The organism is Streptomyces sp. NPDC096013, assembly GCF_044763565.1.
Lineage (GTDB): Bacteria > Actinomycetota > Actinomycetes > Streptomycetales > Streptomycetaceae > Streptomyces.
Map to the genome: position 1 here is coordinate 284383 of NZ_JBIWGK010000006.1, position 56698 is coordinate 341080.

The following is a 56698-nucleotide window of genomic DNA, read 5'->3' on the forward strand; positions in this document are numbered from 1 at the left end:
CTGTTCTCGCCGGTCTGGTGACGAAGGACGCCGAGGATGCCGCGCAGCTCGTCCATGGCCGTACCGGCGGTGGTGCGCAGAAGTTCGGCCTGGGAGGCCAGCGGGAGTGCCTGTCGTTCGGCGGCGAGCTGAAGGGCTCCGGCGTGCACCGAGATGAGGCTGATGCGGTGACCGATCAGATCGTGCATCTCGGCGGCGATACGCGCTCGTTCCTCCATACGGGCCGCCTCGTCGATGAGGAAGCGGGTCTGTTCGAGGTAGGCGTTGCGTTCGCGCAGCAACCCCGTCAGCGGGCGGCGACGCCCCATCATCAGGCCGGACAGCGCGGGCAGCAGGATGAACAGCGCGGCCCCGCCGGCGCCGGCGACCAGGTATGGCAGCGTCGGGAGTCCGCTGAGGGATTGGTCGGCGATCGACAGGAGCGCGGCGCCGGCACTGCCCGCCCCGATCACTCCCCAGGCGCGCCGTACGGGGGCGATGCGCCGCACGGCGGACCACACGACGCACGGCACCACCACCATCGCCCACACGTTGTCCCCGGCGATCACCGGCACGCAGCCCAGCACCGTGAGGGCCGGGTACATCCGCCGCGCGGGCACGAGCAGCGCCGCCCACACCCCCAGGAGGGCCACCGCCACCGGATGGGCCGGCGGAATCAGCGGGACCGGCGCCAGCGAGCACAGCAGGACCAGGCCGGCGAGTACGGACTCGGTCACGACCGTCCGCCGGGGCGCGGCGCGCACCGCCTCCCGGATCGCGGCGGCCTCGCGGCGCGCCCGTCCACACGGTCGCACTGCCGGACTCATGTCTTCTCCCTGTGGACGCCGTTCTACGGCTGCTCTCGTCGTGCGCGTCGGCGGACCACCGCGACTGCGGAGGCGTCAGGACGCCTGTGCCGCTCCGCCCGGGACCCGGAGCTCCGGCTCCGCCCGCAGCTCGGAGACATCCGCCCCGCTCGCGGTGAGCACCCGCTCGATCTCCGCAGCGGACTCCGCGTCGCTCCCCTTGTCCAGCAGCGCGGCCAGCAGGTGGGTCGTACCGACCGTGGGCGAGCCATGAGCGGAGGCGGTGAACTGGGCGACGTGCAGGAGCCGCTGTTCGAAGTCGGCGTGGCCACGAACCACCCGGGGCTCCTCCTCGGCGACCCCGGTGGAGGGAAGCAGGACCCGGGCGACAGCATCCTGCCGTACGCCGTGCCGGCGCAGGAGTGCCGCCCCCTGGTTCGCTCCCGCCAGCTCCCGCGGCAGCCGACGCCCCGCGACGGTCAAGGACCGGTCCAGCGCGAGGATGCCCAGCAGCACGTCGACGGGTTCCAGTTCCGAGGCCCCGCGCCGCACCGCCCCGCGCGGTGCCTCCGCGCGCACCGCACCCACGACGGCGGAACCGAAACCGGCGCCACCCCCGAATATCCAGGCGGTGAGCTTCCGGGTCAGCGGATTCCCGCTCTTCCCGAACGTCCCCGCCGTCCGCAGGACCAGCACCGAGCCGGGCTCCGGTGCCTCGTCGCTTCCCCGCAGCGCGTCGAGCGCCGTCGAGGCGGCCGAGACGTCCACCTTCGCCAGCGCCATGGCCTCGCGGGCCCGCGTACCGGGCAACGCGACCAGCGCGTGCGCCAGATGCCGGACGCGCACGGACACCGTGCCCTCCTTCCGCGCGGCCTCCAGCGCCGTGCGCAGACAGGTCCGCAACGCGCCGGTCATCGCCGGGAGTTCAAGACTCCCCTGCCCCTGCCCCTGCCCCTGACTCTGCCCTCGGCCGTCCTTGTGCTTGCGATGCGTCCGCCGAAGCCTCTTGGCCTCCCCCAGCCGGACTTCCCGCCAGAAGGCGTCGATCTCCCGCTCGTCATCCGGGCTTCCCGCCGTGCCGCCCCCCGCGTCCTGATTGACCCACACGGATGTCCCCCGACACCCGATCGAACCGGCGAGCGCCCCGGAGGCCCTCATCCCGGGTGCGATCGCGGAACCAGCGGCCGAGTCACCCGACACAAGCGCGTACAGCACGCTCTCCGTACCGACGTCCCCGCGCTCCTGCTTGTCCACCGCGCGCATCGCCTCCAGCACGAGCGCGACGACATCCCGCTCGAACTCGACGGTCACGCCGGCACCGCGGTCGGACGTTCGCTGATCCATCGGGCTGTCTTCCTCTCCGTGGTCTCACCTGCGGAGAAGGACGCTAGCCCGCGCTTTCGGGCCCCGCGTCGGCCAACCGTCCAGGCTTCCCGTCCGATCGGCCAGGATTCGCACGCCGTCCGGACAGCGCACTCTGATCGCGGGGTTACCGGCATGCAGGGCCCCGAAGTTCACGTCCTTCCGGAAGACGGGGTCACAGCTCGTTCCGACCGTCAGCGCCTCGTCTCGTACCGGGTCAGGGTCGTGCCGCCGGGAAACGTCCGCGTCTCTACGAGGTTCAGGTTCACCCAGTTGTCCAGCGCGGCGAAGAACGGTGTGCCGCCGCCCACCAGGACCGGCGCGGTCGCCAGCACGTACTCGTCGATCAGCCCGGCCCGCATGGCCGCTCCGGCGAGGGTCGCGCCGCCGATGTCCATCGGGCCGCCGTCCTCGGCCTTGAGCCGGGTGATCTCGGCGACCGCTTCGCCGCTTACCAGGCGGGTATTCCAGTCGACCTTGTCGACCGTCGAGGAGAACACCACCTTCGACATGTCCCGCCAGCGGTGCGCGAACTCGATCTCCGCCGGGGTGGCGCCCGGCAGCTGGTCGGCGGTCGGCCAGTGGGAGCTCATCGTCTGCCACAGCTTGCGCCCGTACAGCGTCAGCTCGGTCGCCGCCAACTGGTCGGACCAGAACTGGAACAGCTCGTCGCTCGGCACACTCCAGCCGATGTCGTCGCCGGGCGCGGCGATGTAGCCGTCCAGGCTCAGGTTCATGCCGTAGATCAGTTTCCGCATGCCGCCAGCCTTCCGTGAATCGGTCTCACGCGTACAGACCGGCGCGACCCGCGAAACTCATCGATGCGGGACCCGAGCTCGCAGCGGGCGCCGCGCAGGTCTCGCCGGTCGGAACCGGCCCCGCGACCCGAGCGGACCGATCCCTGCTCTACGGCCGCGCCGAGGCGGCCCGGCTCGCGGAGGCCAACGGCCGGCTGTGACCTGCGCTCTTTCACTGGCGGGTGCCGGGCGACGACGAGCGCGTCATCGACCGGGTTCGAGGCCCGGGTGAAACGCACCCGCGGGCGGGACCCGGAGAAATGTGCTCGACGTACGGCCGTGCCGCCGGATGGACTGGGGGCATGACGACATCTCAGGACGACTTGCTTCCCGGTACCCGCCGGGCGCTGCTGCATCGGATCGCCGTGGCCCAGGCCGAGGGGCGGGCGCCGTCGTTGGTCGCGGCGGTGGTGCGTGGCGGGCGGGCGGTGTGGCACGGCGCACGGACCTCGGTGGACGGGCACGGGCCGGACGAGAACGTGCAGTACCGGATCGGCTCGATCACCAAGACCTTCACCGCCGTCCTGGTACTGCGGCTGCGGGACGAGGGAGTCCTCGACCTCGGTGACCCCCTGGAGAAGTATCTGCCCGGCACCGGCGCGGGGGAGGCGACCATCGCGGAACTCCTCGCGCACACGGGCGGGTTGGCTGCCGAATCACCCGCGCCCTGGTGGGAGCGGACACCGGGTTCCCTGCGGCCGGAGCTCCGCGACGTGCTGGGCGAACAGCCCCTGCTGCATCCGGTCGGCCGCCGGTTCCACTACTCGAACCCCGGCTATTCGGTGTTGGGCGCGCTCGTCGAGGAGTTGCGAGGCGCCTCCTGGGCGGACGTGCTCCGGCGGGAAGTGCTCGAACCGCTGGGTCTCGACCGCACGAGTGCCCAGCCCCAGTCGCCGCACGCGGGTGGCTGGGCGGTTCACCCCTGGGCCGACGCGCTGCTGCCGGAGCCCGCCGAGGACCTGGGCCGTATGGCCTCGGCCGGGCAACTCTGGTCCACCACCGGTGATTTGACGCGGTTCGCGGTCTTCCTGGCCAACGGGGACGACCGGGTCCTGAGCGCGGAGTCGGTACGGGAGATGCGGACCCCGGCGGCCCCAGCGGAGGCCGCCGATGTCGTGGACGGTTCGGCGTACGGGCTTGGCCTGCAAGTCCAGCGCCGTCATGGTCGGCTGCTCGTCGGTCATTCCGGATCGCTCCCCGGCTTCCTGGCGAACCTCACCATCAGCCTGGAGGACGACGTCGCGGCGGTGGTCCTGGCCAACTGCACCTCCGGACCGTTGCTGTCAGCGGTGGGCGCCGATCTCGTCCGGATCGTCGCGGAGGCCGAGCCGAGGATTCCCGAGCCGTGGCGCCCGATGCCTGAAGTCGACGCCGAGGCCCTGGAGTTGGCGGGCCAGTGGTACTGGGGCACACACGGCTTCGCCCTACGGCTGACCGCCGACGGCGGTGCCTCGCTGGAGCCGCTGGCCGGCAGCGGCCGTCGTTCGCGTTTCCGGGCCAATGGCGATGGCACCTGGACCGGGCTGGAGGGGTACTACGCCGGAGAGCTCCTACGACCCGTACGGCGCCCGGACGGGTCGCTGACCCACCTGGACCTCGGATCGTTCGTCTTCACGCGTCAGCCGTACGACGAGGGCGGTTCTGTGCCGGGCGGGGTGGACCCGGAGGGGTGGCGGGGGCTCCGCTAGCCGGTGCTGTCGGGGAGGCGCCATGTTTCACGTGAAACGTCGGGAAGGCTCCACGTTTCACGTGAAACATGGCGCCCGCTGTCGTAGGGCCGCCGCGTTCTCCTCCGGGGCAGCGAAGGGGCTTCAGAGAGGCAGTTTGAAGCCCACGTGTGAGGCGGTGAAACCGAGCCGCTCGTAGAAGCGATGGGCGTCGGTGCGGGTGACGTCGGAGGTCAGCTGGACCAACTGGCAGTCCTGGCGGCGTGATTCATCGATCGCCCACTCGATGAGCTGTGTGCCCAGGCCGCTGCCCCGCTCGTCCGCGTGGATGCGTACGGCCTCGATGATCGAGCGCGTGGCGCCCCTGCGGGACAGTCCGGGAACGATAGTGAGTTGGAGGGTGCCGACGACCCGCCCCTCGCGCACGGCGACGACGAGGTGCTGGTTCGGGTCGGCGGCGAGGCGTTCCAGTGCGGCCAGGTAGGGCGTCAGGTCGTCCGGTGACTCGCGCTGGGAACCCAGGGGGTCGTCGGCGAGCATGCCGACGATGGCGGGGATGTCCTCGGTGACCGCGGCTCGTATCTCAAGATCTCCCATGGCCCCACCTTAGGCAGAGGTGGGCGGGCGGTACGGGACGGACCTACGCGGGCACGTTCATCGACTCCACGACCCGGACCAGGGGCGCCAGTTCGGGGTTCTCGGCCGCCGCGTCGAGCGCCTCGCGCAGGGCGGTGTCGTTGGTCGGGCGAGCCTCTTCGAGCAGGGTGAGACCGGCGTCGGTGACGTTCGTGTAGATGCCCCGGCGATCGGTCGGGCACAGGTACCGCTCGAGCAGGCCGCGGTCCTCGAGCCGGGTGACCAGCCGGGTGGTGGCGCTCTGGCTGAGGACGACCGCGTCGGCGACCTGCCTCATCTGCAGATGGCCTCCGTCGCCGTCGTGCTGCCGACTGAGCACGTCGAGCAACGAGTACTCGCGCATGCTCAGGTCGTGCCGGGCCTGTAGGGCGCGCTCGATGTGCGCCTCGATCCTCCCGTGCAGCAAGGAGAGGGCGCACCAGCCCTGGGCGAGGGCAGTGAGTGCGGGGTCCGTCGCTGTCATTGGCGTTTCCTCCGTCCCGGAGCGTCTGAGCCCAGGATAGAGCACAGATGAAATAGTCCGCGCTTGCATATAGCCCGCGTCTGCAACTATTGTGATCGCACGCAAAGCGCTCCTGCAATCTTTTGGGAAGGGTACGTCCCCATGCCTCTCGCGCTTCTGGCCCTCGCGATCGGGGCCTTCGGAATCGGTACGACAGAGTTCGTGATCATGGGGTTGCTGCCCCAGGTCGCGGGTGACTTCGGAGTCTCCATCCCCACCGCCGGACTCCTGGTCACCGGCTACGCGCTGGGCGTGGTGATCGGCGCCCCGCTGATGACCGTGCTCGGCACCAAGGTCCCCCGCAAGCGGATGCTGATGCTGCTGATGGGCCTGTTCATCCTCGGCAACCTGCTCTCCGCCGTCGCCCCCAGCTTCGCCGTGATGCTCATCGGCCGCGTGATCGCCTCACTCGCCCACGGCGCCTTCTTCGGCATCGGCTCCGTCGTCGCGGCCGAACTGGTCGCCCCGGACAAGAAGGCCGGAGCCATCGCGATGATGTTCACCGGGCTGACCGTCGCCAACGTCGTCGGCGTCCCGCTGGGCACCCTCGTCGGGCAGTCCGTCGGCTGGCGGGTCACCTTCGCCATCGTCGCGGGCCTCGGCGTGATCGGCCTGGCCGGGATCGCCAAGCTCGTGCCCGACCTGCCCAAGCCCGAGGGCGTACACCTGCGGCACGAACTGGCCGCGTTCAAGAACGCCCAGGTCCTGCTCGCCATGGCGATGACCGTCCTCGGCTTCGGCGGCGTCTTCGCGGCCATCACCTACATAGCGCCGATGATGACCCACGTCGCGGGCTTCGCCGACGGCTCCGTCACCTGGCTGCTCGTCCTCTTCGGCCTCGGCATGGTCGGCGGCAACCTCGTCGGCGGCAAGTTCGCCGACCGCGCCCTGATGCCCATGCTGTACGTCTCGCTGGGCGCCCTGGCCGTCGTGCTCGCACTCTTCACCGTCACCGCCCACAACAAGATCGCGGCAGCCGTCACCATCGCCCTCATCGGCGCCCTGGGCTTCGCCACCGTGCCGCCGCTTCAGAAGCGCGTCCTCGACCAGGCACACGGCGCTCCCACGCTCGCCTCGGCCGTGAACATCGGCGCGTTCAACCTCGGCAACGCGCTGTCCGCCTGGCTCGGCGGCATCGTCATCGCGGCCGGCCTCGGCTACACCGCCCCGAACTGGGTCGGCGCCGCCCTCGCCGCGGCCGCCCTGGTCCTCGCGATCCTCTCCGCCGCCTTGGAGCGCCGGACGAGCACCCGGGCCGCCGTCGTGGCCGGCGGCACGCCCAGCGAGCAGCTGACCGCCGTCCACCACTGACCCCGCCGGGCCGGAGCGGGGAGCCACGGGGCCAGGGCCGTCCCCGTCCATCCCCGCCGACTCGCTCGGCCGTCCGACACCGCACACAGCAACACCCGCAAGGAGAAACCCTGATGAGCACCACCACCGCCGTAGCACCGCTGACCATCGAGGACGCCGAAACGCTCGTCGCCGAGGCCCGTCGGGCCGCGGAGGCCGCCGGGGTCACCGTGAGTGTCACTGTGCTGGACGCAGGCGGTCATCTGCTCGCCTTCCGGCGCGACGACCGGGCCGTGCTGATCTCCGGCGAGACCAGCACTCGCAAGGCGTACACCGCGCTCCAGCTGAACGCGCCCACTGCCGACCTCGTCGACGCCGTCCAGCCCGGAGGCCTCTTCCACACCCTGCCCACCGCACTCGACCGGCCGCTGCTGTTCATCGCGGGCGGTATCCCGGTGCAGCGCGACGGCAGGCTGATCGGCGCGATCGGCGTCGGCGGCGGAGCCCCGGCGCAGGACCACGGCTTCGCCCAAGCCGCCGTAGAGGCTCTTGTCCGAGGTCTGTAGGGACGGAAACGCCGGTTCCCGACGAGGTAGGTCGGGAACCGGCGTTCTGCGTAGTCGGGGAGTGTCAGCCGGCCGCGACCGTCAGGGGAGCGAAGCGCCGGGTCCAGTCGCCGGGCAGTTCCGGGGTCCCGTATGTCATCACGGTGTTGAAGGCCGAGGAGACGAGCCCGTGTTCCTTCACCCAGGACAGCAGGGCTTCGTGGCGTACGTCGATGTCGGTGCGCAGCGGGCGGTCGGTGCGGGCGGCGAGTGAGGCGAGGAGCGCCTTCGCGGTCTCCGTGTCCTGGGCGATCAGCGGGCCCACGACCTGCGTGTCCATGTTGGGCCAGGCCGCCGCGTAACCGATGATCCGGCCGTTCTCCTCCGCAACCCTCAACTGGTCCGCAAAGGCGGGCAGCCGCGTGATGAGGGGCGTGCGATCGGTCCCGAACACCGTCTCGTCGAGGCGGAGGATGCCGGTGAGGTCGTCGGCCGTGGCCGCGCGGGTGGCGATCGGGGACTCAGGTCCGGCCGGCGTGAAGTGGCCCCGCACCATCTCGGCCCGGCCGGTCGCCTTGAACCCCAGTTCTTCGTAGAGCGGGCGGCCGGACGAGGTCGCGTGCAGGGTCAGCGGGGTGGTGCCCATCGCCGAGATCAGGTGGCGCATCAGCCTGCGTCCCACGCCCTGGCGGGCGTACCGCTCGGCGACCAGGACCATGCCGATGGCCACGAGATCCGGGCTCTCCTGCGGGCCGTACTCCGTGGTGACGCAGGCCGCGAGGAGGCCGCCCTCGGGCGCGTCGATGCCGTAGCCCTTCCCGGCGCTGAGGAGGAAGCCCCACTTGTGTTCTTCGCGTGGCCACCCCCGGTCCTCGGACAGGTCGGCGCAGGCGAGGCGATCGCGGAGCGTCAGCCGGCGGATGGGCAGAGCGGCGAGGGAAGGAGTCGGCACGCAGGTCAGGCTGTCTGACGCGCCTTGTCGGCGTCCACCTGTTTCCGGTGAGACGTACGTGCTTTTGGCCATGTCATGGGCGGCGGCACAAGGCACTGACAGAAGCCGGGTGTTTCACGTGAAACACCGGCGAACGGCAAGCATCCGACAGGCCCGCCGAATGTGCCACAGCTCCGCCGACTAACCTCGTCGGTCATGGCGAGACTTCATCTCTTCGACCTCGACGGCACGCTGATGCACGGAACCAGCGCGCCCTTGGAGATCTCCCGTCAACTCGGTCTGGAAGCTGAGACCGTGGCGCTTGAGCAGGAGATCTCGACCGGGCTGATCGGGCCACCGGAGTATGCGACCCGCGTGTACACGCTCTGGGCGGATCTCACCGAGGCGCACGTCACGGCGGCTTTCGAAGGTGCCCCGTGGCTGGCGCGGATTCGGGACGTCTGGGCCGAGATCAGGAGCGCCGGCGAATACTGCGCCGTCGTATCGCTCTCGCCTTCTTTCTTTGTGGAACGGCTCACGGGCTGGGGCGCGCACGCGGCACATGGATCGCTTTTCCCCGCTGTGCCTTTCACCGCGCCGTCCATGGATCTGGGCGGAGTTCTCAACGCGGCGGCCAAAGTAGTGATCGCGGATCGGCTCTGTGAGGAGTTCGGGGTGACGCGAGCAGACTGTGTCGCCTACGGCGACTCGATGTCGGACAAGGACCTGTTCGGTGTCGTGCCCGTCTCCGTCGCGGTCAATGCGGATCAGCACCTGACAGGCATCGCGACCCACTCCTATGAGGGGCGGGATCTGTGGGATGCCTACGAATTGGTGCGCGGCGCCCGGTAATTGAGGGAATCGATGGTTCGCTCCTCCCTCCTGTCCGTGGGGGAGCGAGGCGGCACTTGTCTGCGTAGCGCGGGCCGGTATGGTCGACTCCGGTTCTTGTCCGGGGTCGGATGCCGCGTGAGAGTACTGCGGGCAATGTCACACTCTCGCCTTACTTGTCCGTACGCAGTGGGAATGTGGGTTGGATATGGCTGTATCAGCCGCTTGATCGAACGGGGAGAAGCAAGCCGTCCGCGCGGAAAGCAGGCAGCTTCCGGCTGAGGAAGCGCGCCGAACGACCGAAAGATGTTCGAGGCGAGGCACACCATGGACGCTCCGACCACCACGTCGGCCGACAACGGCACGTCCGGGGGCAGCGGCGGAAGCGGCTGGTTCACTCCGCGCAAGCAGCCGGAGACGCCTCCGGCCGCGGAACGTGAGACGACGGAGGGACGACGCCCCGCCGTAATGCGCCCGGTCCGCAGGTCCGCCGGAGGAAACAAAGAGCGTCCGCCTACGGAGAGTTCGACCTCGCAGGCTCCATCGGCACCTCCGGCCTCGCCGGGACCACAGGCGCCTCCGGCTTCACCGACTTCAACGGCTCCACCTGCCTCATCGGCTCCCAGCAGCGACCGTGCGGCTTTCGATCCAGCCGGGCACGCTGACCGGCAGGGCGTAGCGCCCGGCCAGGAGCGAATACCGTCAGCCGGGACCGCCCCGCAGCCGCCAACTCCCGCTCAGCCCTCAACTCCCGCCCAGCCCACGACTCCGGGCGCTCAGCCCATGGCTACCGGCAACCCTGCCACGGCTCCGGCCGCCCAGCCCATGCCTCCGGCCCAGCCCCCGGCATCCGCACCCGCGTCGGCGGCCCATCCGCCCCACGCCCGACAGGCCGCCGCCGCCCCGGCCGCCCCCGCGCAGACCGCCTCTGTGCAGACCGTCGCCCCGCCCGCTCGCGCCCGCGTGCCCGGTCAGCGTGTCTCTGGCCCGTCCTCCGCGCCCGCCCCCACTGCCGCCCCCACCGAGAAGGCCTCCCCGGACGCCGTACTCATCCGCCGGACCATGTCCGAAGTCGGTCCCGTGGCCGACAAGGTGACCTCGTACTTCTACGCGCTGCTCTTCGTCCGCCACCCCGAACTGCGGTCGTTGTTCCCGGCGGCGATGGACACCCAGCGGGACCGGCTGCTGAAGGCGCTGCTCACCGCCGCCGAGCACATCGACAACACCGACGTGCTCGTCGCGTACTTGCAGAACCTGGGTCGCGGGCACCGCAAGTACGGCACCCGGCCGGAGCACTACCCGGCCGTCGGTGAGTGCCTCATCGGCGCGCTGAACAAGTACGCTTCCGCCGTCTGGGACGCAGAGACGGAGACGGCCTGGGTGCGGGCGTACACGACGATCTCGCAGGTCATGATCGACGCGGCCGCGGCGGACGAACTGCGTGCCCCGGCCTGGTGGCACGCGGAGGTCGTCACCCATGACCTCAGGACCCGGGACGTCGCCGTGGTCACCGTCCGCCCGGACCAGCCGTATCCCTTCCTCGCCGGGCAGTACGCGAGCATCGAGACGCCTTGGTGGCCACGGATCTGGCGGCACTACTCCTTCGCCTCGGCGCCCCGCTCGGACGGGCTGCTGACCTTCCATGTGAAGGCGGTCCCCGCGGGCTGGGTCTCGAGCGCGCTGGTGCACCGCGCCCGCCCCGGCGACGTCATCCGGATGGGACCGCCGGCCGGTTCGATGACCGTGGATCACACCACCGACAGCGGACTGCTCTGCCTCGGCGGCGGCACCGGCATCGCGCCGATCAAGGCACTGGTCGAGGACGTCGCCGAGCGCGGCGAACGGCGCCCGGTGGAGGTGTTCTACGGCGCCCGCACGGACCACGACCTGTACGACATCGACACGATGCTCCGGCTCCAGCAGTCGCTTCCGTGGCTCTCCGTCCGGCCGATCATCGACCAGCAGGCGCATCTCCAACTCCCGGACGCCATCCGCACGTACGGGCCCTGGAACGAGTTCGACGCCTATGTCTCGGGCCCGCCCGGAATGATCCGCAGCGGTGTCCATGCCCTGCGGGACGCCGGTGTCCCCTCGGACCGCATACGGCACGACTCGGTCGAGGAGCTGGTGGTCACCGGGGACTGACCCGGTGCCGGAGGCGTCAGCCCAGGTCGGGGGCGTGCATCGCGAGGACCCCTTCGATGTTGCCGTCCAGATAGTGCCGTAGAGACAGGGGCACGAGATGGACGGACGCGATGCCGACTCTGGTGAACGGGACTCTGACGATCTCGTACTCGCCGAGGGGCTCGTCCACTTCGGGGCCGTGGCGCAGGGCCGGGTCCATGGACTCCAGATGGCAGACGAAGAAGTGCTGCACCTTCACGCCGGTCGAGGCCGCGTCCGCGCCGATGTGCTCGACGGTGTCCACGAAGCACGGCACCACGTCGGAGATCTTGGCGCCGAGCTCCTCGTACACCTCGCGGTGCAGTGCGTCGACGACGGTGGTGTCCTCGGGTTCGACACCGCCACCGGGTGTGACCCAGTAGGGATCAACACCGGGCTTGGTGCGCTTGATCAGGATCAGGGCGTCGCCGTCGAGGAGCACGGCACGTGCGGTGCGCTTGACCACGGGTCGGACGGTCATGGGAGAAATGTGGCCCGGCTGGTTCCACGTGAAACATCGCGGGACGTGACCTTGACGGTTCAGAGCGTGATGTTTCACGTGGAACCAGCGGGTTCGCCGCAGACCGGCGACAAAGTGCCTGGTCAGCCCCAGTCGGTGGCCGCCCGTTGCAGCCACTCATGGGCGCGGGCGATGTGCGGCATCGCGAGAGTGCCGGTGCGAACCACCAGGAAATACGTCCGCAGCGGCGGAATCGCGGGTTCGTGGAGCGGGACGACCTCGCCACGCTTCAACGCCAGTGCGCACAGATAGCGAGGCAGCACCGCGAGCCCGGCGCCCGCGATCGCGCAGGCGAGGACCGCGCGGAGGTCCGGCACGATCACGGTGCCCGGGGCTGCCGGGCGGGAGTCGAAGACAGAGGCCCAGTAGCGGGAGACGAAGGGCAGCGACTCGTGGACCTCGATCACGGGGAGGTCGTCCAGGACAGGCACGTCCTTGGGGCCGGGCTGCGCGGAGCCGAGCCGCTCGGCCCGGTGCGGGGCGGCGACAAGGACGTGTTCCTCGTCGCAGAGTGTCGTCGCGGTGAGCAGTGCGCCGCGCGGACGGGCCGTACTGATGGCCAGATCATGATGTCCGGCGGCCAACCCCTCCAGGGTTTCCTCGGCGTTCCCGAAGGACGCCCGCAGCGCGAAGCCCTGGCCGTCGTCGCCGGTCAGCTCGGTGAGCGCGGGCAGGGCCCGCTCAGCGGTGAACTCGGGGGGACCGGCGAGATGCAGGGTCCGCAGCGAGGCGTCGTTGTCTGGACCCGTCTCGGCGATCTCCACGAGGGCATCGAGATGGGGCGCGGCCTTGTGCGCGAGTTCGTCGCCCATGGTCGTGGGGGTGACCCCGCGGGCCTGGCGCAGGAACAGGGGGCGGCCCAACTGCCGTTCCAGGGTGCGGATCTGGGACGTCACCGCCGGCTGGGAGAGGCCGAGCAGCGCCGCGGCGCGGGTGAAGGAGCCGGCCCGGTGCACGGTCACGAAGGTGCGCAACAAGGCCAGGTCCATGGCTCGCATGCTCCTTTCCCCACCCTTCCTCCGGCCCCGGGCAGGGCCCAACTATAAATAAGTCGATAGGTCTCTGTCGCTACTGTGATTGGACACTGACACAGAGTCAACTAGCCTTGTGCGCGCGGTTCTTCGCGCGCAGAACCGAGGACGGTCCGAGCCACGAGGGGGGAGGCTCGGACCGTCCGCTGTGCGGAGCCGGACACCGGCCGGCGGTACATAAAGCGCTCACCGCGCCGACTCGTCCAGCGCACGCAGCACATCGGCCACTAGGTCCTCGGGGTCCTCGGCGCCGACCGAGAGGCGCACGAAGCCCTCCGGCACATCGTCCCCGCCCCAGCGTCCCCGCCGCTCGGCGGTGGACCGCACTCCGCCGAAGCTCGTCGCGTCGTCCACGAGCCGCAGGGCGTCGAGAAAACGCTCGGCACGCGCGCGCGTGGGCAGCGTGAACGAGACCACACACCCGTAGCGCCGCATCTGCTGCGAGGCGATCTTGTGCGAGGGGTCGTCGGGCAGCCCCGGGTAGCGCAGCCCCGTGACGTCGTCACGGTCGCGCAGGACCTGCGCGAGGGTCAGCGCGGTGGCGTTCTGCCGGTCGACGCGCAGCTGGAGCGTGGCGATCGAGCGGTGCGCGAGCCAGGCCTCCATGGGCCCGGGGATCGCGCCGACGACCTTGCGCCAGCGGCGTACGGAGTCCATCGCCGTCGCATCGGACCCGGCGACGTATCCGAGGAGGACGTCCCCGTGCCCGGTGAGCTGCTTGGTGCCGCTCGCCACCGCGAAGTCGGCGCCGAGTTCCAGCGGGCGCTGTCCCAGGGGCGAGGCGAGGGTGTTGTCGACGGCCACGAGGGCCCCACGCACGTGTGCCGCGTCGGCGAGCCGCCGTACGTCGCACACGTCGAGCCCGGGGTTGGACGGGGTCTCGATCCACAGCAGCCTGGCACCGTCGAGGAGGTCGAGCTGGGCGTCCCCGCCGGTCGGCGCGGTGCGCACCTCGATGCCGTACGCCTCCAACTGCTCGCGCACCAGGGGCAGTACCTGGTAGCCGTCGGCGGGCAGTACGACCGCGTCGCCCGCGCGCAGCTGCGAGAACAGCACCGACGAGATGGCGGCCATCCCGGAGGCGAACACCAGCGTCTCGACGTCGTCCCGCCCGGGCGCCTCCAGCTCGCCGATGGCGCGCTCCAGGTGGGTCCAGGTCGGGTTCTCGTCCCGGCCGTACTTGTACGGTCCCGTCGCCTCGCCCGGGAGATGGAAGTGCGCGGCGAAGACCGGCCCGGGGAGCGTGGGTTCGTACTTCACCGGCTCGGGCAGACCCGCCCGCACCGCGCGCGTGCCGTCCCCCGCGCCGTTCCCGCTACCTCCGGCTGTCGCGGAATCACTCATACCGCTCGTCCCTCCACTTCCTCACGCACCGCGGCGAGCAGCCCCGTGCTCGCCGCCTCCACCATCTCAAGACACTCCTCGAAGCCGTCCAGACCCCCGTAGTACGGATCCGGTACGTCGAGGTCATCGGGGGCGGCGGGGTCGTAGGAGCGGAGCAGGTGGACCTTCTCGGCGTCCTGCTCGGTCGGGGCGAGGCGGCGCAGGATCTTGCGGTGGCCGGAGTCCAGGGCGATGACGAGGTCCAGACGGGCGAACCAGGAGGCATGGAAGCGGCGGGCGACGTGGTCGGTGCCGTAACCGTGCTCCTCCAGGACGGCGACGGCGCGCGGGTCGGCGCCGTCGCCCTCGTGCCAGCCGTCCGTGCCCGCGCTGTCGACTTCGACCAGCCCGTCGAGCCCGGCCTCGGCCACCCGCACGCGGAAGACCGATTCGGCCATCGGTGAACGGCAGATGTTCCCGGTGCAGACGAAGCTGACGCGGTACGTCATCGCGTGCTCAGTCCCCTTCGGGGAGGACGACGTTGAGCGCCCAGGAGACCACCGAGATGATCAGGCCGCCCAGGACGGCGGTCCAGAAGCCCTCGACATGGAAACTCAGGTCGAGCTTGTCGGCCAGCCACGAAGTCAGCATCAACATCAGCGCGTTGACCACCAGGGTGATCAGGCCGAGCGTCAGGATGAACAGCGGGAAGGTCAGCACCTTGACGATCGGCTTGACCAGGAAGTTCACCAGGCCGAAGACCAGGGCGACGAGGAGCAGCGTCCAGACCTTCTTGAAGGTGCTGTCACCGGTCAGGGTGATCTTGTCGAGGATCCATACGGCGACCGCCAGGGCACCCGCGTTGGCGATCGTCTTGACTAGGAAATTCTTCATGTGTCTGATCGTGACAGAAGAGATCGACTCCGAGCGTGGACGAGGGCGATGAAGGCATTCCGGTTGGATGAACTGGAGGCGGAGCGTGCCGCCAACGACGGTGCGTACTTGCAGTTCCTGCGTGAGAAGAACATGTCGGTCGGCCTGTACGCGCTCGATTCCGGTGAGCACGACCGGCAGCAGCCGCACAACCAGGACGAGGTGTACTTCGTCGTGAGCGGCCGGGCCGCGATCACCGTCGGCATGGAGACCACGCAGGTGGCGCGCGGCAGCGTGATCTATGTGCCGGCCGGGGTGGCCCACAAGTTCCACCACATCAGCGAGGACCTGCGGGTGCTGGTGGTGTTCTCGCCTCCGGAGGCCTGAACCTCCAGGGCCTGGCCCTTCCCGGAGCCCCCGGTCTCCACCGGAAGCCTGATCCGCGTCTCAGGGTTCCCTAGGGGGACGGTCAGGGGAGGACAAGGGATGCGAGGCCCCCGTTCGGCCTTCGCCCGCCCTAGCATCGAGAGCAGGACATCAGAGATCCGGTGCGGGAGTGCCGGACACAGACCGGACCCGGTTCGAGCGACGGGCGGAGAGGTACAGGACGAGGACGATGCGAGAGATCTTCGCGGGACTGCCGTGGTGGGTGAAGTGGGTCGCGGTGCCGGTCATCGCCTTGGTCGTGTTCGGCGGTCTGATAGCGACCGTCGTGAGCATCATCATTGGGCTGCTCTTCAAGGTGCTGGTCTTCGTCGCGCTGGTCGGCGGACTGGTCTACATCGTGCGGAAGTTCACGTCGAGCTCCTCCTCGCGCGGCGACTGGTGACGTCCCGCGGGGCGACCGGTGATCGGTAACAGGAATCACCGGTTCCCTCGGCCGGGGGAAGTTTCCCGGACAGGGCGTCTGCGGGCGGTGGTGGGCGGTTAAAGTCCGGAACTCCTCGCGGGGACGAACCCCGCGAGCGGCGCACCCCCTCCCCGTGTTCCCCGCACGGGCCGCCCCCTCGCGCTCCGGAAGTGACCCTTGGCCACGGTTGACACCACATCCGTAGAACAACCCCATGCACCCCCCACCCAGCCGGTCCCGCCCACCTGGCCGCGCGCAGTGTCGATCCCCGCACAGCTGCGACCTGTGGCGACCTCCACGCAGGTACGCCCTGGGGTGACGTCGGCACAGGCACGTTCCTTGGCTACTCCGGCGCAGCTACGACCCGAGGTGGACGCCGCGCCGCTACGGCCCGGGGCAGATGCCGCGCCGCTACGACCTGGGGTCGCCCCCGTGCAGCTCAGCCCGGTGCCGGACGGTGCGCCGCTACGCCCCGCAACGGACGCCGCGCCAAGTCCCATGGCGGCCCTCACACAGACTCGTTCCGCGACAACTCCGGCGGAACTACGACCCATCGCCGCTCCCGCGCAATCGCGACCGGTGATGGATGCCCCGCCGCTACACCCCGCCAGAGTCACCCCGCCGCTACGACCCATGACAGCCGCCACGCGATCCCGCCCCGTCGCGGCACCGCCGCAGCAACGCTCCGCTGCGACCGTCGCCGGCGCTGGGGTCGCCGACCCGCAGCCGTCTGCCGCCACGCTCATCGGGTCCGTCCAACGGGCCATGCGGCTGCTGGAATCTGTCGCCGAGCACGCGCACGGAGCGCCTGCCAAGCAACTGGCCCGGGAGACCGGCCTCGCTCTCCCCACCGCGTACCACCTGCTGCGCACCCTCGTGCACGAGGGCTATCTCCGGCGGGACAAGGGGCTGTTCTTCCTCGGGGAGGCGGCTGTGCGGCTGGGCAGCAGCGGGGCGCAGGAGAAACGTCGCAGCACGATCGTCGACGCGCTGGCAGGTTGGCGGGATTCGATCGGTGTTCCGGTGTACTACGCGACGTACCGCGACGGCGAGATCGAGGTCCTCTGCGTCTCCGACACCCCCGGCAATCCGGCGGTCGAGGAGTGGGCGGACTTCCGTGAGACGGGGCACGCGCACGCGATCGGCCAGTGTCTGCTGGCTCAGTTGGACGAGGACGCCCGCCGCGACCACCTCGACCGTTACCCCGTGCGGTCCCTCACCCCGTACACCGTGCGCGACGACCAAGCCTTGCTGCGGCGCCTGGAACGCATGGGGAGGATGGAGCTGGTGGTGGAGCGTCAGGAGTACGCGCTGGGCACGGTCTGCGCAGCGGTCCCGATCACGCTCGGCACCACGGCGGCCACGATGGCCATGTCCCTGCCCTCGCATCAGGCCGGACGACTGCTCACCGCGGCACGGCAGTTGCAGACCGAGGTCGGCAGGCTGCTGGGGTCGCTCGCGCTCTCTATCAGTATCTGAAAACTTACTCCTTGTGATCTAACGTGTACGTTCAGCAATATTCCTTCAGTGTCACAGGGATCATTCCCAGCCAGTCGACGGCAATTGACGGGATAGGCGATGCACGAGTCCGTACAGGCAGAGGTCATGATGAGCTTCCTCGTCTCCGAGGAGCTCTCCTTCCGCATCCCGGTCGAGCTGGGCTATGAGACGTTCGATCCGTACGCCGTGCGGCTGACCTTCCATTTGCCGGGCGACGCCCCGGTGACCTGGGCTTTCGGTCGCGAGCTGCTGATCGATGGGCTGGGCATGGCGTGCGGGGAGGGCGACGTACGGATCGAGCCCCTCGACCCCGAGACGCTGGGTGAGGTGCTGATCCGGCTTCAGGTGGGCAGCGACCAGGCGCTGTTTCGCACCGGCGCGGCTCCGCTCGTGGCGTTCCTCGACCGCACCGACCGGCTGGTTCCGCTCGGTCAGGAGGCCGCCCTGGCGGACTTCGACACCCACCTCGACGAGGCGCTTGACCGCATCCTGGCGGAGGAGCAGAGCGCGGGGTGACGCGTCGTCGCCGTGGTGGGGGCGGGAGCTGGCGTAACGCTTCGCCACCGTCCAGGAATCGTTGAGCCCTGGACGCCCTGGACGCCCTGGACGCCCTGGACGCCCTGGACGCCCTGGACGCCCTGGACGCCCTGGACGCCGTGGACGCCGTGAGGCATCGTGAGGCGCTGTGAGCCCTGGAGGTCCCGTCGGGGGCCCGAAAGGTTCTCCCAGGGCCCGGAGTTCCGCAGTAACGCTTCTGCGCGGCTTCCTGGGGCGGTTCCCGCCGCTTGCGGCGCTTGCCGGTGCTGCGGGGTGCGCCGTTGCGCGGCACGGCGTTGCGCGGTGCAGTGGGGTGCAGTGCGGCGGGGTGCAATGCGGTCCCGTGCTTGCGGCGCTCAGGGTTTGCGGGACCTCAGGGCTTGGGCTGCCTGCGTGGTTCTCGGAGCCTCAGTGCTGGCGCCGTCCCAGGGCTTGCCGCGCCTCAGAGCGGGGAGCGCCTCAGTGCTTACGGCGTCGGCCCTTCCCGCCACGTGCTGCCGCGGGCTTGGCGCTCGGCGCCGCCGTGGACGTCGTAGCCGAGCCGGCCGAACCTGCCGCACCCGCTGCACCCCCCGACCCAGCCGCCCCCGCCGGAACGGCCTCGCGTCCCGGGCGGTCCGCCGAGACGACCAGGGCCGCGAGGGCTGTGGTGACCGGTACCGACGCGACCAGGCCGATCGAGCCGACCAGCGTGCGGACGATCTCCTCGGCGACCAACTCGCTGTTGGCCACCGACCCCACGCTGCTCTGGGCGATGGAGAAGAGCAGGAGCAGCGGCAGCGCGGCGCCCGCGTAGGCGAGGACGAGGGTGTTGACGACGGACGCGATGTGGTCGCGGCCGATGCGGATGCCGGCGCGGTACAGCCCGCGCCAGCCCATCGACGGGTTGGCCTCGTGCAGCTCCCAGACCGCCGATGTCTGGGTGACCGTCACATCGTCGAGCACGCCGAGCGAACCGATGATGACGCCGGCGAGCAGCAGACCGCTCATGTCGATCGACGGGTACAGCCCGTGGATGAGGCCCGTGTTGTCGTCCGTGTTGCCGGTCAGCGCGGCCCAGTCGATGAACCCCGAGCCCAGGATGCCGATCAGCACCAGTGACATCAGGGTGCCGAGCACCGCCACGGACGTACGGGCCGACAGGCCGTGGCACATGTAGAGGGCGATCAGCATGATGGCGCTCGATCCGACCACCGCCACGATCAGCGGGTTCGAGCCGTGCAGGATCGCGGGCAGGATGAAGAAGTTAAGGATCATGAAGCTGATGGCCAGCGCGATCAGCGCCATGACACCGCGCAGCCGGCCCACTACCACGACGGCCAGCGCGAAGATCCCGGCGAGCAGCGCCATCGGGAACTTACGGTTCACATCGGTGACGGAGTACTGCAGATCCCTGGGCGCCGAGGGTTCGTACGCGACCACGACCTTCTCGCCCTGATGCAACTGCCGTGACTGGTCGGGCTGGACGATCTCCGTGAACGTACGGCCCTTGTCCTTGCCGGTGGAGACCGTGACCGTGGCCTTCTTGCAGGTGCCTGCCGCTTCCTGTGCCGCAGAGGAGCCCTCGGCGGTGGAGGTGTCCCCGGTCGAGCCCCCGCCCGATGCGTTCACCGACGCGCAGCTCACGCTGACGACCTTGGTGACCGTCGCCTGCTGGGTCTGCCGGTCGAAGCCGACGCCGGTGCGCTTGTGCGAGGGGGCGCCGCCTGGCCACAGCACCACCATGCCGACCACGACGGCCACCGTGAACGGGATCAGGATCGCCGCGATGACCTTCCGCAGATGCCGGGAGACGGGGGCGGCGGGTCCATGACTGTGCGAGTGACCGTGCCCACCGCCTCCACCGGAACCGTGACCACCGGCCGCACCGGAACCGTGCCCGCCGTCCCCGCCCGGTCCGTGGTCGTGCCCGGAATCGCGGTCGTCGCCGGATCCATGGTCGTGGCCATGGGGCGGCCCGGTCGGCGGATACGGGGGCTGCGATGTCGTGGTCACCGCCCGATCATCGCAAGAACGCCGGAGGCCCACTGTTCACCGCGCCACTTATGGCGCTAGCGTGGAGGCACCTTTGCACACGCGGGAGCTCGGAGCACCGGGCTGAGAGGGCGCTGACCTTCGTCTCTGCGATGTTTCACGGGAAACGTCACCTGAATCGAGTGATGTTTCACATGAAACATCGGCTGACGGAAGCCGCTGCGTCGACCGCCGAACCTGTTACCGGGTAATGCCGGCGTAGGGAGTAGGTCTCATGACCAACAAGGACGTACGCACGCCTGCCTCCAGCCAGGACGAACAGCCCGTTCCGGGCGAGAAGTCCGCTCGGGCCGAACAGCCCACGGAGGCCGGGAAGTCCATCGGCTGGCACAAGGGGTACGTCGCGGGCTCGCGCCCCGATCTACGGGTGCCGGTCCGTCAGGTGCATCTCACCAACGGGGAGTCGGTGACGCTGTACGACACCTCGGGTCCGTACACCGATCCGCTCGTCGACACCGATGTCCGCAGGGGACTGGCGCCGCTGCGGGAGAACTGGATCATCGCCCGCGGCGACACCGAGGAGTATGCGGGCCGGCCCGTCCGCCCCGAGGACGACGGGATCAAGCACACCTCACCGCGCGGTGGACTGCGCAACCTGGACGCGGTCTTCCCGGGGCGCCCCCGTCAGCCGCGCCGAGGCCGTGACGGTACGGCGGTCACACAACTCGCCTATGCGCGAAGGGGTGAGATCACCCCCGAGATGGAGTTCGTGGCCGTACGCGAGAACGTCGACGCCGAGGTCGTCCGGGAGGAGATCGCGGCCGGGCGTGCGGTGCTGCCCGCCAACGTCAACCATCCCGAGATCGAGCCGATGATCATCGGCAAGCGGTTCCTGGTGAAGGTCAACGCCAACATCGGGAATTCCGCGGTCACTTCCTCCATCGAGGAGGAGGTCGACAAGATGACCTGGGCGACGCGCTGGGGCGCCGACACGGTCATGGACCTGTCCACCGGCCGCAACATCCACACCACGCGTGAGTGGGTGCTGCGCAACTCCCCTGTCCCCATCGGCACGGTGCCGCTCTACCAGGCACTCGAAAAGGTCGACGGCCGCGCCGAGGAGCTGACCTGGGAGATCTACAAGGACACGGTCGTCGAACAGGCCGAACAGGGCGTGGACTACATGACCGTCCACGCGGGCGTGCGGCTGCCGTTCGTACCGCTGACGGCGAACCGCAAGACGGGCATCGTCTCGCGCGGCGGCTCGATCATGGCGGCCTGGTGCCTCGCGCACCACAAGGAATCGTTTCTGTACGAGAACTTCGAGGAACTGTGCGAGATCCTCGCCGCCTACGACGTCACGTACTCGCTCGGCGACGGCCTGCGGCCCGGTTCGATCGCGGACGCCAACGACGAGGCACAGTTCGCGGAACTGCGGACGCTCGGGGAACTCAACACGATCGCGAAGCGTTTCAATGTACAGACGATGATCGAGGGCCCGGGACACGTCCCGATGCACAAGATCAAGGAGAACATCGACCTTCAGCAGGAGATCTGTGATGAAGCTCCGTTCTATACGCTCGGCCCGCTGACCACGGACGTCGCGCCTGCGTACGACCACATCACCTCCGGCATCGGTGCCGCGATGATCGCCTGGTGGGGCACGGCCATGCTCTGCTATGTCACGCCCAAGGAGCACTTGGGCCTGCCCAATCGTGACGACGTCAAGACCGGCGTCATCACCTACAAGATCGCCGCCCACGCAGCCGACCTCGCCAAGGGGCACCCCGGTGCACAGGTATGGGACGACGCGCTGTCCGACGCCCGCTTCGAATTCCGCTGGGAGGACCAGTTCAACCTGGCCCTCGACCCGGACACGGCACGGGAGTTCCACGACGAGACACTTCCGGCCGAGCCCGCCAAGACCGCTCACTTCTGCTCGATGTGCGGGCCGAAGTTCTGCTCGATGAAGATCTCCCAGGACATCCGCCGTGAGCACGGCGGGAGCCGGGAGGAGATCGAGGTCGGGATGGAGCAGAAGTCGAAGGAGTTCGCGGCGGCGGGCAACCGGGTGTACCTGCCGATCGCCGACTGACGACGACCGGCTAGCTCCTCGGCGAACTCGCGGCGGGCTTGAGGCACAAGGCGTGGTCCACGAGGGTGCCCGTCGCGCGGTTGAGGGCGGCGAGGTCCGGCGGTGCGGTGGTGGTCGTGATGGAGACCGTCACCGCGCGCCTGCCGTCAGCGCTCACCGCGGGGCGGGTGTTGACGCCCGGTCCGTCTCCCTCGTGCATGTAGTAGAAGCCGCCGCAGGACAGCGGCATCTTGCGGAGGCCGAGGCCGTAGGTGCCCTCGGGCAGCTCGGCCACGTCCTCCGGGTCGTCGTTCCGCGCGACGGTCCGCCGCATCTCGCGCCACTGCTCGGCGGGGAGCAGCCGACCGTCGGCCAGGGCGCGGAAGAAGGTGTTCAGGTCGGCGGTGGTGCTCACCACACCGGAGTCGGCGGTGTGCTGGTAGCTCTGCTCGGTGACGTCGAGGCGCTTGCCGTCGGCGGTCGTCAGATACGCGTTCACATGCGGGTCGGGAAGGAACGGGTTGAGCCCGGGAATGGAGGTGTTCCGCAGTCCGAGCTTCGCGATGATCCGGTGCTCGACGAGGTCCTGCCAGCTCGCGCCGCCGGCCTTCTCGGCGATCATCCCGGCCAGCAGGTAGTTGGTGTTGGAGTACGCCCACCGGGTGGCTCCGCCCGGCTGCGGCACGAACAGCGGCCGGTGCTTCATCGCCACCGCGACCAGGTCGGCCGTGGGGGTGTCGTTGTAGCGGTTCTCGTCGAAGTGGTTGATCAGCCGGTCCTGGATCGCCGGGTCGTCGATGTAGTCGTACAGCCCGCTGGTCTGGCGGAGCAGGTCGCGGACGGTGATGCGGCTGCCGTCGTTGCCGTTGCCCGAGACGACCGAGGGGAGCCAGTGCTCGACGGTGTCGTCGAGCGACAGCCGCTTCTCCGCGACGAGTTGGAGGACGACGGTCGCCACGAAGGTCTTCGTCGTGCTGGCCACGCGGAAGTGCGCGTTCCAGGGGACCGGGTCCGTGGAGCCGGAGGTGCGGGTGCCGATGCGGGCCATGAGCGGGGCGCTGCCTGTTCCGTCGACCCTGGCAAGCACGTTCACATCGCCGCCTCCGGCTTTCCGTACGGCCGCGAGGTCCTGCTGGAGTGTCTTCGCGGTGTAGGAGGGGCTCGGCGCCGGGTGTCCGGCGGTGGCGGCGGTCGCGGCCAGCGGTGTGCCCAGTGCGAGCAGGGCTGCTGCCAGCGCGGCGGCGCCGGCCATCTTCGACGACGGCATCTGCATGGTCGTATCCCCCGGTGCTCTGGTTCTCGGTCGGTGACGATCACCAGCCAACCGGATCTCCCGGCGCGGAAGGATGGGACTGCCCTCCGAATCGGGGGTACCCCCAGCCCCCCTACGGACCACGGGTTCACCCCCGCCCGCCTTCCACGACCGCGAGGCGGGCGGCGCGCGAAGCGCTCCGCAAAGTCCTGGGGATCGAGGACGCGGAATCGGGAGAACGGCTCACCGGCGGCGACCGTGGTGTGAGGGATGTTTTCCATTAGCGGCTGGCGGTGTCTCCGGATGGGATTCATCTGTTGTCGGCGGGGTGGCTGTGGCACCGCACGGGATCGTCGAAGTCTTCGATCTGGAGCGGGCGTTGACCGATCCCGCCGCGCTCGACGGCCCTGGTGTGCTGCCCTCGGAGCCGGGCATCGAGTCCGCGGTGGTCTCGGCCTGCTGGCTCGATGGTGACCTGCTGGCTGTGGCGACCGGGGGCGAGTTCCGCGAGGGTGAGGGGAAACCCGCCCTGGGGTCACGGGAGTTGGGCGTGTGGTCGCTCGGCGGGAAGCGGTGGGTTCGTCGCAACCGGGTCGGCTTCGGTATCGGCGCCCTGATACCCCGGGGTGACAAGGTCGTCTCGTCGTCTCGTTGTACGGGCACCCGCGGCTCGTCGATGTCACGACGGGGGTGGCCGGTCGCGGCCCTGCACCCGGACGGCCGACGACGGGCCGTCGCCCAGCCGGAGAGCATCGCGATCATCGCCCTTGCCGACAAGGCTTCCCAGCAAGGCTTCCTGACGGGGCGATCTGAGGGGCCCGCAGTTGCGGGAGCGTAGAGGAGCGCACCACTCGCCGCCCCTTTGAGCCCGCGCCCCTGTGACTCTGCGGCCGTGTGACTCCGCGGCTCTGAGTCCCTGCGGTCCTGCGGCCCTGTGTCCCTGGGACCGGACGTTCGGCTTGCGCTCCCCTGGGTGGGGGCGCAAGCCGAGGGGCTACTCCGGCTGGTGTTCGGGCCCCCCGAAGTCCGGGCTGGTGAAGTCCGGGCTGGTGAAGCTCGGGCGGTGACCCGGCTCCGGGCCGTCGTCCGGGCTGGAGAAACCGGGGCGGTCGTAGCCGAGGTGCGGCATGCGACTCGGTCCCGAGGGGGTCGTACGGCGCAGGGCCGCCGTGCCCGGGGCCGCGAGTGCCTCCTGGAGGAACGGCAGGATGCCGCGTTCCAGAAGGGCGTCGTGCCAGGCCTCCCTGGCGCGGGTGACCTCGCCGCTCGACTCGCCGTAGGGGCCGGTGTCGGGCGAGGGCCGGTTGCGGAGGGCGGTGAGCAGCAGGCCGACGGCGGCGACGAGGATCGCCGCGGCGGTCATGGCTCCGAACACCCAGCCGGCGGTGAGCATGGTCTTGGCGAAGGCGGGCTCGGGGGTCAGCATCTTGAGGATGTAGCCCACGAGCAGGAATATCGCCGCGGCCGTGCCGGCCAGGACGGGGGTGAGGACGGCGGCGACGGCGACGGCGCCCGCACCCTCGGCCGCTTCCCCCAGGGTGGTGGCGAGCCCCATCGCGCCCACGCCGTCCGGCTCCGCTGAGCCGGACTCGCGGACGGTCGACGGGGTGGACGACGCCGGCTGGCGCAGTTCCTCGCGGACCTTCACGTAGTGCTGGTACTCGGTCGCCGCGGCCGCCGTGATGAGCGCGGTGGCGTTCAGCGCCATGGTGCGCAGCTGTTCGGGGTTGAGCCGCTTACCGACAGCGGCCAGTTCCGGGCGGGTAGGGGCGGAGCGCAGCGCCTCGTCGAGGATCCGCTCGTACTCCTGGCGGTCCTCGCTGTGCAGGTGCTGCGGAACGCTGTTCATGTGCATCCCCCGATGCTCCGTAGGGCTTGGGGCTCGCATGCCAACGAGCCGTCGGGCAGAAACGGAGGGGAGCCTGCTACGGATAAGCCGATGGTAGAGCGGCGACGGCACACGGTGACAGGGGGTTTCCAGAAATTGGCCCCTGGCCAGCGCTGTCGTCCACCGGTCCTGCGAGAGGGTATGCCTGCCCGATAGACGCTCAGATATCCAGGGGCAGTTGCTGGACCAGCAGTTTTCCGGCCATGGTCACTCCGCCGTCCATCGCGATGGCGAGTCCGTCGGCGTAGACGTGCGGTCCCTCGACCACCGGACCGGCGGTGTCCTCGCCGTCCTCGGAGCCGACGTCGCCCAGGAGATAGGGAATCGGGCTGTGCCCGTGAACGATCCGGGACCCGCCGTACGTATCGAGGAGGGAGCGCACATGGTCGGCGCCGCCCTCGTCGCGGAAGGAGAAGCGCTTGGTGAACTTGCGGAAGACGTCCCACACCTCGTCCGCGTCGTTGCGCGTGAGGGTTTCGCGGACGTTGTCGTTGACCGCCTCGATCGAGTCGCCGTAGTCGAGGTAGGCGGTGGTGTCGGAGTGCACGAGCAGGTGGCCGTCGACCTCCTCCATGGCGTCGAGCCGGGACATCCACTGCAGGTGGACGTCCTGGAGGCGGTCCATGTCGGTCTTCTGGCCGCCGTTGAGGAGCCAGGCGGCCTGGAAGGTGGCGGTGCCCGCGCCGGAGTTGACGGGGGTGTCGCCGAACCGCTTCGCGCCGAGCAGCAGCAGCTCGTGGTTGCCCATGAGCGCCTTGCAGTACCCGCCGGCCGCGGCGGCCTCGGCGGACAGCCGCATCACGAGGTCGATCACGCCGATGCCGTCGGGTCCGCGGTCGGTGAAGTCGCCGAGGAACCAGAGCCGCGCGGTACCCGCGCACCAGCTTCCGGCCGCGTCGATCAGGCCCTTCTCCCGCAGGGCGGCGACCAGTTCGTCGAGATATCCGTGCACATCCCCTACGACGAACAGCGGACCGGCGCCCTCCGTCTGCTGCGGGACGGCCACCGACACCGGGTCCACGGCGACCTGAACCGTGTCACCCCGACGGATGACAGGCAGATCGCGCTGCGTGGGTGTGTACCCCTCCGGATAGGCCTCTTCGAAGGCCTCCTCGTCGGGTCGTACGACCTCGCCTGGTTGCGCGCTGTCGGCGTACGGACCGGTCTCGTGGACGTACGCGGGTACCCGGAAGTCGCGCAGCGTCGCACTCCGCTCCACCTCGGGTCCCTGACCGGCCCCCTGAGTCATCGACCCCTCCACCATCGCGCCGCAGCTGCACCGCGTCGGACTGCCTGGTCGCAGCGGCCCGCGGTGTCGTGGGCCCATCATAGGAATGCGGATCGCGCCATGTGATGACCCAGGGGTGGTGAATCAGAGCAGGACTCCACTCTGCCGCCTCTTTCGCCCCGATTGGCCCGGTCTTCGACTGGCCGTCGCCTCCTTGACGGGGACGGGTTCACGCCGCGAGGGCGGCTGGAAATGGTCGGTGGGGGTGCGGGGGGTGACGGTGGGGGTGGGTGAGGTTCGTGTGAGGGGGCGGGGGTGGCTCTGGGTGGGGTGGTGCTGGGGGTTGGGTGAGGGTGTTTGTGCGGGGCCGGGGACGGGGCCGGGCGCTTGGCGGGGTGGGTGCGGCTTGATTGCGCGGTGAGGGCGGGTGCCCGCTGGGGGCGGTGCGGGGGGTGAGTGTCGGGTCCCGGGTGCGGGTGCTTGTGGTGGGCGGGTGCGGGGCGCTTGTGGGGTGCGGGTGTTGCTTGGGCGTCCGGTGAGGGTGGGCTCCGGGGCTGGTGCGGGGTGGTTGTGCGGTCGGGGCTTGCGGGTGCGGGTGCCGGTGCCGGTGCTGGGGGCCCCGTAAGGGTGGGGGTGGGTGTCGGCTGCCCGATTGGCTGGGGTCGGGTGCTCTGCCTGTCGGGGCGAGGGTCGGGGAGCGAGTGTTTGCCGGGGGTGGGTTCCTGGTGCTTGTCCTGTGCGGGTGCAGGGCGCTTGTTGAGTGCGGGTGGTGCCTGGACATCCGGTGAGGGGGGCTCGCCGGGGTGGGCGCCTAGGTGGGTGCGGGTGTGGCTTGCCGAGGCTGGTGCTCGGGGCTTCTACGGCGCTGGGGTGCTTGGCCGGTGCGGGTGTTGCTTGGTGTCCGGTGAGGGGCTCGCCTGGGCGGGTGCGGCAGGTGTGGCTCGCCGAGGTTGGTGCTGGGGGCTTCTGCGGCGCTGGGGTGCTTGGCAGGCGGGGGTGTTGCTTGGTTCTCCGGGGCGGGTGGGCTGCCTGCCGGGAGGGAGTGCCGGGTGTTTGTTCCGCGGTGGGGTCCATCGCTCGTGCTGCCCACCTGGACGCCGGTTCCCGTCGCTCGCCCTGCCTGCCCTGCCCCGCCCTACGACGGTGACGGTCCCTCAATCCGCCCTGGCCGCCCCGCTGTCGGCTTCTGCCGCCCGCTCCGCGGCCCCCGGCGCCGGGTGGGAGTCCCGGCGCCGTTCCGCCCGTCACCGGCTGCCTGAGAGGGCCCTGTACGCCACAGGCCTCCGGGGGAGAGCTGGCAGCGTCCCCGACACCCCGGCAGCTGTCCGCACCGTCCTGCTCGACCGCGTCGGAGTCGCCGGCATCGGCTTGGTCGACGCCGTGGCACCTGTCGGCCCTGTTCTGGTCAACCGCGCGGGAGTTGTCGACACCGTCCCGGCCAGCCGTCTGGCGGTTGCCCACACCCGCCCGGCCAACCGCGTGGTGCCTCAACCCAGCCCCAACACCCGCTTGGAGAAGCGCCCATGCCCGACGCCCGTCCCCCGACCAGGCAAGAACCCGCCCCTACGGGGTCCCCAGCACCAGCACCGATACGACCCCCCGGCCCGTACGAGTCTTAGCGCCAGCACCCACGCCGACAAGCCCCACCCGCACGTCCCCTCTGGACCAGCACCGCGAGACACCCGCTACTACCCCCGAGGTCAACCTCCCCGCACAGACCATCACCCAGACAGCCCCCCGGCCTGCCAAGCCCTCAGCTCATCTCCAGGCCTCCCAGCTCCCCAGGGCTCCCCCCCCAGAACACCCAGACCCCCAGACCCAGACCCCCCAATCCCAGCGCCGCCCCCGCACCCCCCCGGGCCCCCTACTTCCCCTCAGGCGACCGAGGCGGACTGACAGTCGTCCGCGGTGGACGCCGCTGGGACGACGTCCGCACGATCAGCTCCGTCGGTATCACCTGCTCGATCGGCAGATCCGACTCGACCCCCTCGATGGCGTCGATGAGCAGCTGCACCACCGCCGTACCGATCCGCCGCGGCTTCAGGGACAGCGTCGTGATGGGCGGCTCGGTGTTGGCGTACACCGTGGACTCGCTACAGCACACGAGCAGCAGGTCCTCCGGCACCCGCATCCCGTACCGCCGCGCCGCCGCCAGCAGATCCGTGCCGTTGGGATCGAAGAGGCCGTAGACCGCGTCGGGCCGGTCGGGCCGGGCGAGCAGCCGGTCCGCGGCGACGGCCCCCGCGCACGGATCGTGCGCCGGATACGACTCGTACACGGGATCCTGGCCCACCCGCTCACACCACCGGAGGTACGCCGTGGTCGAGAGGTGCGTGTACGTGTCCGTGCTGGTTCCCGTGAGCAGGCCGATCCGGCGGGCGCCGGCGTCGGCCAAGTGGTCCAGGATGCCCAGGACCGCGGCCTCGTGGTCGTTGTCCACCCACGCGGTGACCGGGAGCGAACCGGCCGGGCGGCCGTCGGAGACGACCGGTAAACCCTGCCGGACCAGCTCGCTGACCACCGGGTCCTGGTCGGACGGGTCGATGACGACCGTGCCGTCCAGGGCGACGTTCGACCACACGTCGTGGCGCGAGGTCGCGGGGAGGATCACGAGGGCGTAGCCGCGGGCGAGCGCGGCCGAGGTGGCGGCCCGCGCCATCTCGGCGAAGTACGCGAACTCGGTGAAGGTGAAAGGTTCATCCCCGTACGTCGTCACGGTCAGGCCGATGAGGCCCGACTTGCCGGTACGGAGCGTGCGAGCCGCCGCGGAGGGGCGATAGCCCAGCCGGTCGGCGACTTCTCGGACATGGCGTCGGGTGGCGTCCGGGAGCCGGCCCTTGCCGTTGAGGGCGTCGGAGACGGTCGTGATGGAGACTCCGGCCGCGGCGGCCACGTCTCTGATTCCCGCCCGGCCCGGCCGGCTTCCTCGACGAGAGGTTTCCGCGCGGCTCACCTGGTGCTTCCCTGCTGCTGTCATGGCGAGCCGATAGTAGGGCTCATGCGGTGGGGTAGTGCGGACGCATATGCACGCGTTGACAGGCACGTTTCTGCAAGGTCAGAAGGGGTCAACTACCTTAGAAACAAAGTCAGTTAAACGATGCAATGGCACTACGTGACTTGTCGGCGCGCATGGACCTGCCGAGCCCCCCATGTTTCGAAGAGGTCTCAACTCACCTGCACGAGGGATGCGCGCTACGGCGCGAGCCACCGGCGCATAGATATATGTACAGCGCGCCCCCGCTTCGTGCGCCTTCGTACGGTGATGCCCCTGATGTGCATGTGACACGTGAGGCGATGCCGACAGCCTCTGCGGAACCTCCGCCAACCACCGTCCACACCTCACCGGCAACCACCGTCACCCCTACGCCGGCGACCACCGTCACCCCTACTCCGGAGACCGCCGCCCACCCCTCTCCGGCACCCGACCTGTACGCCTCGCCCCCGAATCCTCATAAGGTGAGCAGTATTCGAAGCCGGTGGTGGTCACAAGGAGGACTGCGGTGAGCGAGACGAGCCCGAAGCTGCGCGCCGAGCTGGAGGGTATCCCCACCTACAAGCCGGGCAAGCCTGCCTCGGCGGACGGTCCGGTGGCCTACAAGCTGTCCTCCAACGAGAACCCCTACCCCCCGCTGCCCGGCGTGATGGAGAGCGTCACCGCGGCCGCCGCGTCCTTCAACCGGTACCCGGACATGGCCTGCACCGGCCTGATGAACGAGCTGGCGGAGCGGTTCGGCGTGCCGGTCTCGCACCTGGCCACCGGCACCGGTTCGGTCGGCGTCGCCCAGCAGCTGATCCAGGCGACCAGTGGCCCCGGCGACGAGGTCATGTACGCGTGGCGCTCCTTCGAGGCGTACCCGATCATCACGCGCATCAGCGGCGCCACGGCCGTGCAGGTGCCGCTGACCCCGGGCGATGTGCACGACCTGGACGCGATGGCGGACGCGATCACCGACCGCACCCGGCTGATCTTCGTGTGCAACCCCAACAACCCCACGGGCACGGTCGTCCGCCGGGCCGAGCTGGAGCGCTTCCTGGACCGGGTGCCCGGCGATGTGCTCGTCGTACTGGACGAGGCGTACCGCGAGTTCATCCGCGATCTCGAGGTGCCGGACGGCGTCCAGCTCTACCGCGACCGGCCGAACGTCTGCGTCCTGCGCACCTTCTCCAAGGCGTACGGCCTCGCCGGCCTGCGGGTCGGTTTCGCGATCGCCCATGAGCCGGTGGCGGCGGCGCTGCGCAAGACGGCGGTGCCCTTCGGGGTGAGCCAGCTCGCGCAGGAGGCGGCGATCGCCTCGCTGCGTGCCGAGGACGAACTGCTCGGCCGTGTCGGCTCGTTGGTGTCCGAGCGCACCCGCGTGGTCGACACGCTGCGCGCCCAGGGCTGGACGGTCCCGGAGACTCAGGCCAACTTCGTGTGGCTGCGGCTGGGGGAGCGCACGCTGGACTTCGCGGCGGTCTGCGACCGGGCGGGCGTGGTGGTGCGGCCGTTCGCGGGCGAGGGCGTGCGGATCACGGTCGGGGAGACCGAGGCCAACGACATCTTCCTGAAGGTGGCGGAGGGGTTCACCAAGGAGTTCTAGCCGAGCTCCAGCCGTCGTCGGTGAGTGGTCGGCCACGCGGGCCGGCGAGTCGTTCGTCACATCCGCCGGTGTGTGGGTTCGTAACGAGTGACGTCAGGGGGGTTGCCACCAGGCGACCCCCCTTCGTATGGGGGTTCTGGAACGGGACCCCCCGTCGCCTGCCGAAAATCCGTACGTCATAATAGCTTGTGAATGTGAACGCGTTCACAAGCGTGTCCCGGTTCGTCCCATGATGCGTGTGACAAAAGGGGCAAACTGCCGCTGTACCACGGCGACGTAAGGAGACTGACGACGTGGAATTGGCTCTGGCGCCGGAGACACTGGCGCGATGGCAGTTCGGCATCACCACCGTCTACCACTTCCTGTTCGTCCCGCTGACGATCTCGCTCGCCGCTCTCACGGCCGGGCTTCAGACCGCGTGGGTGCGCACAGAGAAGGAGAAGTACCTCAGGGCCACCAAGTTCTGGGGCAAGCTCTTCCTGATCAACATCGCCATGGGCGTCGTCACGGGCATCGTCCAGGAGTTTCAGTTCGGCATGAACTGGTCCGCCTACTCGCGATTCGTCGGTGACATCTTCGGTGCCCCGCTCGCCTTCGAGGCACTGATCGCGTTCTTCTTCGAGTCCACCTTCATCGGGCTGTGGATCTTCGGCTGGGACAAGCTGCCCAAGCGGATCCACCTGGCCTGCATCTGGATGGTCTCGATCGGCACGATCCTGTCGGCGTACTTCATCCTCGCGGCCAACTCGTGGATGCAGCACCCCGTCGGCTACCGGATCAACAAGGCGAAGGGCCGTGCCGAACTCACCGACTTCTGGCACGTCCTGACCCAGAACACCGCCCTCGCGCAGGCCTTCCACACGCTCTCCGCGTCCTTCCTGACCGGCGGCGCGTTCATGGTCGGCATCGCGGCCTTCCACCTGTTCCGCAAGAAGCACATCGCGGTGATGAAGAGCTCGCTGCGGCTGGGCCTGGTCACCGTCGCCATCGCCGGTCTGCTCACCGCCGTCAGCGGGGACACCCTCGGCAAGGTCATGTTCAAGCAGCAGCCCATGAAGATGGCCGCCGCCGAGGCACTGTGGGACGGCCAGAACTCCGCGCCGTTCTCGATCTTCGCCTACGGCGACGTCAGCAAGGGCCACAACTCCGTCGAGCTGTCGATCCCCGGGATACTGTCCTTCCTCGCCGACGACGACTTCAACTCGTACGTCCCCGGCATCAACGACACCAACAAGGCCGAGCAGGCCAAGTACGGTCCCGGCGACTACCGGCCCATCATCCCCGTCACCTTCTGGGCGTTCCGCTGGATGATCGGCTTCGGCATGGCGTCCTTCGTCATCGGCCTGGCCGGGCTCTGGCTGACCCGGAAGAAGTTCATGCTGCCCCCGCATCTGAGGGTCGGCGAGGACGAGGTGCCGAACGTGGTCCTCTTCAAGAACAAGGCCCTCGGCCCGAAACTCACCAAGCTCTACTGGCTCGTGTCGATCTGGACCCTCGGCTTCCCGCTGATCGCCAACTCCTGGGGCTGGATCTTCACCGAGATGGGCCGCCAGCCCTGGGTCGTCTACGGCCTCTTCCAGACCCGTGACGCCGTCTCCCCCAGCGTCTCCCAGGGCGAGGTCCTCACCTCGATGATCGTCTTCACCTCGCTCTACGCGATCCTCGCCGTCATCGAGGTCAAGCTGCTCGCGAAGTACGTCAAGGCCGGCCCGCCCGAACTCACCGAGGCCGACCTCAACCCGCCCACGAAGATCGGCGGCGACTCCCAGGACGCCGACAAGCCGATGGCCTTCTCGTACTAGGCCGAGGGAGCTGCAACTGTCATGGAACTGCACGACGTCTGGTTCGTCCTCATCGCCGTCCTGTGGACCGGCTACTTCTTCCTGGAGGGCTTCGACTTCGGGGTCGGCATCCTCACCAAACTGCTCGCCCGCGACCGCACCGAGAAGCGGGTCCTGATCAACACGATCGGCCCGGTCTGGGACGGCAACGAGGTCTGGCTGCTCACGGCCGGCGGCGCGACCTTCGCCGCCTTCCCCGAGTGGTACGCCACCCTCTTCTCCGGCTTCTACCTCGCCCTGCTGATCATCCTGGTCTGCCTGATCGTCCGGGGCGTCGCCTTCGAGTACCGGGCGAAGCGGCCCGAGGAGAAGTGGCAGCGCAACTGGGAGACGGCGATCTTCTGGACCTCGCTGCTCCCCGCGTTCCTGTGGGGTGTGGCCTTCGGCAACATCGTGCGCGGCGTGAAGATCGACAAGAACTTCGAGTACGTCGGCAACTTCTGGGATCTGCTCAACCCGTACGCGATCCTCGGCGGCCTGGTCACGCTGACGCTCTTCACCTTCCACGGCACGGTGTTCACGGCCCTCAAGACGGTCGGGGACATCCGGGCCCGGGCGCGGAAGCTGGCCCTTCAGGTCGGTCTCGTCACCGCCCTGCTGGCGCTGGCCTTCTTGATCTGGACTCAGGCCGACAGCGGTGACGGCAAGAGTCTGGTGGCGCTGATCGTGGCCGTCGTCGCACTCGTCGCGGCACTGGGGGCGATCCAAGTGGGGCGTGAGGGCTGGTCGTTTGCATTCTCCGGGGTCACCATCGTTGCCGCCGTCGCGATGCTCTTCCTCTCGCTCTTCCCGAACGTCATGCCGTCCTCGCTCGACCCGGACTGGAGCCTCACGGTCACCAATGCCTCGTCGAGCCCGTACACCCTGAAGATCATGACCTGGTGCGCGGGGATCGCCACCCCGATCGTCCTGCTCTACCAGAGCTGGACCTACTGGGTGTTCCGCAAGCGGATCGGCACACAGCACATCGCCGAAGCCGCGCACTGAGTCCGCGCGCCGCAGTCCGACATGGGGCATGTTTCACGTGAAACGTGCCCCTTGAGAAGAGGGTGTGTTTCACGTGAAACCGGTCGACCCACGTCTGCTCCGCTACGCCCGCGCCACCCGCTTCTTCCTGATGGCGGTCGTCGGGCTGGGTGCCGTGGGGGCGGCGCTGGTCATCGCGCAGGCGATGCTCATCGCGGAGGTCGTGGTCGGTGCCTTCCAGCACCGGATGTCCGTCGGTGAACTCGGCACTCCCCTGCTGCTGTTGGCGGCGGTCGCCGTCGGCCGCGCCCTGGTCTCCTGGCTCACCGAACTCGCCGCTCACCGGGCCAGCGCCGCCGTGAAGTCGGAGCTACGGGGACGGCTGCTGGAGCGTTCCGTGGAGCTGGGACCGGGCTGGCTGAGCGGGCAGCGGACCGGCTCGCTGGTCGCCCTCGCCACTCGGGGGGTCGACGCCCTCGACGACTACTTCTCGCGCTACCTGCCGCAGTTGGGCCTCGCGATCGTCGTTCCGGTCGCGGTGCTGGCCCGGATCGTCACCGAGGACTGGGTGTCGGCGGCGATCATCGTCGGCACGCTCCCGCTCATCCCGCTCTTCATGGTGATGATCGGCTGGGCCACGCAGTCCCGGATGGACCGTCAGTGGCAGCTGCTGTCCCGCCTGTCCGGGCACTTCCTGGACGTGGTCGCCGGGCTGCCCACCCTGAAGGTGTTCGGGCGCGCCAAGGCACAGGCCGAGTCGATCCGCCGGATCACCGGCGAGTACCGGCAGGCGACCATGCGGACCCTGCGGATCGCCTTCGTCTCCTCCTTCGCCCTGGAACTCCTCGCCACCCTCTCCGTCGCCCTGGTCGCCGTGACGATCGGCATGCGTCTGGTCCACGGCGACATGGACCTCTACATCGGTCTCGTCGTCCTCGTCCTGGCCCCCGAGGCGTACTTGCCGCTGCGCCAGGTCGGCGCGCAGTACCACGCGGCGGCGGAAGGTCTCGCGGCGGCGGAGGAGATCTTCGCCGTACTGGAGACACCGGTCCCGGCTCAGGGCACCGCCGAAGCACCGTCCGACGCCCTCGCTCTCGACGGCGTGACCGTCTGCTATCCCGGACGCTCCGTGGACGCCGTGTCGGACGTGTCCTTCGCCGTGGACCCCGGGGAGACGGTCGCCCTCGTCGGACCGAGCGGGTCGGGAAAGTCCACTGTGCTGAACGCCCTGTTGGGGTTCGTCCGGCCCGCCGAGGGCCGGGTGCGTGTCGGGGGAGTCGATCTCGCCGACGTGGGCCTGGAGCTCTGGCGGTCCCGGATCGCCTGGGTGCCGCAACGCCCGCAGCTGTACGCCGGGACGATCGCCGAGAATGTCCGGCTCGCCCGCCCCGACGCCGACGACACCGCCGTACGGCGGGCGTTGGCCGACGCGGGCGCCCTGGGCTTCGTGGACGCGTTGCCCGAGGGGATCGGGAGCGTGCTCGGTGAGGACGGCGCCGGGCTGTCCGCCGGGCAGCGGCAGCGGCTGGCCCTCGCCCGGGCCTTCCTCGCCGACCGGCCCGTCCTGCTCCTCGACGAACCCACCGCCGCGTTGGACGGAGCGACCGAGGCCGAAGTGGTCGAGGCGGTACGGCGGTTGGCGGTCGGACGGACGGTCCTGCTCGTGGTGCACCGGCCGGCCCTGCTGGCGGTGGCCGACCGGGTGGTGCGGGTGACGGAGGGCACGGCCGCGGTGCGTGCGGAAGCCGGGGCGGCGATCCCCGAGGCCCGGACTGCCCAGGAAACACACGTGAGTTCCGTGGCTCCCGACGAACCCGAGACGCGGCCGGCGGCGCCCAAGGGCGGTGTCCTCGCCCGCGTCCGTGCCCTGTCCGGTGCCCGGCGTGGACGCCTCGCCTTGGCGCTGCTGCTCGGAAGTCTCGCGCTGGGCAGCGCTGTTGGGCTCATGGGGACGTCGGGGTGGCTGATCTCGCGGGCCTCTCAGCAGCCGCCTGTGCTCTACCTGATGGTGGCCGTGACGGCGACCAGGGCCTTCGGGATCGGGCGGGCCGTGTTCCGGTACGCGGAGCGGCTCGTGTCGCACGACGCGGTGCTGCGGATGCTGGCGGACACCCGGGTCGCCGTCTACCGGCGCCTCGAACGGCTCGCGCCCGCCGGACTGCGGGACACGCGCAGGGGCGATCTGCTGTCCCGGCTCGTCGCCGACGTGGACGCGTTGCAGGACTACTGGCTGCGCTGGCTGCTGCCCGCCGGGGTCGCGGTCGCCGTATCCGCGGCGACAGTCGGCTTCACGGCCTGGCTGCTGCCCGCGGCCGGTGCCGTCCTCGCGGTCGGCCTTCTCGCGGCCGGTGCCGGAGTCCCCCTCGTGACCGGCGCCGTGGCCCGCCGTGCCGAACGCAGGCTGGCCCCCGCCCGTGGTGCTCTGGCGACCCGCGTGACGGAACTGCTCACCGGAACCGCCGAGTTGACGGTCGCGGGCGCGCTGCCCGCCCGTACGGCCGAGGCCAGGCGGGCGGACGGCGTGCTCACCCGGATCGCCTCCCGCGCCGCCACCGCCACCGCCCTCGGCGACGGACTCACCGCGCTGGTCTCCGGGCTGACCGTCGCCGCCACCGCGCTCGTCGCGGCCCAGGCCGTCGCCGCGGGGCGGCTCAGCGGTGTTCTGACGGCGGTCGTCGTCCTCACCCCGCTCGCCGCCTTCGAGGCCGTCCTCGGCCTGCCTCTCGCCGTGCAGTACCGGCAGCGGGTCCGCAAGAGCGCCGAGCGCGTGTACGAGGTGCTGGACGCCCCCGAGCCCGTCCGCGAACCGGAGCGGCCCCGGCAGGCACCCGCGACGCCCTTCCCGCTCGTCGTGCAGGGTCTGGCAGCCCGCCACACCGGGCAGGACCGGGACGCTCTCGCCGGGCTCGACCTGACGCTGGAGAAGGGCCGCAGGGTCGCCGTCGTCGGGTCCTCCGGGTCCGGCAAGACGACGCTCGCGCAGGTGCTGCTGCGGTTCCTCGACGCGGACGCCGGCACGTACACACTGGCCGGGGTGGACGCGTACGCCCTGGACGGCGACGACGTACGACGGCTCGTCGGCCTGTGCGCGCAGGACGCGCATCTCTTCGACAGCTCGGTGCGCGAGAACCTGCTGCTGGCGAAGAGGGACGCGACCGAGGACGAACTGCGGGCCGCGCTGGCGCGGGCGCGGCTGCTCGACTGGGCCGACGGGCTGCCCGAGGGCCTGGACACGCTGGTCGGTGAGCACGGGGCGCGGCTGTCCGGAGGGCAGCGGCAGCGGCTGGCGCTCGCCCGCGCGCTGCTCGCCGACTTCCCGGTGCTCGTGCTCGACGAGCCCGCCGAACATCTGGACCTGGCGACCGCCGACGCGCTCACCGCCGATCTGCTGGCCGCCACGGAGGGCCGTACGACTCTCCTCATCACGCACCGGCTCGCGGGTCTGGAGGGCGTGGACGAGGTGATCGTGCTGGACGAGGGGCGGGTGGTGCAGCGGGGGCCGTTCGCCGGACTGGCGTCGGTGGAGGGGCCGTTGCGGGGGATGGCGGCGCGGGAGGCGGAGTCGGAGCTGCTGGTGGCGGCGGGCTAGCCGGGCCCGGCGCCGAGCGGCTCGACTTTCCGTGACAAAGGGGACTAATTAGGCTCGGGGGTATGTCAGCCGCCGCGCGCCCCGGTCCCCCGTCGTCCGCCCCGGGACTGTCGGCCGAACTGGCCGTCCGCGTCCCGCAGTTGCTGGAGGCGATGCGGTCCGTGGGCAGCGGTCTCGAACTGCGCTCCACTCTGGAGCGGATCTGCGAGGCCGCCGCCGCGCTGACGGACGCCCGGTACGCGGGGATCGGCGTCATCGACGAGGACGGCGACGCGCTCGCCGACTTCGTCTTCCACGGCGTCGGCACCGAGACCGCGCGGCGCATCGGACGGCTGCCCGACGGGCACACGGGACTGCTCGGCGCCCTCATCCGGGAACCCGGTCCGGTACGGCTGACGGACGTGACCGAGGACCCGCGCTCCTGGGGCTTCCCCGACCACCATCCCCGGATGCGCGCCTTCCTCGGCGTCCCGGTCCGCGTCCAGGGCGAGGTCTTCGGGAACCTCTATCTCGGCGAGAAGCGCGGCGGGAAACCCTTCAACGACTACGACGTCAGCATGGTCCGGGTGCTGGCGACCGAGGCCGGTATCGCCATCGGCAACGCCCGGCTGTACGAGGCCGCCAAGCAGCGTGAGCGGTGGATCGACGGTTCGGTGGCCGTCACGACCGCCCTGCTGTCCGGCGGGGACGCCGAGGAGGCGCTCCAGGTCGTCGCCGAGCGGGCCCGCCGGCTCTCCGGCTCGGCGGCCGGGATCGTGCTGCTGCCCGCCGCCGAGGGCGGCATGGAGATCGTCGCCGTGGCCTCGGAACAGCCGTCCGACCAGCTCGGCAGGGTCGTCCCGCCGGAGAGCGAGATCATCACGCAACTCCTCGCCGGGAAGCCGGTGTTCGTGGCCGACGCGGCCACCGATCCCCGGATGCTCAGCGCCCTCGCCCGCTCCTACGGGCCGATCATGGTGCTGCCCCTACAGAGCGGCGGGCGGGTCCTGGGAGCCCTGGTCACGCCTCGCGCGCGGGGCGAGCGGCCGTTCACGGAGGCGGAGCGCACCCTCGCGGTCCAGTTCGCCTCGCAGGCCGCGCTCGCGCTGATGATGGCCGAGGCGCAGCGCGACCGGGAGCGGCTCGCGGTGTACGAGGACCGCGACCGCATCGCCCGCGATCTGCACGACCTGGTGATCCAGCGGCTGTTCGCCACCGGGCTGATGCTGGAGAGCGCCCAGCGCGGATCGCTCGTCCGCGAGGTGCGCCAGGGGGTGGGTAACGCCGTCGACGAACTCGACGTCACCATCCAGGAGATCCGTACCGCGATCTTCGCGCTCCAGCGGGGCCCCGCCGAGGGGCCCTCCGGGCTGCGCACCCGGGTGCTCCGGGAGATCAACATGGCGGCCGTGCCGCTCGGCTTCACACCCGGACACCGTTTCGTCGGCGCGGTCGACACCACGGTCGGCGACCTCACCGGCAAGAACCTCATCGCGGCCCTGCGCGAGGCCCTCTCCAACGCGTTCCGGCACGCGGCGGCGGCCCGCATCGAGGTCGTCGTCGACGCGACCGCGACCCTCCCGGACGGCCGTCCCGGCGTACGGCTCACCGTCGCGGACGACGGCGTCGGCATCCCGGTGGGCGGGCGCCGCAGCGGCCTCAAGAACCTCAAGCGCCGGGCCGAGTCCCTGGGCGGCGACAGCTGGTACGGGCCGGGCATCGGCCCGGACGGCGGCGGTACGACGGTGGTGTGGCAGGCGCCGCACTGAACCCGGCCGGGACCTGTCCGGCGCGGCTCGGGCCGAGCCCCCGTCACGGCCCCCGCTGAGCCGTTCGCAGCAACGCGTCCCCCATGCGTACGACTTCAACAGGGTCCTTGCCCCACATGCGGGTCACGATCGCTGACATGCGCTCATCTCGCCGTCATCCACTGCTTGTTCCGGTGCTGCTGTGCGCGCTCGCCGTGCTGGCGGCCAGGCCGGGCGACGGTGACGGGGAGGCGCGCGGCCAGTCGCAGGGACAGGCGGATGCCTCGGCCGCGGCGGGTAGCTGCCCCGGCGCCGTCCGTCTCGACCAGCCGCCGACCCGAATCACCGCCCCGTGGGTCGCGCCGGTGGAGACGATCGACCTGTCCGCGGGCTTCGGCAGCGGCGGCTCCCGCTGGGCGAACCGGCACACCGGCCAGGACTTCGCGGTGCCCATCGGCACACCGGTCAGGGCGGTCGGCGCGGGCCGTGTGGTGCGGGTGTCCTGCGGGGGCGCCTTCGGCATCGCGATCGTCGTCGAGCACCCGGGCGGCTACTACACCCAGTACGCCCATCTCGCCGCCGTCGCCGTCGACCAGGGGGACCGTGTCACCACCGGCCAGTGGATCGGCCAGTCCGGCACGACCGGCAACTCCACCGGCCCGCATCTGCACTTCGAGGTGCGGGTCACCCCGGACATGGGATCGGCGGTCGACCCCTTGCCCTGGCTGGCCCAGCGAGGCGTACCGATCGGCTGAGCCCACGGGCGGGAACCGTGCTCCGGGCCCGGGGCCCTTACCGCCGCTCCGCCAGCATCCGCTCGATCACGACCGCCACGCCGTCCTCGTTGTTGTCGACGGTCCGTCCGGAGGCCGCGGCGAGCACGGCGGGGTGCGCGTTGCCCATCGCGTACGACTGTCCCGCCCAGGTGAGCATCTCGACGTCGTTGGGCATGTCCCCGAAGGCGACGACCTCCTCGGGCGCGATACCGCGCTCCGCGCAGCACAGGGCGAGTGTGCTGGCCTTGGAGACGCCGGGTCCGCTGATCTCCAGCAGGGCGCTGGGGCTGGAGCGGGTCACGTTGGCGCGGTCGCCGAGGGCGAGGCGGGCGACGTTCAGGAAGACGTCCGGGTCCAGCTCGGGGTGGAACGCGAGGATCTTCAGCACCGGCTCGTCGGCCCCCGGGGCGTCCGGCGCGAGGAGTTCCTCGGCGGTGGCGAGGCTGTCCGGTATCTCCATGTGCAGCTTCGGATACGCCTGCTCCTGGTAGAAGCCGTACGTCAGCTCGATCGCGTACACCGTGCCGGGAGCCGCCTCGCGGACCAGGCGTACGGCGTCGAGGGCGTTCTCCCGGGCCAGTTCGCGGACCTTCACGAAGCGGTGGCTGCCGGGGCCGCCGTGCAGGTCGACCACGGCGGCGCCGTTGCCGCAGATCGCCAGGCCGTGGCCGTGCACGTGGTCGCTGACGACATCCATCCAGCGGGCCGGGCGGCCGGTGACGAAGAAGACCTCGATACCCGCCTCCTCGGCCGCGGCGAGGGCGGCCACCGTGCGCGGGGACACCGACTTGTCGTCGCGCAGCAGGGTGCCGTCGAGGTCGGTGGCGATCAGCCGTGGTGGGACGGCGGAGGCCTTGGTCTCGGGCTGTCGAGTCGCTGAGGTCACCGGGCCATTCTCCCGCATATGCCCGCACGGTCGTGCGGGAGTGCGCACAGGTGAGTGGTTACCGCCCCCACCAGGGCTGTTGTGCGCCATGGCGTCGGTTGCCGGCTCAGCGGAGCTGGAGCGGGGCGCTCCCGGACGCAGTGAGAGGCGCCGTAGGCTTGTGAGCCATGAGTATGCGTCTGAGCACCGTGATCCTTCCGTACCGTCGCTGGCATGAGGGGGGCCGTGCCGCATGGCAACGCGCGGAGGAGCTCGGGTTTCACACCGCATACACCTACGACCATCTCTCCTGGCGTTCGTTCCGGGACGGGCCGTGGTTCGGTGCGATCCCGACGCTGACGGCTGCGGCGGGCGTCACGGAGCAGATGCGCTTGGGCACCCTCGTCACGTCGCCTAATTTCAGGCACCCCGTGACCCTGGCCAAGGAACTGATCTCGCTCGACGACATCTCCGGCGGCCGGGTCACACTGGGCATCGGAGCCGGCGGCAACGGCTTCGACGCCACCGTGCTCGGCCAGGAGCCGTGGACCCCCCGCGAGCGTGCCGACCGGTTCGCGGAGTTCGTGCCCCTGCTCGACCGGCTGCTGACCGAGGACGGCAAGGATGGTGTCTCATACGTCGGCGACTTCTACTTGGCGCATGAGGCGCACAACATCCCCGGCTGCGTACAGCGCCCCCGACTGCCCTTCGCCGTGGCTGCGACCGGCCCGCGCGGGCTGCGGCTTGCCGCGCGCCACGGTCAGGCGTGGGTGACCACCGGCGACCCCAAGCTGTACGAGACGGGCACGCCTGAGCAGTCCCGGCAGGCCCTGCGCGACCAGGTCGAGAAGCTGGGCAAGACGTGCGCGGACATCGGCCGCGACGCCGACGCCATGGACAAGGTCCTGCTCACGGGGTTCACGCCGGACCGAGGTCGCCCTCTGGAGTCACTCGATGCCTTCGTCGACTTCGCTGGGCAGCACCGGGAGCTCGGCTTCACGGAGATCGTCATCCACTGGCCCATCCCGGACTCGGACTTTGCAGCGGACGAGGCCGTTTTCGAACGCATCGCCATGGAAGGGCTCGCGCAACTCGACTAATGGAGGCGCTGCACGGGTGTGCGCGAAGTTGCTGTGGAATCAATCGGGGACCTGTGCAGAGTCGGCTGTCGCGTATTCCACCACGAGTGGGCTCGCCACTACACACCGAGGTGTGGCACCGGTACGCGGAAGAAGCCCTGTGACACGTGCGTACCCAGTCATCATCGCGGACATGTCGATGTCGTTGTCCTCGTCGTCCAGTGCTTCCAGCAGTTCCTGCACGCCCCGGCCGTGCAGACGCACCTCCGTCAGGGATGAGGTGTGCTCCTCTGACGACGGGTCCCGGTGACTCGTGAGCGCCTGTACGACCTGGCCGACCCTGGTTACGAATGCAGTTCCCAGGCTAGAGACTGAGTTCTCTACCTCCAGCGCGGGACCATCCACTGATATCGGGATCCAGCTCCTCAGATGCCGGGCCGACCCATGCATGAGCAAACGACAGCCTCCGTCAGCTGCAGGGGCTGTTCCTCTTCCACCTGGTGGGTCCACGAACAAGACTAGATCCTGGTGAGCACCGCTGAGCGTTACGCAGCGAAGCGGCGCCTCGAACTGCACCCACTGACCGGGACGCAGGTTAGGCACCGCGTACCAATCCGCCACGAGCTCAACGTGCTTGGATACGTCGCGCAGGTGCCGCAACTGCCCCTGTTCCCCGTCCGCCGTTGGCGCGTCCATGTCGATACCGCCGAGCGGCGTGGTCAACCGGAGAGCACCTGTACGTGGGACACGCCGCGGCTCGGGCACGAACTGTCGCAGCTTGCTCTCCGACAAGTAAACGATCTCACGCATGGAGCACCTCCGTCTGATCGGCGGGTCACGTCACGTCATACTGCCACCCCCCACTGACAGTGGCTGGAACAGCTCAATACCGCCATAAATCAAGCCAGTTGCCGACCAGACGCCCATGTGCGGTCGACAATGAGCAGTCTCGCACCGCATGCGGCTACGACTTCGGGGGACGGCATGGAAGATTGGCTTGAGCCGGACTCGGCACTACAACGACTCAGCGAACGAATCGACTGCATAGAAGAGGGACAAGGGCGCCACGAGGAGAAGTTGGACGGGTTCAGGGGTGGGCTGTATGGAGTACAAGCCGATGTGGTGAGTCTCAGCAGCGAAGTCACCAACGTGCGTCGGGAGATCGCAGGGTTGGAGAGCGCTGTCACCGACACGCGCCAGACCCTCGACATCTTCATCGAGCAGTATGGACGCGACAGAGAAGTCTCCAAAGCTCAGGCCGAACTGTCTCGACTGACAACCGAGTGGCATGCAAACTTCGCACAGCGCAAGCAGACCCGTGCCCTGGCCCGCGGCCTCGTGCACACCCTCACTGCGCAGGCCGTCTACAGGAACGTGGTGAACACAGCCACCGTGCGAGCCTGCTCTGAGGAGCGATTGCTCCTCGAACCGACGTACTGGCTTGCGCCTGCCACCATGGCGGTCGCGGCCAAGTTCCGCGACGAGGAGGAACAGGGTGGGCGCGCCCGTGCACATGCCTGCGCCTTGGACGCCGCCAAGGCCAACCTCTTCTTTTCGTTGACATGTTCTCGCCTCGGAGACGAGACCGAAGCCGCCGCATGGATGGACCTCTACCTCCAGTCACTCGACCCTGACGAACTGGGGCAGGATTTCTTGGTCGTCCTGGACGCGATCGCGAGCAAGGAACTGGGCGAGAAAGCGCTCGGATATGCCCAGCAGGCCATGGCGCGATGGAACCGAGGCGACTCGCACCTCTCGATCGGCGCGGTCAAAATCCCCGACATGCGTGGTGGCACGGACTTGGAATCCCGATTGCTGGGCCTGCGAAGCCGGGTTGCCGAGAATCGGTACACGGCTCTGCGTGAGACATGCGGAGGTCAATGGGAGGTACTTCGGGACGGTTGGGAACTGGCCACTGTGCCAGATGTGACCTTGGCCTATCTCCGAAGGGTGTTCCCGGACGGAGTGGATGGGGTCGATATGCCAGTCGGTAGCGGTCGCCACGTCGAGAGCGCCCTGGAACGCCTTATCGATCAACTTGAACCGGATGAAGCGGATATGCGAGAGAGGATGCGGCGACTTGAGCGCATCATCGAACATGGGGGAGACCTTGAGGAGGCCAGCAGGGCGCAGGAGGCGTCACTCGCCCCTGACGCTGCCCCGGTTGAATTCATGACGCTTCTAGACCAAGCCGTTTTTGAACCGGACGAAATACAGCTCGGCCAGCCAGCCCGCCGGATGGCTTTACGTGCAATCTGGCCGGGTTTGGAGAAGGCCGCACAGCGATTCGTTGCCGTCTCCCAGAATCGCCTTCCGCGCCACATCACCTTGAGCGTCGCAGATTGGTCATGCACAGTTGCCACAGACCCACAGTTGATGGTGGAGGCTAGGCCACTTCTCGATGAGCTTACCGCGCACATCGAGCAGCAGACCCAGGTTCAGTCGGACGCTGTGGTACGTAGATGGCCTCGCGTTGTTGCAGCCTTAGTGATCGGTGCCTTCACTGGGGCGCTCGTGGTGCCGTTCGTCGACGGCGTCGCACGCTGGATATTTGGCTTGCTTACGATAGCTATGTTCACGTGGCCGATTTGGGAGATCTGGAGCCTTCCGCTCCGCAAGAAGTACGTACGCGATCAGGGAGACCGATTGCGCCATGAGGCTGTGACAACGTTGGACATGGCGTTACGTCAGTGCGAGGATTTTTTTGAGGAATGGCACGAGGCGGTGGAGCAACTGACTTTCCTCGTCGAGTGGGGAGGGAGTCATCGGCGTAATTGATCACTGGATTGACGTGACCTGGCCGGGGAGTGGAAAAGGGAGCGGATGGATACGTCCAAGCTGATCGGTGGCCGTTTCATGGCGAAGGATGGCCCTGTCAGTGGTGCCATGGGTGACGTGTGGCCGGCCGAGGATACGAAGTTGGGCCGCACTGTGGCCCTAAAGTTCCTAGCACGACGACGCCTCCGCCAGCAGGGAGCCCCCACGGAGTTCACTGATTGGACCGTGAGAAGGTTCGAGCGCGAGGGCTTTGCGATGGCGCGCGTCAATCATCCCCACGTCGCACACATCTATGACACGGGTGAACACGATGGCGAGCTCTACATCGTTATGGAGTACATCCAGGGCAGGTCGCTCACTAGCCATTTAAAGACGGGCCCCACTCTCCCACTTGAACGTACCGTTCGATGGACACGCGAAATTTGCGAGGGCCTGGAAGCCGCCCACTCCCGTAACGTGCTCCACCATGACATCAAGCCCGACAACATCATGATCACGAACCAGGGCGAGGTCAAGATCGTGGACTTCGGGCTGGCTTCCTTCGCGGATGTCACCCAGTCTCACACGGGTGTGGGCACCCCGCTGTACAAGGCACCAGAGCGGTGGAACGACAGCCCGGGCAGTGTGCGAAGCGATTTGTATTCCGTCGGCTGCGTTCTGTACGAGATGCTGGCTGGGCGTCCCCCCTTCGGCAGCTCTCAGGACGATCCCATGACCGTAGGCAGAATGCACCAGGACGATTCGCCAGCACCTCCGAGCGCCCACCGTCCAGGCGTGCCCGATCAACTGGACTCCATCGTTCGGATTCTCTTGGCCAAGGACCCAGCATATCGCCCGCGAAGTGCCGGAGCGGTTGCAGAAGTGATGAGAGATATCGAGAAACCTCTGGGCGTGGAGGACTTGGCCGATGCGAGTGGACAGGCCCTGCCTGACGGCGTGGACGGCGACACTCATCATTCGGAGCGCGTCAGGGCATTGGACCGCCGCATCTTCGAACTGGAATTCCGATTCGGACCGAATGACCAGACAGTGATCGAGGCGCGCGTAGAGCATGCCGAAGTCACAGGCCAGTCGGGCGACACGCGAGGGGCCGCGGCCCTGTACAACCGCCTCGGCCATGACTGCCAGGATTATTTCGGTCCCTACGACATGCGGGCACTCAACGCCTTCGAAGGTGTCGCACGGTGGATCGCAAAATCGGGCGCAGAGTGACGGGATTTGGTATGAGTTACGCGCCGATCTGATGGTCGGTAGCGGGATCTCTATGGGATCTAGAAATTAGCGAGCGGCGATTATCAATGCGATTAGTGCCAGGCAGATGAGGCCCACGCGAAGCGCTCGGATTGCGCGGTTAGCCCATACGTACTTTCTATTCGCGACGAGAGAGTTTGCGTGCACCTGAAGCGCAATGTGATGAGTGATCTCCTCGTTGTTTCCCGTAAGCGTGGCCAGCACCTGTGCGTACGTCGGCGCGTCGTGCTCGTATTGACGCTTGACGTCGCCATAGAACAGCAGATTCGTTGGACTGCGCTCAGCCTCAGCCTGCGTTGGCTCGGTCTCGCCGTCTCTGCGAGGAACACTCCGCCTCGCCCACAGGTCACGGAACTTCGCGCGCAACTCGCCAGGCGAAGGAGGTTTGAGCTGAGGAGCAAGGGCGGCCATAGCGCATAGTCCGGCGAGGAGGATCATGAGACAGCCGACGACCGCAACGACGTCAAGGATGATCCCGGGGTTGCTTTGGTCCTTGAGCAAGTTGTAGGCGACCCCACCAGCGACGCCAGCAGCGGCCAGGGTTGCGACGCTTTTGGTCTCAGCGTGCTTCACCCAGTCATTGACTAGGCTCAGCGCCTTCCATGCGTGCTCCGGCTGGAGGGTGCTTGGGCGTGGGACGCCTTTCCCGTCCTCCTCATTGGCCGGGGAGTCATGCTGCGGCATCACGAGGACAACCCAGCTCGTCGTGCTCGCAGTGCTTGGCGTTCCTGCTGCGCCTTTACCCAGATCGCCTCACGCATCTGTGCCGATGCAGCCGCCCGTTTCAGGTGACCGACGTCGTTACGCTTCTTTTCGCCACGCAAGACGGCCGCGCAGTATTCCTCTCCGTGGGTGTCGCACCAAGTGGAGGACAGCACGCGCCCTTGGGCCTCTGGATCTCCGTCGGGAAGCCGATCGATGGTGTGGTCCTCCCAGAGGGTGTCAGTCGGTCCTTCACCGCAAGGGCAGGTGAAAGCCAGGTAGTCATTCTTCTCGACCCGGTCCCACACGCTGCCAGTCACAGCCATGAGGTGTCGATCGACTGACTGAGCTGCCTTAGCAGCGTAGTTGACAGCCTTGCCCGCCCAAACCGGCTCTTGCTGGTTGACGTTGCGTGGTGTACCGACCCGCTTGACTAGAAGACGGCTGGATGCGACGCCGACCTTGTATCCAGTGCTGGGCAGTTCGGAGTCGTTTGGCCACCGGTCTTCAAGGCGCTTCACCAAGTCGACGCTGAACGTCTTGACTGTGATCCCGGAGGCCAGCGCACGCTCATATCGGAGGTCCCCCCAGAAGAGTGCAAGCGCACCGTCCCCCTGAATCGCCAAGAAGTTGGCCTCGAACTCGTCGAAGATCCTTACGACGCCGCCGGTGCTGGCCTCGTAGATGCTGGCTGTACTCGCGGCCCACTTGCTGGTGCCCAACTTGGTGGAGCCCTTCAAGTCTGCGACCACAGCGACGGCGTCTGTAACCTTGTGCCACCTCCTTGCAGTGATCGGCAGCGCGGACACGTCGAGGTTGTGCCCCTTGTCCATTACCTCGGGGGTGGACGCGAACTCGTCCTTCGCCTTCTGGTCGAGGTCCTTGATCAGGTCATCGAGTCTTACCTCGGTCACGGACGCCCTTCCCACTCGTCGCTACTGTGCCTACGGTACGGCTGGGGTCTGACAGAGCGGGGTGTACAAAGAACGCACTGCCCAGCCGTGGGTCGACAAGAATCGGACCTCACCTTCCGCGGTGCTCAGCGCTGCATCCTCGAACAGCAGTCGCTTACTGAACGCAGCGTCGTCGGGAAGGGACGTAACGTACATATCGGCGTGACTCTGTGTAACGCTGCCCGTTGTCTGCGTCTGCGTTTTCAAAGTTCAGTGTGTGGGCGATGACCAACGCTTCCCCCGGACTTCACAGCAGTCACGCCAGCGGCGCACTTCGGTCTGCGCGCACCATGGTTCCATCGGCCAGGCCCACGTAGGGATGCATCTGTGTGAACGGGATTCGCTTTCTCCCGCTCTACACGGCGTAGCTCATCGGCTCGGATCAGGAACCTTGCCGGCGGAGCGCCTGGCCTGAGTGCGTGAGGGAGCGGAGTAGCCCAGTTCTCACCACGTGTGACAAGAGTCGCCGGTCATCCGGCAACTCCACCCCCCAGCTCGTGATCGCAATCGGTTGGTCTCCGACATTCGCTGCCTCCACGCTGACGAAGTGATCGCCCAGGTCCTGAGTGCCGTCTGGCAGGTCGTAGACGGGGATGGAGTTGGAGACCTGGAGGATCACCCGTGGCCCTACGGGAGCGGGCAGGTAGCTGGAGATGTTGAAGCGGTTCTCCTGTCGGTTGTGGTCGCCAACTTGGACAGCTGCGGGGCCGTGGAAGGCGTTGCCGACACGGCCTTCATGGTCAGCCGTCGGAATGTTTCGGCAGGTCAGCTTGCGATAGGCGAAAAAGCCTTGACTGAGGTGACGAGGGTGCCCAGCCGCATCCGCTCGGTGACGGCCGCGGCGGCGGTCAGTGTGGGTACGGCACCGAACCACGGGCCGTCCCGGAAGGTACGCCAGGACAGGTGGTCGTAGGTGAATCCGGTGTGGAAGCCGAGTTGCTCGGCGCGCTGCCAGGCCTCGCGGCTCCCCTCGTTCCAGCGGCGGTACGGGAGGATCACGGTGCTCAGGCGCAGGCTCATGGGTGACAGGTTATGCAGTTGTCCCTGTTTCACGTGAAACCGTCACCGTATGCGGCTGTTCAGCCACGGCGTGAGGGTGATCATCGAGATCCACTCCTTGTGCGTCCGGTCGCCGGGCAGCGGGACGACGAGGTTGCAACTGGGCGGGAAACGGCGGGTCTTGACGTAGGCCCGGCCGTCGAAGACGGAGCGGAGGAAGGCCGGGACGTCGTCACGGGCGATGTCGGGGCAGTCGATGCCCTCGACGGTGATCAGCGCGTCGTCCTCGGGGTAGAGCCGCACCGTCACCCGGGGCAGTCCGCCGAACTCGATGAACGCCTCGTGCGGGAGCGAGCCGTCCGGGTCGGTGGTGACGCCGAAGCCCGCGGAGGTACGGCGTGAGGTCTGGTCGGCGCCGATGTCATGGGTGACCTCGATCTCCCGCGCGTACTCGGACGCGATGGCCCGGAGGGCGGTGACGGCGGCCTCGGTGCTGTGGAAGTGGTCCATACCACTGATCATGCCGGGGGCGGCGCGGCCGGGGCCAGGCAGGGGCGGCACTTCTCGGCCGTGTGAGGTCAGTGCCCCTCGGCCCGCTCGAAGTCAGTGGGGCTCGGGGAACCGCAGGTACCGCACGGGCACCGCCTCCGTGAGCCACACCCCGTTCTCGCTGACCCGGAAGACATGGCCGTCCTTGTGCATGGCCCCCGCGTCCACGGAGAGCACGACGGGCCGGCCGCGGCGGGCGCCGACGCGGGTGGCCGTCTCCCGGTCGGCGGAGAGGTGGACGGCATGGCGGTTCATGGGCCGGAGCCCTTCGGCCCGGATCGCGTCGAGGCTGCGGGCGACGGTGCCGTGGAAGAGGTACGGCGGCGGGGTGGCCGGGGGCAGTCCGAGGTCGACCTCGATGCTGTGGCCCTGGCTGGCGCGGATCCGGGTGCCCTCGATCGCGAAGCGGCGCTTGTCGTTCGTGGCCACCACATGGTCGAGTTCCTCGCGGCTGAACCGGAACCCGTTCGCCGCGCAAGCCGCGATCAGCGTATCGATCTCGACCCAGCCGGCCTCGTCGAGGGTGAGCCCGATCCGCTCGGGCTGGTGGCGCAGATGCTTGGAGAGGTACTTCGACACCTTCACGGTGCGTCTTTCATCCATCCGGTCAGGATGACGCGAGAGACGTGGATCACGCATTTTATTTTGCGGCCGATGTTTGATCCACAACCAACTGTAGTTATCCACAGGGGAATTGGCGTTTCTGTGGACAACTCCCTTCCATGTCAGCCCTCTTCGTCAAGATCAGCTGGGGGCACCCCACTTGGCATGAGCGCATCCAACGCCCGTGCCCGCAGCTCCCGTTCAGCCGCCAGCGCGACGAACTCGCCTGCCTTCTCCTTCCCAACCAGCCCCTCCACGGCCCGCATTGTCGACTCGGGCACAGCCACGGAACGTGACGAGGAGGCGGCCCGCGACGACTCCGCCGCCCCGAGGTGCTGCCGCAGCGACCGGTTGGCGAACAGCCGCATCGCGCGGGCGAGTTCGGCGTCCACGGTCTGCTGCGCGAGGGGCCGCAGCCGTCGTACGAGCGAGGCCGCTTCAGCGGCGTCCGCGTCGGTCGGGCGGTGCGGGCCGTCGAGGTAGCGGGCGAAGACGTGCTCGGTGGTGAACTCCAGGAAACGGGAGGCGATGTGCTCGACCTGGACCCTCAACTCCCGCAGGTGGGACGAGATCGCGGAGAGCGGGACTCCGGAGGCGTGCAACTCGACGGCCACCGCCAGCTCTTGGGGGCTCGGCACGAGGAAGGAGTCGGGGTCTCCGGGAACCGCCTCCAGTACGCCGAGTTCGACGGCCTCGGCGACGGCCGCGTCGTCCGGGCTGCCGCCGAAGCGCTGCTCCAGCTCGGCGCGCGAGATCCGCGCCGCCTGCTCGTCCGTCCACGGCCCGTCGACCTCGGCGACCAGCCCGAGGACCCCGCCGAGCCCCCGGCCCGCGTCCCAGGCGTCCAGCAACTCCTTGATGGAGGCCAGGCCGTAGCCCCGGTCGAGCAGGTCCGCGATCTGCCGGAGCCGGGCGAGATGGACGTCGGCGTACACGTTGGCCCGGCCCCGCCGCTCGGGGCGGGGGAGCAGGCCGCGGTCCTGGTAGGCGCGGATGGTCCGGACGGTGGCGCCGCTGAGGTGCGCGAGGTCCTCGATGCGGTAGGAGACCTCGTGCGGGCCGGAGCCGGCGCCCGAGCCGGAGTTCACGCGGCCCCCGCCCGGGCCGCCGGTGAGCGTTTCAGATACTCCACCGCACGGCTTAGCGAGCCCTCCCGCGACGGATGGTAGGAGCGCCGCAGATAGCGGGGGACGGCCGCGCCGAGCGAGCGCCAGGTGGGCAACAGGCCCTTGCGCACGGCCCTGTTGTGCTCGGCGAGCGAGTAGCGGACACGGCCCGCGAGCTGGGGGTCGTGGCGGATCAGGTAGGCCGTGCCCCAGGTCCACAGGTACAGCATCACCGGCGCCGTCACCGCCATGCCGGCGACGCGGCGGGCGTAGCGGGGGAGGCCGTGGCCGCCGCAGTGCCGGAACATGTCGTAGGCCACCGCGCGGTGTTCGACCTCCTCCGCGCCGTGCCAGCGCAGCAGGTCGAGCATCGTCTCGTCGGCGCCGGCCCGGTCGAGGGCCTCGGCGGCCAGGATCCAGTCGCCGAGCACCGCCGTGAACTGCTCGATCGCCGCGACGACCGCCAGCCGGAAGCGCAGCCACTCCCGCTGGGGCAACGGCGCGCCGAGCGGCGGGTGTTCGCCGAGGAGCCGTTCGAAGAGGTAGTCGACGTACCGGGTGAAGTCCGCCGACTCGAGCCGCTGGGCCGCGAGATGGTCCAGCACGTGCGCGTGCTGGACGCTGTGGGTGGCCTCCTGGCCCATGAACCCCTTGACGTCCGCGAGGAGTTCGGGGTCCCTGACCAGTGGCAGGCCCTCCTTGAAGACCTTCACGAACCACCGCTCCCCCGCCGGCAGCAGCAGGTGCAGCACGTTGATGACGTGGGTGGCGGTCGGCTCGTCCGGTATCCAGTGCAGGGGTGTGCGCGTCCAGTCGAAGGCGACCCGGCGCGGGGTGATCGGGTGGTGTTCGTGCGCGGAGGTCACAGCGGCGGCTCCAGGCGGGCCATCGCCCGCAACGCGCGCGGGGCGAACCGGGACATGAGGTGGGCGCCGCGCGCCTCCGGGGTGACCGGCACGACGGCTTCGTCGCGCACGACGGCCCGCAGGATCGCGTCGGCGACCTTCTCCGGCGGGTAGTTGCGCATCCCGTAGAGCCGCGCGGACTTCTTCTGGCGGCGTTTCTCCTCGGCGGCGTCGACCCCGGCGAAGTGCGCGGTGAAGGTGATGTTGGTGTTGACGAGGCCGGGACATATCGCCGAGACGCCGATCCCCTGCCCGGACAGCTCCGCGCGCAGGCACTCGCTCAGCATCAGCACGGCCGCCTTGGAGGTGCTGTACGCGGGGAGTGCCTTGGAGGGCTGGAAGGCCGCCGCCGACGCGGTGTTGACGATGTGGCCGCCCTGGCCGCGCTCGGCCATCTGCTTCCCGAAGAGGCGGCAGCCGTGGATCACGCCCCACAGGTTGACGTCGAGGACCTTCTTCCAGTCCTCCGGGGTGGTGTCGAAGAAGGAACCGGAGAGTCCGATTCCGGCGTTGTTGACCAGCACGTCCACCACGCCGTACTCGGCGGCGACCTTCTCGGCGAGCTTCTCCATGGCCTGCTCGTCGGAGACGTCGACCGTCTCCGCCCAGGCCTCGGGGGCACCGATCAGGCGGGCCAGTTCGGCGGTACGGGCCGCGCTCTCCGCGTCCCGGTCGACGGCCACCACGCGCGCGCCGGACTCCGCGAACGCGAACGCCGTGGCCCGGCCGATCCCGCTGCCCGCGCCGGTGACCAGCACGAGCTGCCCGCCGAACCGCTCCGTGTACCTGCCGGTCGCGGGCGTCACCGCGGGCCGCCCGGCGCCCTCGTGGGTGGTCACGAACTCCGTGATCCAGGACGCCAGTTGGTCGGGCCGGGTCCGGGGGACCCAGTGCTTGGCCGGCAGGGTGCGCCGCACCAGGCCCGGCGCCCACAGCTCCAGTTCGTCGTAGAGCCGCTCCGACAGGAACGCGTCCCCCAGGGGCGTGACGAGCTGCACGGGCGCGTGCGTGTACGCGTCCGTGCGCGGCCTGCGGAGCCGTGCGCGGACGTTGTCGCGGTACAGCCAGGCTCCGTGGGCGGCGTCGGTGCGGAGCGACGAGGTGGGGTAGTCGCCGCGCGGGACCTTCTCGACGCGCTCCAGGATCTTCGGCCAGCGGGTGCCGAGCGGGCCGCGCCAGGCGAGTTCGGGCAGCACGGGCGTGTGCAGCAGGTACACGTACCAGGACTTGGCGCCCTGGCCCAGGAGCTGGCCGACGCGGCGCGGGGTGGGCCGGGTCAGGCGCTTGTTGATCCAGTGCCCGAAGTGGTCGAGGGACGGCCCGGACATCGAGGTGAAGGAGGCGACGCGGCCCCGGGTGCGCTCGACGGTGACGAACTCCCAGGACTGCACCGAGCCCCAGTCGTGCCCCACGAGATGCACGGGCCGGTCCGGGCTGACCGCGTCCGCGACCGCCAGGAAGTCGTCCGTGAGCTTCTCCAGGGTGAACCCGCCCCGCAGCGGCCGCGGGGCCGTGGACCGGCCGTGGCCCCGGACGTCGTAGAGCACGACGTGGAAGCGGGCCGCCAGCCGGGAGGCGACCTCGGACCACACCTCCTTGCTGTCGGGATAGCCGTGCACCAGGACGACCGTGGGGTTCGCGGCGTCCCCCAGCTCGGCCACGCACAGCTCGACCCCGCCGGTCCGCACCCGGCGCTCCCGCGCACCCTCAAGCGTCACTTGTCCTCCGCCCAGCGCCGCACGTGCGGCAGATCGTCGTCCAGCCAGAAGGCGCTCTGTTCGGGGTCCGTGGAGTCGGTGACGACCAGGATCTCCTCGAACTTGGCGCCGGTGCCCCGGAATCCGAGATGCGGTTCGACCGCCCACAGGCCCGGGTGCGGGGGATGGTCGGAGAAGCGGTACGGCGACCACAGCGGGGACCAGCCCTCGCGGTGGCCGTGCAGCGCGTCGCTCGCGAGGCCCTTCAGGGACTGCGTGCCGAACCCGAACAGCCGCGGGGACCAAGGGCGTTCGGCGACCCGGTCGACCTTGTGCGCGATCACTCCGAAGGGGTACGCGCGGTGCCGGTTGGCATAGCCCTGGCGGACCATGAGGCGGTCCACGTCTTCGTAGATCTCGCGCAGCGGGCGCCGCTCGCGCACCTCCCGGAGGAGCAGCTCGCGGTGTGCCTCCAGGTCGGCCATCAGCCTGGCCTGCACCGGATTGCCGCCCAGTGAGTCCGAGTAGCCGATGTCGGCCGTGAAGCCCTTGTACACGGGGGCCATGTCCAGGATGAACGGCATCCCGGGCTCAAGGCGGCGGCCCGTGGGGAAGAACTGCAACGGCACCCGGAAGTTCGTGAACGCCGTGCGGTCGCCGAACCAGGCGAAGGGCAGATGGAACCAGTCCGTCACTCCCCGCGCGCGCAGCCAGGACCGCTGCAACCGCGCCGCGTCGCGCTCGGTCATCCCGGGCTCCAGCCGGGCCGCGACGGCCTCGGCGCATTCGTACGCCAGCCGCTGGACCTCTCTGAACCCCCGCAGTTCCCCGGAGAGTTCGCGTGTCACCGCCGTAGTCATGCCACCGCCCCACCTGTCCACACCGACTGCGGTACGTGCTCGTAACTTGACACTCGTGAATGTGACAGTTGTTAGAGGCTGCGTCAATAGGCGCGATCCCCACCTGTGGACAAGTGCGAGGACGCCGTCGGGTAGCCCTCAGGCAGGGGATCCCCTACGGGCCCGTACGTCTGGAGTCTGACGTGAGGACAGCTCTGCGGGCTGACGACCGGAGTGGCCCGCGTCACTACCTTCGTAGACGTGACTGTGATCGTGACCGAAAGCCTGAGCAAGCGGTTCCCCCGGGTGACCGCGCTTGACCGGCTCTCCGTGGACGTCGGACCCGGTGTGACGGGGCTCGTCGGTGCCAATGGAGCCGGCAAGTCCACCTTGATCAAGATCCTGCTGGGTCTGTCCCCCGCCTCCGAGGGCCGAGCCGAAGTGCTCGGTCTGGACGTCGCCACCAAGGGTGCCGACATCCGCGAGCGCGTCGGGTACATGCCGGAGCACGACTGTCTGCCGCCCGACGTCTCGGCCACCGAGTTCGTCGTCCACATGGCGCGCATGTCCGGACTTCCGCCCACCGCGGCCCGCGAGCGCACCGCGGACACCCTGCGCCACGTCGGCCTGTACGAGGAGCGCTACCGCCCCATCGGCGGCTACTCGACGGGCATGAAGCAGCGCGTCAAGCTCGCGCAGGCCCTCGTCCACGACCCGCAGCTGGTCTTCCTGGACGAGCCGACCAACGGCCTCGACCCGGTCGGCCGTGACGAGATGCTCGGCCTCATCCGCCGCATCCACACGGACTTCGGCATCTCGGTCCTGGTGACCTCGCACCTGCTGGGCGAGCTGGAGCGCACCTGCGACCACGTGATCGTGGTCGACGGCGGCAAGCTCCTGCGCTCCAGCTCCACCACGGACTTCACCCAGACCACGACCACCCTGGCGATCGAGGTCACCGACACCGACGAACACCCGGACGGCACCCGCGCGGTGCGCGACGCGCTCCACGCGCGCGGGGTGGACACCCACGACGGCAGCGGCCTGCCGGGCGCGGGCCACGTGCTCCTCCTGACGGCCTCCGGCGAGGAGACGTACGACGTGGTCCGCGACACGATCGCCGACCTCGGCCTCGGACTGGTGCGCATGGAGCAGCGCAGGCACCACATCTCCGAGGTCTTCACCGACGCCGCCACGGGCACCGACCACGACGCAGAGCGGAAGGAGGCCGTAGGCCATGGCAATTGACCAGCCCCTGGTCCCCCAGCCGGGCGACCAGACCCGTATCCACAACATCGGCTACCGCAACTACGACGGCCCCCGCCTGGGCCGCGCCTACGCCCGCCGCTCCCTCTACTCGCAGTCCCTGCGCGGCGCCTACGGCCTCGGCCGCTCGGTGAAGTCCAAGGTCCTGCCGATGCTGCTGTTCGTGGTCATGTGCGTGCCAGCGGCCATCATGGTCGCCGTCGCGGTCGCCACGAAGGCGCACGACCTGCCGGTGACCTACACCCGCTACGCGATCATCATGCAGGCCGTCATCAGCCTGTACGTCGCCTCGCAGGCACCCCAGTCGGTCTCGCGCGACCTGCGCTTCAAGACCGTACCGCTGTACTTCTCACGGCCCATCGAGAGCGCCGACTACGTGCGGGCCAAGTTCGCGGCCCTGGCCTCGGCGATGTTCATCCTGACCGCCGCGCCGCTGATCGTGCTCTACGTCGGGGCGCTGCTCGCCAAGCTGGACTTCGCCGACCAGACCAAGGGCTTCGCCCAGGGGCTCGTCTCCGTGACCCTCCTCTCGCTGCTCTTCGCCGGCATCGGCCTGGTCATCGCCGCGGTCACCCCGCGCCGCGGCTTCGGCATCGCCGCCGTCATCGCCGTCCTGACCATCTCCTACGGCGCGGTCTCCACCCTCCAGGCGATCGCCGACGCGCAGAACGCCACGAACGCCATCCCCTGGATCGGCCTCTTCTCGCCCGTCACCCTCATCGACGGCCTGCAATCGGCGTTCCTGGGCGCGACCTCCGCGTTCCCCGGAGGCGTCGGCCCCACCCACGCCGAAGGCGTCGTCTACGTCCTCGCCGTCCTGGGCCTCATCGCCGCGACCTACGGCCTCCTGATCCGCCGCTACCGGAAGGTGGGCCTGTGACCACGCTCTCCATCGACCACGTCTCCCGCTGGTTCGGCAACGTGGTCGCCGTCAACGACATCACCATGACCGTCGGCCCCGGAGTCACCGGACTGCTCGGTCCCAACGGCGCCGGGAAGTCCACCCTCATCAACATGATGGGCGGCTTCCTCGCCCCCTCCACCGGCACCGTCACCCTCGACGGCGAG

At 69.3% G+C, this 56698-nt stretch carries 48 protein-coding genes, 2 pseudogenes and 1 riboswitch (2 of these 51 running past the window's edge); of the genes and pseudogenes, 23 read left to right on the forward strand and 27 right to left on the reverse strand.

Annotation, left to right across the window (positions count from 1 at the left end; translation table 11 throughout):
- The 3 genes from ACIRB1_RS22115 to ACIRB1_RS22125 all read right to left on the reverse strand — a co-directional run.
- Positions 1-806, reverse strand: the 5' portion of a protein-coding gene (locus ACIRB1_RS22115; protein ID WP_403466662.1) for a sensor histidine kinase. Its footprint begins 595 nt before the window's first position; the window shows 806 of its 1401 coding nt (coding positions 1-806); its start codon is at positions 804-806; the stop codon falls past the left edge of the window.
- Between the two features lie 75 nt (positions 807-881).
- Positions 882-2129 carry a Clp protease N-terminal domain-containing protein gene (locus ACIRB1_RS22120; RefSeq protein ID WP_403466663.1) on the reverse strand — a complete coding sequence of 416 codons (1248 nt, stop codon included), beginning with the start codon at positions 2127-2129 and terminating at the stop codon, positions 882-884.
- 212 nt (positions 2130-2341) lie between these two features.
- The gene (locus tag ACIRB1_RS22125) at positions 2342-2905 is read right to left on the reverse strand and encodes a dihydrofolate reductase family protein (protein ID WP_352179829.1); all 564 of its coding nucleotides are present in this window, start codon (positions 2903-2905) and stop codon (positions 2342-2344) included.
- A 341-nt stretch (positions 2906-3246) separates the two neighbouring features.
- Here ACIRB1_RS22125 and ACIRB1_RS22130 point away from each other — a divergent pair, with 341 nt between their 5' ends.
- Positions 3247-4632 carry a serine hydrolase domain-containing protein gene (locus tag ACIRB1_RS22130; protein ID WP_403466664.1) on the forward strand — a complete coding sequence of 462 codons (1386 nt, stop codon included), beginning with the start codon at positions 3247-3249 and terminating at the stop codon, positions 4630-4632.
- 123 nt (positions 4633-4755) lie between these two features.
- On the opposite strand, the gene ACIRB1_RS22135 is transcribed toward ACIRB1_RS22130, so the two are convergent.
- Positions 4756-5208: a GNAT family N-acetyltransferase gene (locus ACIRB1_RS22135; protein WP_352179827.1), complete on the reverse strand. Its 453-nt coding sequence runs from the start codon at positions 5206-5208 to the stop codon at positions 4756-4758.
- A 43-nt stretch (positions 5209-5251) separates the two neighbouring features.
- Positions 5252-5710 carry a MarR family winged helix-turn-helix transcriptional regulator gene (locus ACIRB1_RS22140; RefSeq protein ID WP_403466666.1) on the reverse strand — a complete coding sequence of 153 codons (459 nt, stop codon included), beginning with the start codon at positions 5708-5710 and terminating at the stop codon, positions 5252-5254.
- A 141-nt stretch (positions 5711-5851) separates the two neighbouring features.
- Here ACIRB1_RS22140 and ACIRB1_RS22145 point away from each other — a divergent pair, with 141 nt between their 5' ends.
- Complete coding sequence (locus ACIRB1_RS22145) at positions 5852-7060, forward strand: MFS transporter (RefSeq protein ID WP_403466667.1); 1209 nt, start codon at positions 5852-5854, stop codon at positions 7058-7060.
- A 113-nt stretch (positions 7061-7173) separates the two neighbouring features.
- Positions 7174-7605: a heme-binding protein gene (locus ACIRB1_RS22150; protein ID WP_403466668.1), complete on the forward strand. Its 432-nt coding sequence runs from the start codon at positions 7174-7176 to the stop codon at positions 7603-7605.
- 64 nt (positions 7606-7669) lie between these two features.
- On the opposite strand, the gene ACIRB1_RS22155 is transcribed toward ACIRB1_RS22150, so the two are convergent.
- Positions 7670-8536, reverse strand: coding sequence for a GNAT family N-acetyltransferase (locus ACIRB1_RS22155; protein ID WP_403466669.1), 867 nt, complete (start codon positions 8534-8536; stop codon positions 7670-7672).
- Positions 8537-8731: 195 nt separating this feature from the next.
- Here ACIRB1_RS22155 and ACIRB1_RS22160 point away from each other — a divergent pair, with 195 nt between their 5' ends.
- Together ACIRB1_RS22160 and ACIRB1_RS22165 are read left to right on the forward strand one after the other, a co-directional pair.
- Positions 8732-9367, forward strand: coding sequence for a haloacid dehalogenase-like hydrolase (locus ACIRB1_RS22160; RefSeq protein WP_352179822.1), 636 nt, complete (start codon positions 8732-8734; stop codon positions 9365-9367).
- A 306-nt stretch (positions 9368-9673) separates the two neighbouring features.
- On the forward strand, positions 9674-11491 hold the full coding sequence (locus tag ACIRB1_RS22165) for a globin domain-containing protein (RefSeq protein WP_403466670.1): 1818 nt from the start codon (positions 9674-9676) through the stop codon (positions 11489-11491).
- A 16-nt stretch (positions 11492-11507) separates the two neighbouring features.
- Here the strand turns inward: ACIRB1_RS22165 and ACIRB1_RS22170 are convergent, their stop codons facing one another.
- From ACIRB1_RS22170 to ACIRB1_RS22190, 5 genes are all read right to left on the reverse strand, one after another.
- Positions 11508-11990, reverse strand: a complete 483-nt coding sequence (locus tag ACIRB1_RS22170) for an NUDIX domain-containing protein (RefSeq protein WP_328830369.1) — start codon at positions 11988-11990, stop codon at positions 11508-11510.
- 122 nt (positions 11991-12112) lie between these two features.
- The gene (locus tag ACIRB1_RS22175) at positions 12113-13018 is read right to left on the reverse strand and encodes a LysR family transcriptional regulator (protein ID WP_352179820.1); all 906 of its coding nucleotides are present in this window, start codon (positions 13016-13018) and stop codon (positions 12113-12115) included.
- A gap of 228 nt (positions 13019-13246) precedes the next feature.
- Positions 13247-14404: a cystathionine gamma-lyase gene (locus tag ACIRB1_RS22180; RefSeq protein WP_352179819.1), complete on the reverse strand. Its 1158-nt coding sequence runs from the start codon at positions 14402-14404 to the stop codon at positions 13247-13249.
- Positions 14401-14892 carry a low molecular weight protein-tyrosine-phosphatase gene (locus tag ACIRB1_RS22185; RefSeq protein ID WP_352179818.1) on the reverse strand — a complete coding sequence of 164 codons (492 nt, stop codon included), beginning with the start codon at positions 14890-14892 and terminating at the stop codon, positions 14401-14403. The genes ACIRB1_RS22180 and ACIRB1_RS22185 overlap by 4 nt, the downstream gene beginning before the upstream one ends.
- Positions 14893-14899: 7 nt before the next feature.
- Complete coding sequence (locus ACIRB1_RS22190; protein WP_033285767.1) at positions 14900-15277, reverse strand: phage holin family protein; 378 nt, start codon at positions 15275-15277, stop codon at positions 14900-14902.
- A gap of 48 nt (positions 15278-15325) precedes the next feature.
- Here ACIRB1_RS22190 and ACIRB1_RS22195 point away from each other — a divergent pair, with 48 nt between their 5' ends.
- The 4 genes from ACIRB1_RS22195 (at position 15326) to ACIRB1_RS22210 (ending at position 18122) form a co-directional block, all read left to right on the forward strand.
- A complete protein-coding gene (locus ACIRB1_RS22195; protein WP_033285768.1) occupies positions 15326-15643 on the forward strand; it encodes a cupin domain-containing protein in 318 nt (105 codons plus the stop codon).
- Between the two features lie 229 nt (positions 15644-15872).
- On the forward strand, positions 15873-16085 hold the full coding sequence (locus tag ACIRB1_RS22200) for a DUF5326 family protein (RefSeq protein WP_352179817.1): 213 nt from the start codon (positions 15873-15875) through the stop codon (positions 16083-16085).
- A 654-nt stretch (positions 16086-16739) separates the two neighbouring features.
- Positions 16740-17585 carry an IclR family transcriptional regulator gene (locus ACIRB1_RS22205; protein ID WP_403466671.1) on the forward strand — a complete coding sequence of 282 codons (846 nt, stop codon included), beginning with the start codon at positions 16740-16742 and terminating at the stop codon, positions 17583-17585.
- Between the two features lie 99 nt (positions 17586-17684).
- Positions 17685-18122 (forward strand): SsgA family sporulation/cell division regulator, encoded by a 438-nt coding sequence (locus tag ACIRB1_RS22210; RefSeq protein ID WP_352179815.1) that lies wholly within the window; start codon positions 17685-17687, stop codon positions 18120-18122.
- A gap of 480 nt (positions 18123-18602) precedes the next feature.
- Here the strand turns inward: ACIRB1_RS22210 and ACIRB1_RS22215 are convergent, their stop codons facing one another.
- Positions 18603-20138 carry a YibE/F family protein gene (locus ACIRB1_RS22215; protein WP_403466672.1) on the reverse strand — a complete coding sequence of 512 codons (1536 nt, stop codon included), beginning with the start codon at positions 20136-20138 and terminating at the stop codon, positions 18603-18605.
- 71 nt (positions 20139-20209) lie between these two features.
- Positions 20210-20399, forward strand: a riboswitch (TPP riboswitch).
- Between ACIRB1_RS22215 and thiC the strand changes: the two genes are divergently transcribed.
- A complete protein-coding gene (thiC, locus tag ACIRB1_RS22220) occupies positions 20392-22212 on the forward strand; it encodes a phosphomethylpyrimidine synthase ThiC (protein WP_352179813.1) in 1821 nt (606 codons plus the stop codon). (Overlaps the previous riboswitch by 8 nt.)
- A 10-nt stretch (positions 22213-22222) precedes the next feature.
- Here thiC and ACIRB1_RS22225 read toward each other — a convergent pair whose 3' ends face one another.
- A complete protein-coding gene (locus tag ACIRB1_RS22225) occupies positions 22223-23464 on the reverse strand; it encodes a serine hydrolase domain-containing protein (RefSeq protein WP_403466673.1) in 1242 nt (413 codons plus the stop codon).
- A 307-nt stretch (positions 23465-23771) separates the two neighbouring features.
- Here ACIRB1_RS22225 and ACIRB1_RS22230 point away from each other — a divergent pair, with 307 nt between their 5' ends.
- Positions 23772-24281 (forward strand): hypothetical protein, encoded by a 510-nt coding sequence (locus ACIRB1_RS22230; RefSeq protein ID WP_403466674.1) that lies wholly within the window; start codon positions 23772-23774, stop codon positions 24279-24281.
- A gap of 156 nt (positions 24282-24437) precedes the next feature.
- On the opposite strand, the gene ACIRB1_RS22235 is transcribed toward ACIRB1_RS22230, so the two are convergent.
- From ACIRB1_RS22235 to ACIRB1_RS22245, 3 genes are all read right to left on the reverse strand, one after another.
- A complete protein-coding gene (locus ACIRB1_RS22235) occupies positions 24438-25298 on the reverse strand; it encodes a hypothetical protein (protein ID WP_352179811.1) in 861 nt (286 codons plus the stop codon).
- A gap of 193 nt (positions 25299-25491) precedes the next feature.
- Complete coding sequence (locus ACIRB1_RS22240) at positions 25492-26595, reverse strand: metallophosphoesterase (protein ID WP_352179810.1); 1104 nt, start codon at positions 26593-26595, stop codon at positions 25492-25494.
- A gap of 1828 nt (positions 26596-28423) precedes the next feature.
- Positions 28424-29536, reverse strand: a complete 1113-nt coding sequence (locus ACIRB1_RS22245) for a LacI family DNA-binding transcriptional regulator (RefSeq protein ID WP_328830358.1) — start codon at positions 29534-29536, stop codon at positions 28424-28426.
- A 523-nt stretch (positions 29537-30059) separates the two neighbouring features.
- On the opposite strand from ACIRB1_RS22245, the gene hisC reads away from it, so the two are divergent.
- From hisC to ACIRB1_RS22275, 6 genes and pseudogenes are all read left to right on the forward strand, one after another.
- Positions 30060-31139 (forward strand): histidinol-phosphate transaminase, encoded by a 1080-nt coding sequence (hisC, locus tag ACIRB1_RS22250; RefSeq protein ID WP_403466675.1) that lies wholly within the window; start codon positions 30060-30062, stop codon positions 31137-31139.
- Between the two features lie 293 nt (positions 31140-31432).
- Entirely contained in the window at positions 31433-32941 is a 1509-nt protein-coding gene (locus ACIRB1_RS22255) for a cytochrome ubiquinol oxidase subunit I (protein ID WP_352179808.1), read from the forward strand.
- Positions 32942-32962: 21 nt separating this feature from the next.
- Positions 32963-33967, forward strand: coding sequence for a cytochrome d ubiquinol oxidase subunit II (cydB, locus tag ACIRB1_RS22260; protein WP_403466676.1), 1005 nt, complete (start codon positions 32963-32965; stop codon positions 33965-33967).
- Positions 33968-34040: 73 nt separating this feature from the next.
- Positions 34041-37535 (forward strand): thiol reductant ABC exporter subunit CydD, encoded by a 3495-nt coding sequence (cydD, locus tag ACIRB1_RS22265; protein ID WP_403466677.1) that lies wholly within the window; start codon positions 34041-34043, stop codon positions 37533-37535.
- 62 nt (positions 37536-37597) lie between these two features.
- On the forward strand, positions 37598-39283 hold the full coding sequence (locus tag ACIRB1_RS22270) for a GAF domain-containing protein (protein ID WP_403466678.1): 1686 nt from the start codon (positions 37598-37600) through the stop codon (positions 39281-39283).
- A 230-nt stretch (positions 39284-39513) separates the two neighbouring features.
- Positions 39514-40017 (forward strand): annotated as a pseudogene (locus ACIRB1_RS22275) (M23 family metallopeptidase); the annotation flags it as partial.
- Between the two features lie 37 nt (positions 40018-40054).
- Here the strand turns inward: ACIRB1_RS22275 and ACIRB1_RS22280 are convergent.
- Positions 40055-40942, reverse strand: a complete 888-nt coding sequence (locus tag ACIRB1_RS22280; protein ID WP_352179804.1) for a Cof-type HAD-IIB family hydrolase — start codon at positions 40940-40942, stop codon at positions 40055-40057.
- A 149-nt stretch (positions 40943-41091) separates the two neighbouring features.
- On the opposite strand from ACIRB1_RS22280, the gene ACIRB1_RS22285 reads away from it, so the two are divergent.
- Positions 41092-42003, forward strand: coding sequence for an LLM class flavin-dependent oxidoreductase (locus tag ACIRB1_RS22285; RefSeq protein WP_403466679.1), 912 nt, complete (start codon positions 41092-41094; stop codon positions 42001-42003).
- 39 nt (positions 42004-42042) lie between these two features.
- Here the strand turns inward: ACIRB1_RS22285 and ACIRB1_RS22290 are convergent, their stop codons facing one another.
- Positions 42043-42792, reverse strand: coding sequence for an SAVMC3_10250 family protein (locus ACIRB1_RS22290; RefSeq protein ID WP_403466680.1), 750 nt, complete (start codon positions 42790-42792; stop codon positions 42043-42045).
- Between the two features lie 174 nt (positions 42793-42966).
- Between ACIRB1_RS22290 and ACIRB1_RS22295 the strand changes: the two genes are divergently transcribed.
- Together ACIRB1_RS22295 and ACIRB1_RS22300 are read left to right on the forward strand one after the other, a co-directional pair.
- A complete protein-coding gene (locus tag ACIRB1_RS22295) occupies positions 42967-44760 on the forward strand; it encodes a hypothetical protein (RefSeq protein ID WP_403466681.1) in 1794 nt (597 codons plus the stop codon).
- 45 nt (positions 44761-44805) lie between these two features.
- Positions 44806-45972 carry a serine/threonine-protein kinase gene (locus ACIRB1_RS22300; protein WP_403466682.1) on the forward strand — a complete coding sequence of 389 codons (1167 nt, stop codon included), beginning with the start codon at positions 44806-44808 and terminating at the stop codon, positions 45970-45972.
- Between the two features lie 66 nt (positions 45973-46038).
- Here ACIRB1_RS22300 and ACIRB1_RS22305 read toward each other — a convergent pair whose 3' ends face one another.
- The 9 genes and pseudogenes from ACIRB1_RS22305 to ACIRB1_RS22345 form a co-directional block, all read right to left on the reverse strand.
- Positions 46039-46695, reverse strand: coding sequence for a Pycsar system effector family protein (locus tag ACIRB1_RS22305; RefSeq protein ID WP_403466683.1), 657 nt, complete (start codon positions 46693-46695; stop codon positions 46039-46041).
- Complete coding sequence (locus tag ACIRB1_RS22310; protein ID WP_403466684.1) at positions 46695-47627, reverse strand: hypothetical protein; 933 nt, start codon at positions 47625-47627, stop codon at positions 46695-46697. Before ACIRB1_RS22310 ends, ACIRB1_RS22305 begins: the two co-directional genes overlap by 1 nt.
- Positions 47628-48440: 813 nt before the next feature.
- Positions 48441-48686, reverse strand: a pseudogene (locus ACIRB1_RS22315) (LLM class flavin-dependent oxidoreductase); the annotation flags it as partial.
- Between the two features lie 42 nt (positions 48687-48728).
- Complete coding sequence (locus ACIRB1_RS22320; protein WP_403466685.1) at positions 48729-49187, reverse strand: hypothetical protein; 459 nt, start codon at positions 49185-49187, stop codon at positions 48729-48731.
- A gap of 81 nt (positions 49188-49268) precedes the next feature.
- The gene (locus tag ACIRB1_RS22325) at positions 49269-49817 is read right to left on the reverse strand and encodes an RNA 2'-phosphotransferase (RefSeq protein ID WP_352179801.1); all 549 of its coding nucleotides are present in this window, start codon (positions 49815-49817) and stop codon (positions 49269-49271) included.
- Positions 49818-49939: 122 nt separating this feature from the next.
- A complete protein-coding gene (locus tag ACIRB1_RS22330; protein ID WP_403466686.1) occupies positions 49940-50905 on the reverse strand; it encodes a MerR family transcriptional regulator in 966 nt (321 codons plus the stop codon).
- The gene (locus ACIRB1_RS22335; RefSeq protein ID WP_403466687.1) at positions 50902-51789 is read right to left on the reverse strand and encodes a metal-dependent hydrolase; all 888 of its coding nucleotides are present in this window, start codon (positions 51787-51789) and stop codon (positions 50902-50904) included. The genes ACIRB1_RS22330 and ACIRB1_RS22335 overlap by 4 nt, the downstream gene beginning before the upstream one ends.
- Positions 51786-53546, reverse strand: coding sequence for an SDR family oxidoreductase (locus ACIRB1_RS22340; RefSeq protein ID WP_403466688.1), 1761 nt, complete (start codon positions 53544-53546; stop codon positions 51786-51788). Before ACIRB1_RS22340 ends, ACIRB1_RS22335 begins: the two co-directional genes overlap by 4 nt.
- Entirely contained in the window at positions 53543-54385 is an 843-nt protein-coding gene (locus tag ACIRB1_RS22345) for a M24 family metallopeptidase (RefSeq protein ID WP_403466689.1), read from the reverse strand. The genes ACIRB1_RS22340 and ACIRB1_RS22345 overlap by 4 nt, the downstream gene beginning before the upstream one ends.
- Before the next feature lie 246 nt (positions 54386-54631).
- Between ACIRB1_RS22345 and ACIRB1_RS22350 the strand changes: the two genes are divergently transcribed.
- The 3 genes in view from ACIRB1_RS22350 to ACIRB1_RS22360 are tightly spaced (each overlapping or abutting the next) and all read left to right on the forward strand, a layout consistent with a single transcriptional unit that may run on beyond the window.
- The gene (locus ACIRB1_RS22350) at positions 54632-55612 is read left to right on the forward strand and encodes an ABC transporter ATP-binding protein (protein ID WP_403466835.1); all 981 of its coding nucleotides are present in this window, start codon (positions 54632-54634) and stop codon (positions 55610-55612) included.
- Positions 55602-56510 (forward strand): ABC transporter permease, encoded by a 909-nt coding sequence (locus tag ACIRB1_RS22355; protein ID WP_352179796.1) that lies wholly within the window; start codon positions 55602-55604, stop codon positions 56508-56510. Before ACIRB1_RS22350 ends, ACIRB1_RS22355 begins: the two co-directional genes overlap by 11 nt.
- Positions 56507-56698: the 5' portion of an ABC transporter ATP-binding protein gene (locus tag ACIRB1_RS22360; protein WP_352179795.1), read on the forward strand. Its footprint extends 720 nt past the window's final position; the window shows 192 of its 912 coding nt (coding positions 1-192); its start codon is at positions 56507-56509; its stop codon lies off the right edge, out of view. The genes ACIRB1_RS22355 and ACIRB1_RS22360 overlap by 4 nt, the downstream gene beginning before the upstream one ends.

Coding starts and splice junctions, on each gene's coding strand:
- ACIRB1_RS22130 (WP_403466664.1), top strand. CDS start 3,247: ATGACGACATCTCAGGACGACTTGCTTCCCGGTACCCGCCGGGCGCTG.
- ACIRB1_RS22175 (WP_352179820.1), bottom strand. CDS start 13,018: ATGGACCTGGCCTTGTTGCGCACCTTCGTGACCGTGCACCGGGCCGGC.
- ACIRB1_RS22300 (WP_403466682.1), top strand. CDS start 44,806: ATGGATACGTCCAAGCTGATCGGTGGCCGTTTCATGGCGAAGGATGGC.
- ACIRB1_RS22200 (WP_352179817.1), top strand. CDS start 15,873: ATGCGAGAGATCTTCGCGGGACTGCCGTGGTGGGTGAAGTGGGTCGCG.
- ACIRB1_RS22305 (WP_403466683.1), bottom strand. CDS start 46,695: ATGCCGCAGCATGACTCCCCGGCCAATGAGGAGGACGGGAAAGGCGTC.
- ACIRB1_RS22180 (WP_352179819.1), bottom strand. CDS start 14,404: ATGAGTGATTCCGCGACAGCCGGAGGTAGCGGGAACGGCGCGGGGGAC.
- ACIRB1_RS22210 (WP_352179815.1), top strand. CDS start 17,685: ATGCACGAGTCCGTACAGGCAGAGGTCATGATGAGCTTCCTCGTCTCC.
- ACIRB1_RS22145 (WP_403466667.1), top strand. CDS start 5,852: ATGCCTCTCGCGCTTCTGGCCCTCGCGATCGGGGCCTTCGGAATCGGT.
- ACIRB1_RS22170 (WP_328830369.1), bottom strand. CDS start 11,990: ATGACCGTCCGACCCGTGGTCAAGCGCACCGCACGTGCCGTGCTCCTC.
- ACIRB1_RS22125 (WP_352179829.1), bottom strand. CDS start 2,905: ATGCGGAAACTGATCTACGGCATGAACCTGAGCCTGGACGGCTACATC.
- ACIRB1_RS22165 (WP_403466670.1), top strand. CDS start 9,674: ATGGACGCTCCGACCACCACGTCGGCCGACAACGGCACGTCCGGGGGC.
- ACIRB1_RS22290 (WP_403466680.1), bottom strand. CDS start 42,792: ATGCGTGAGATCGTTTACTTGTCGGAGAGCAAGCTGCGACAGTTCGTG.
- ACIRB1_RS22270 (WP_403466678.1), top strand. CDS start 37,598: ATGTCAGCCGCCGCGCGCCCCGGTCCCCCGTCGTCCGCCCCGGGACTG.
- ACIRB1_RS22345 (WP_403466689.1), bottom strand. CDS start 54,385: ATGACTACGGCGGTGACACGCGAACTCTCCGGGGAACTGCGGGGGTTC.
- ACIRB1_RS22195 (WP_033285768.1), top strand. CDS start 15,326: ATGAAGGCATTCCGGTTGGATGAACTGGAGGCGGAGCGTGCCGCCAAC.
- ACIRB1_RS22295 (WP_403466681.1), top strand. CDS start 42,967: ATGGAAGATTGGCTTGAGCCGGACTCGGCACTACAACGACTCAGCGAA.
- ACIRB1_RS22325 (WP_352179801.1), bottom strand. CDS start 49,817: ATGGATGAAAGACGCACCGTGAAGGTGTCGAAGTACCTCTCCAAGCAT.
- ACIRB1_RS22245 (WP_328830358.1), bottom strand. CDS start 29,536: ATGACAGCAGCAGGGAAGCACCAGGTGAGCCGCGCGGAAACCTCTCGT.
- ACIRB1_RS22160 (WP_352179822.1), top strand. CDS start 8,732: ATGGCGAGACTTCATCTCTTCGACCTCGACGGCACGCTGATGCACGGA.
- ACIRB1_RS22240 (WP_352179810.1), bottom strand. CDS start 26,595: ATGGTGGAGGGGTCGATGACTCAGGGGGCCGGTCAGGGACCCGAGGTG.
- ACIRB1_RS22120 (WP_403466663.1), bottom strand. CDS start 2,129: ATGGATCAGCGAACGTCCGACCGCGGTGCCGGCGTGACCGTCGAGTTC.
- ACIRB1_RS22150 (WP_403466668.1), top strand. CDS start 7,174: ATGAGCACCACCACCGCCGTAGCACCGCTGACCATCGAGGACGCCGAA.
- ACIRB1_RS22135 (WP_352179827.1), bottom strand. CDS start 5,208: ATGGGAGATCTTGAGATACGAGCCGCGGTCACCGAGGACATCCCCGCC.
- ACIRB1_RS22225 (WP_403466673.1), bottom strand. CDS start 23,464: ATGCAGATGCCGTCGTCGAAGATGGCCGGCGCCGCCGCGCTGGCAGCA.
- cydB (WP_403466676.1), top strand. CDS start 32,963: ATGGAACTGCACGACGTCTGGTTCGTCCTCATCGCCGTCCTGTGGACC.
- ACIRB1_RS22140 (WP_403466666.1), bottom strand. CDS start 5,710: ATGACAGCGACGGACCCCGCACTCACTGCCCTCGCCCAGGGCTGGTGC.
- ACIRB1_RS22355 (WP_352179796.1), top strand. CDS start 55,602: ATGGCAATTGACCAGCCCCTGGTCCCCCAGCCGGGCGACCAGACCCGT.
- thiC (WP_352179813.1), top strand. CDS start 20,392: ATGACCAACAAGGACGTACGCACGCCTGCCTCCAGCCAGGACGAACAG.
- ACIRB1_RS22285 (WP_403466679.1), top strand. CDS start 41,092: ATGAGTATGCGTCTGAGCACCGTGATCCTTCCGTACCGTCGCTGGCAT.
- ACIRB1_RS22190 (WP_033285767.1), bottom strand. CDS start 15,277: ATGAAGAATTTCCTAGTCAAGACGATCGCCAACGCGGGTGCCCTGGCG.
- ACIRB1_RS22280 (WP_352179804.1), bottom strand. CDS start 40,942: ATGCGGGAGAATGGCCCGGTGACCTCAGCGACTCGACAGCCCGAGACC.
- ACIRB1_RS22185 (WP_352179818.1), bottom strand. CDS start 14,892: ATGACGTACCGCGTCAGCTTCGTCTGCACCGGGAACATCTGCCGTTCA.
- ACIRB1_RS22205 (WP_403466671.1), top strand. CDS start 16,740: ATGACAGCCGCCACGCGATCCCGCCCCGTCGCGGCACCGCCGCAGCAA.
- ACIRB1_RS22235 (WP_352179811.1), bottom strand. CDS start 25,298: ATGCACATGAACAGCGTTCCGCAGCACCTGCACAGCGAGGACCGCCAG.
- ACIRB1_RS22320 (WP_403466685.1), bottom strand. CDS start 49,187: ATGATCAGTGGTATGGACCACTTCCACAGCACCGAGGCCGCCGTCACC.